Annotated in this window: 60 protein-coding genes (1 of these 60 running past the window's edge); 29 read left to right on the top strand and 31 right to left on the bottom strand. The window is 73.1% G+C overall.

Annotated features, from left to right (window positions below):
- Together Mco01_RS08100 and Mco01_RS08095 are read left to right on the top strand one after the other, a co-directional pair.
- On the top strand, window positions 1-505 hold the 3' end of the coding sequence (locus Mco01_RS08100; protein WP_204056267.1) for a sensor histidine kinase. 653 nt of this gene lie to the left of the window's left edge; only the last 505 of its 1,158 coding nucleotides appear in the window; the start codon falls outside the window, past its left edge; the stop codon is at window positions 503-505.
- Entirely contained in the window at window positions 502-1,146 is a 645-nt protein-coding gene (locus Mco01_RS08095) for a response regulator (protein WP_036325768.1), read from the top strand. Before Mco01_RS08100 ends, Mco01_RS08095 begins: the two co-directional genes overlap by 4 nt.
- Window positions 1,147-1,279: 133 nt before the next feature.
- Here the strand turns inward: Mco01_RS08095 and Mco01_RS08090 are convergent, their stop codons facing one another.
- The 3 genes from Mco01_RS08090 to Mco01_RS08080 are packed head-to-tail and all read right to left on the bottom strand — an operon-like array spanning window position 1,280 to window position 3,234.
- Entirely contained in the window at window positions 1,280-1,597 is a 318-nt protein-coding gene (locus Mco01_RS08090; protein ID WP_204056266.1) for a tetratricopeptide repeat protein, read from the bottom strand.
- A gap of 1 nt (window position 1,598) precedes the next feature.
- Window positions 1,599-2,588 (bottom strand): pirin family protein, encoded by a 990-nt coding sequence (locus Mco01_RS08085; RefSeq protein WP_204056265.1) that lies wholly within the window; start codon window positions 2,586-2,588, stop codon window positions 1,599-1,601.
- A gap of 55 nt (window positions 2,589-2,643) precedes the next feature.
- Window positions 2,644-3,234 (bottom strand): TetR/AcrR family transcriptional regulator, encoded by a 591-nt coding sequence (locus Mco01_RS08080; RefSeq protein ID WP_204056264.1) that lies wholly within the window; start codon window positions 3,232-3,234, stop codon window positions 2,644-2,646.
- A gap of 70 nt (window positions 3,235-3,304) precedes the next feature.
- Here Mco01_RS08080 and Mco01_RS08075 point away from each other — a divergent pair, with 70 nt between their 5' ends.
- Window positions 3,305-4,459 carry a serine hydrolase domain-containing protein gene (locus tag Mco01_RS08075; protein WP_204056263.1) on the top strand — a complete coding sequence of 385 codons (1,155 nt, stop codon included), beginning with the start codon at window positions 3,305-3,307 and terminating at the stop codon, window positions 4,457-4,459.
- Between the two features lie 28 nt (window positions 4,460-4,487).
- Here Mco01_RS08075 and Mco01_RS08070 read toward each other — a convergent pair whose 3' ends face one another.
- The gene (locus Mco01_RS08070) at window positions 4,488-4,772 is read right to left on the bottom strand and encodes a hypothetical protein (RefSeq protein ID WP_204056262.1); all 285 of its coding nucleotides are present in this window, start codon (window positions 4,770-4,772) and stop codon (window positions 4,488-4,490) included.
- 217 nt (window positions 4,773-4,989) lie between these two features.
- On the opposite strand from Mco01_RS08070, the gene Mco01_RS08065 reads away from it, so the two are divergent.
- The 5 genes from Mco01_RS08065 to Mco01_RS08045 all read left to right on the top strand — a co-directional run bounded on the left by Mco01_RS08065 (window position 4,990) and on the right by Mco01_RS08045 (window position 7,428).
- A complete protein-coding gene (locus tag Mco01_RS08065) occupies window positions 4,990-5,502 on the top strand; it encodes a fluoride efflux transporter FluC (protein WP_204056261.1) in 513 nt (170 codons plus the stop codon).
- Window positions 5,502-5,858, top strand: coding sequence for a DUF190 domain-containing protein (locus Mco01_RS08060; RefSeq protein WP_204056260.1), 357 nt, complete (start codon window positions 5,502-5,504; stop codon window positions 5,856-5,858). The genes Mco01_RS08065 and Mco01_RS08060 overlap by 1 nt, the downstream gene beginning before the upstream one ends.
- Window positions 5,855-6,217 (top strand): fluoride efflux transporter CrcB, encoded by a 363-nt coding sequence (gene crcB / locus Mco01_RS08055; RefSeq protein ID WP_204056259.1) that lies wholly within the window; start codon window positions 5,855-5,857, stop codon window positions 6,215-6,217. The genes Mco01_RS08060 and crcB overlap by 4 nt, the downstream gene beginning before the upstream one ends.
- 38 nt (window positions 6,218-6,255) lie before the next feature.
- Window positions 6,256-6,765 carry a vitamin K epoxide reductase family protein gene (locus Mco01_RS08050; RefSeq protein WP_204056258.1) on the top strand — a complete coding sequence of 170 codons (510 nt, stop codon included), beginning with the start codon at window positions 6,256-6,258 and terminating at the stop codon, window positions 6,763-6,765.
- A 270-nt stretch (window positions 6,766-7,035) separates the two neighbouring features.
- A complete protein-coding gene (locus Mco01_RS08045; RefSeq protein ID WP_239103433.1) occupies window positions 7,036-7,428 on the top strand; it encodes a PPOX class F420-dependent oxidoreductase in 393 nt (130 codons plus the stop codon).
- A 50-nt stretch (window positions 7,429-7,478) separates the two neighbouring features.
- Here the strand turns inward: Mco01_RS08045 and Mco01_RS08040 are convergent, their stop codons facing one another.
- Window positions 7,479-8,222 carry a hypothetical protein gene (locus tag Mco01_RS08040; protein ID WP_204056257.1) on the bottom strand — a complete coding sequence of 248 codons (744 nt, stop codon included), beginning with the start codon at window positions 8,220-8,222 and terminating at the stop codon, window positions 7,479-7,481.
- A gap of 207 nt (window positions 8,223-8,429) precedes the next feature.
- Between Mco01_RS08040 and Mco01_RS08035 the strand changes: the two genes are divergently transcribed.
- Both Mco01_RS08035 and Mco01_RS08030 read left to right on the top strand, forming a co-directional pair.
- Entirely contained in the window at window positions 8,430-8,852 is a 423-nt protein-coding gene (locus tag Mco01_RS08035) for a hypothetical protein (protein ID WP_204056256.1), read from the top strand.
- Window positions 8,853-8,892: 40 nt separating this feature from the next.
- Window positions 8,893-9,804 carry a LysR family transcriptional regulator gene (locus Mco01_RS08030; RefSeq protein WP_204056255.1) on the top strand — a complete coding sequence of 304 codons (912 nt, stop codon included), beginning with the start codon at window positions 8,893-8,895 and terminating at the stop codon, window positions 9,802-9,804.
- Window positions 9,805-9,887: 83 nt separating this feature from the next.
- On the opposite strand, the gene Mco01_RS08025 is transcribed toward Mco01_RS08030, so the two are convergent.
- Genes Mco01_RS08025 through Mco01_RS08005 form a run of 5 tightly spaced genes read right to left on the bottom strand, consistent with a single transcriptional unit; the run spans window position 9,888 to window position 14,977 of the window.
- On the bottom strand, window positions 9,888-10,811 hold the full coding sequence (locus Mco01_RS08025; protein ID WP_239103432.1) for a serine hydrolase: 924 nt from the start codon (window positions 10,809-10,811) through the stop codon (window positions 9,888-9,890).
- Window positions 10,808-12,409 carry an N-acyl-D-amino-acid deacylase family protein gene (locus Mco01_RS08020; RefSeq protein ID WP_204056254.1) on the bottom strand — a complete coding sequence of 534 codons (1,602 nt, stop codon included), beginning with the start codon at window positions 12,407-12,409 and terminating at the stop codon, window positions 10,808-10,810. Before Mco01_RS08020 ends, Mco01_RS08025 begins: the two co-directional genes overlap by 4 nt.
- Window positions 12,406-13,173 carry an amino acid ABC transporter ATP-binding protein gene (locus tag Mco01_RS08015; RefSeq protein WP_275410474.1) on the bottom strand — a complete coding sequence of 256 codons (768 nt, stop codon included), beginning with the start codon at window positions 13,171-13,173 and terminating at the stop codon, window positions 12,406-12,408. The genes Mco01_RS08020 and Mco01_RS08015 overlap by 4 nt, the downstream gene beginning before the upstream one ends.
- Window positions 13,170-14,102, bottom strand: a complete 933-nt coding sequence (locus Mco01_RS08010) for an amino acid ABC transporter permease (protein WP_239103431.1) — start codon at window positions 14,100-14,102, stop codon at window positions 13,170-13,172. The genes Mco01_RS08015 and Mco01_RS08010 overlap by 4 nt, the downstream gene beginning before the upstream one ends.
- On the bottom strand, window positions 14,093-14,977 hold the full coding sequence (locus Mco01_RS08005) for an ABC transporter substrate-binding protein (protein ID WP_204056253.1): 885 nt from the start codon (window positions 14,975-14,977) through the stop codon (window positions 14,093-14,095). Before Mco01_RS08005 ends, Mco01_RS08010 begins: the two co-directional genes overlap by 10 nt.
- A gap of 247 nt (window positions 14,978-15,224) precedes the next feature.
- Here Mco01_RS08005 and Mco01_RS08000 point away from each other — a divergent pair, with 247 nt between their 5' ends.
- Window positions 15,225-15,581, top strand: a complete 357-nt coding sequence (locus Mco01_RS08000; RefSeq protein WP_204056252.1) for a hypothetical protein — start codon at window positions 15,225-15,227, stop codon at window positions 15,579-15,581.
- Between the two features lie 82 nt (window positions 15,582-15,663).
- Window positions 15,664-16,629, top strand: a complete 966-nt coding sequence (locus tag Mco01_RS07995) for an LLM class flavin-dependent oxidoreductase (RefSeq protein ID WP_204056251.1) — start codon at window positions 15,664-15,666, stop codon at window positions 16,627-16,629.
- A gap of 12 nt (window positions 16,630-16,641) precedes the next feature.
- Here Mco01_RS07995 and Mco01_RS07990 read toward each other — a convergent pair whose 3' ends face one another.
- The 7 genes from Mco01_RS07990 to Mco01_RS07960 all read right to left on the bottom strand — a co-directional run bounded on the left by Mco01_RS07990 (window position 16,642) and on the right by Mco01_RS07960 (window position 23,258).
- A complete protein-coding gene (locus tag Mco01_RS07990; protein WP_204056250.1) occupies window positions 16,642-17,532 on the bottom strand; it encodes a D-alanyl-D-alanine carboxypeptidase family protein in 891 nt (296 codons plus the stop codon).
- Between the two features lie 151 nt (window positions 17,533-17,683).
- Window positions 17,684-18,907, bottom strand: coding sequence for a beta-ketoacyl-[acyl-carrier-protein] synthase family protein (locus Mco01_RS07985; protein ID WP_239103430.1), 1,224 nt, complete (start codon window positions 18,905-18,907; stop codon window positions 17,684-17,686).
- Window positions 18,908-19,079: 172 nt separating this feature from the next.
- Window positions 19,080-20,039 carry a quinone oxidoreductase family protein gene (locus tag Mco01_RS07980; protein ID WP_204056249.1) on the bottom strand — a complete coding sequence of 320 codons (960 nt, stop codon included), beginning with the start codon at window positions 20,037-20,039 and terminating at the stop codon, window positions 19,080-19,082.
- A 2-nt stretch (window positions 20,040-20,041) separates the two neighbouring features.
- A complete protein-coding gene (locus Mco01_RS07975) occupies window positions 20,042-20,401 on the bottom strand; it encodes a hypothetical protein (protein ID WP_204056248.1) in 360 nt (119 codons plus the stop codon).
- Window positions 20,398-21,261, bottom strand: coding sequence for a DODA-type extradiol aromatic ring-opening family dioxygenase (locus tag Mco01_RS07970; protein ID WP_204056247.1), 864 nt, complete (start codon window positions 21,259-21,261; stop codon window positions 20,398-20,400). Before Mco01_RS07970 ends, Mco01_RS07975 begins: the two co-directional genes overlap by 4 nt.
- The gene (locus Mco01_RS07965; RefSeq protein WP_204056246.1) at window positions 21,254-22,072 is read right to left on the bottom strand and encodes a citryl-CoA lyase; all 819 of its coding nucleotides are present in this window, start codon (window positions 22,070-22,072) and stop codon (window positions 21,254-21,256) included. The genes Mco01_RS07970 and Mco01_RS07965 overlap by 8 nt, the downstream gene beginning before the upstream one ends.
- On the bottom strand, window positions 22,065-23,258 hold the full coding sequence (locus Mco01_RS07960; RefSeq protein WP_204056245.1) for a CaiB/BaiF CoA transferase family protein: 1,194 nt from the start codon (window positions 23,256-23,258) through the stop codon (window positions 22,065-22,067). The genes Mco01_RS07965 and Mco01_RS07960 overlap by 8 nt, the downstream gene beginning before the upstream one ends.
- Before the next feature lie 238 nt (window positions 23,259-23,496).
- On the opposite strand from Mco01_RS07960, the gene Mco01_RS07955 reads away from it, so the two are divergent.
- Together Mco01_RS07955 and Mco01_RS07950 are read left to right on the top strand one after the other, a co-directional pair.
- Complete coding sequence (locus tag Mco01_RS07955) at window positions 23,497-24,945, top strand: amidohydrolase family protein (protein ID WP_204056244.1); 1,449 nt, start codon at window positions 23,497-23,499, stop codon at window positions 24,943-24,945.
- Between the two features lie 176 nt (window positions 24,946-25,121).
- A complete protein-coding gene (locus Mco01_RS07950; protein WP_204056243.1) occupies window positions 25,122-25,928 on the top strand; it encodes an IclR family transcriptional regulator domain-containing protein in 807 nt (268 codons plus the stop codon).
- A gap of 16 nt (window positions 25,929-25,944) precedes the next feature.
- On the opposite strand, the gene Mco01_RS07945 is transcribed toward Mco01_RS07950, so the two are convergent.
- Together Mco01_RS07945 and Mco01_RS07940 are read right to left on the bottom strand one after the other, a co-directional pair.
- Window positions 25,945-27,282: an FAD-dependent oxidoreductase gene (locus Mco01_RS07945; RefSeq protein ID WP_204056242.1), complete on the bottom strand. Its 1,338-nt coding sequence runs from the start codon at window positions 27,280-27,282 to the stop codon at window positions 25,945-25,947.
- A gap of 116 nt (window positions 27,283-27,398) precedes the next feature.
- The gene (locus tag Mco01_RS07940) at window positions 27,399-28,058 is read right to left on the bottom strand and encodes a helix-turn-helix domain-containing protein (protein WP_239103429.1); all 660 of its coding nucleotides are present in this window, start codon (window positions 28,056-28,058) and stop codon (window positions 27,399-27,401) included.
- Window positions 28,059-28,140: 82 nt separating this feature from the next.
- On the opposite strand from Mco01_RS07940, the gene Mco01_RS07935 reads away from it, so the two are divergent.
- The 5 genes from Mco01_RS07935 to Mco01_RS07915 all read left to right on the top strand — a co-directional run bounded on the left by Mco01_RS07935 (window position 28,141) and on the right by Mco01_RS07915 (window position 32,078).
- Entirely contained in the window at window positions 28,141-29,007 is an 867-nt protein-coding gene (locus Mco01_RS07935; RefSeq protein WP_204056241.1) for an oxidoreductase, read from the top strand.
- A gap of 185 nt (window positions 29,008-29,192) precedes the next feature.
- Window positions 29,193-29,594, top strand: coding sequence for a VOC family protein (locus tag Mco01_RS07930; RefSeq protein ID WP_204056240.1), 402 nt, complete (start codon window positions 29,193-29,195; stop codon window positions 29,592-29,594).
- Between the two features lie 308 nt (window positions 29,595-29,902).
- Window positions 29,903-30,355, top strand: coding sequence for a hypothetical protein (locus Mco01_RS07925; protein WP_204056239.1), 453 nt, complete (start codon window positions 29,903-29,905; stop codon window positions 30,353-30,355).
- A 96-nt stretch (window positions 30,356-30,451) separates the two neighbouring features.
- Window positions 30,452-30,880, top strand: a complete 429-nt coding sequence (locus Mco01_RS07920) for an ester cyclase (protein WP_204056238.1) — start codon at window positions 30,452-30,454, stop codon at window positions 30,878-30,880.
- Window positions 30,881-30,965: 85 nt separating this feature from the next.
- Window positions 30,966-32,078 carry an LLM class flavin-dependent oxidoreductase gene (locus Mco01_RS07915; RefSeq protein WP_204056237.1) on the top strand — a complete coding sequence of 371 codons (1,113 nt, stop codon included), beginning with the start codon at window positions 30,966-30,968 and terminating at the stop codon, window positions 32,076-32,078.
- A gap of 48 nt (window positions 32,079-32,126) precedes the next feature.
- On the opposite strand, the gene Mco01_RS07910 is transcribed toward Mco01_RS07915, so the two are convergent.
- A complete protein-coding gene (locus Mco01_RS07910; RefSeq protein WP_204056236.1) occupies window positions 32,127-32,879 on the bottom strand; it encodes a DUF4118 domain-containing protein in 753 nt (250 codons plus the stop codon).
- Between the two features lie 77 nt (window positions 32,880-32,956).
- Window positions 32,957-34,021, bottom strand: coding sequence for a cobalamin-independent methionine synthase II family protein (locus tag Mco01_RS07905; protein WP_204056235.1), 1,065 nt, complete (start codon window positions 34,019-34,021; stop codon window positions 32,957-32,959).
- Between the two features lie 182 nt (window positions 34,022-34,203).
- On the opposite strand from Mco01_RS07905, the gene Mco01_RS07900 reads away from it, so the two are divergent.
- From Mco01_RS07900 to Mco01_RS07890, 3 genes are all read left to right on the top strand, one after another.
- Window positions 34,204-35,298: an alpha/beta hydrolase gene (locus Mco01_RS07900; protein WP_204056234.1), complete on the top strand. Its 1,095-nt coding sequence runs from the start codon at window positions 34,204-34,206 to the stop codon at window positions 35,296-35,298.
- Window positions 35,299-35,489: 191 nt separating this feature from the next.
- The gene (locus tag Mco01_RS07895) at window positions 35,490-36,368 is read left to right on the top strand and encodes an SGNH/GDSL hydrolase family protein (RefSeq protein ID WP_204056233.1); all 879 of its coding nucleotides are present in this window, start codon (window positions 35,490-35,492) and stop codon (window positions 36,366-36,368) included.
- A 53-nt stretch (window positions 36,369-36,421) separates the two neighbouring features.
- Entirely contained in the window at window positions 36,422-37,495 is a 1,074-nt protein-coding gene (locus tag Mco01_RS07890; protein WP_204056232.1) for a hypothetical protein, read from the top strand.
- 27 nt (window positions 37,496-37,522) lie between these two features.
- On the opposite strand, the gene Mco01_RS07885 is transcribed toward Mco01_RS07890, so the two are convergent.
- The gene (locus Mco01_RS07885; RefSeq protein ID WP_204056231.1) at window positions 37,523-38,722 is read right to left on the bottom strand and encodes a WD40 repeat domain-containing protein; all 1,200 of its coding nucleotides are present in this window, start codon (window positions 38,720-38,722) and stop codon (window positions 37,523-37,525) included.
- 113 nt (window positions 38,723-38,835) lie between these two features.
- Window positions 38,836-39,294 carry an Lrp/AsnC family transcriptional regulator gene (locus tag Mco01_RS07880; protein ID WP_204056230.1) on the bottom strand — a complete coding sequence of 153 codons (459 nt, stop codon included), beginning with the start codon at window positions 39,292-39,294 and terminating at the stop codon, window positions 38,836-38,838.
- A gap of 113 nt (window positions 39,295-39,407) precedes the next feature.
- On the opposite strand from Mco01_RS07880, the gene Mco01_RS07875 reads away from it, so the two are divergent.
- Window positions 39,408-39,905: a DUF2000 domain-containing protein gene (locus Mco01_RS07875; RefSeq protein ID WP_239103428.1), complete on the top strand. Its 498-nt coding sequence runs from the start codon at window positions 39,408-39,410 to the stop codon at window positions 39,903-39,905.
- Between the two features lie 152 nt (window positions 39,906-40,057).
- On the opposite strand, the gene Mco01_RS07870 is transcribed toward Mco01_RS07875, so the two are convergent.
- From Mco01_RS07870 to Mco01_RS07860, 3 genes are read right to left on the bottom strand one after another with little or no spacing between them, the layout of a single operon-like run.
- Window positions 40,058-40,954 carry a carbohydrate ABC transporter permease gene (locus Mco01_RS07870; RefSeq protein ID WP_372444811.1) on the bottom strand — a complete coding sequence of 299 codons (897 nt, stop codon included), beginning with the start codon at window positions 40,952-40,954 and terminating at the stop codon, window positions 40,058-40,060.
- Window positions 40,955-40,962: 8 nt separating this feature from the next.
- On the bottom strand, window positions 40,963-41,883 hold the full coding sequence (locus Mco01_RS07865) for a carbohydrate ABC transporter permease (protein WP_204056229.1): 921 nt from the start codon (window positions 41,881-41,883) through the stop codon (window positions 40,963-40,965).
- Between the two features lie 2 nt (window positions 41,884-41,885).
- Window positions 41,886-43,193, bottom strand: coding sequence for an extracellular solute-binding protein (locus Mco01_RS07860; protein ID WP_204056228.1), 1,308 nt, complete (start codon window positions 43,191-43,193; stop codon window positions 41,886-41,888).
- A gap of 402 nt (window positions 43,194-43,595) precedes the next feature.
- Between Mco01_RS07860 and Mco01_RS07855 the strand changes: the two genes are divergently transcribed.
- Together Mco01_RS07855 and Mco01_RS07850 are read left to right on the top strand one after the other, a co-directional pair.
- The gene (locus Mco01_RS07855) at window positions 43,596-45,995 is read left to right on the top strand and encodes a beta-xylosidase/alpha-l-arabinosidase (protein ID WP_204056227.1); all 2,400 of its coding nucleotides are present in this window, start codon (window positions 43,596-43,598) and stop codon (window positions 45,993-45,995) included.
- 70 nt (window positions 45,996-46,065) lie between these two features.
- Window positions 46,066-47,088, top strand: coding sequence for a LacI family DNA-binding transcriptional regulator (locus Mco01_RS07850; protein ID WP_204056226.1), 1,023 nt, complete (start codon window positions 46,066-46,068; stop codon window positions 47,086-47,088).
- A 16-nt stretch (window positions 47,089-47,104) separates the two neighbouring features.
- On the opposite strand, the gene Mco01_RS07845 is transcribed toward Mco01_RS07850, so the two are convergent.
- Window positions 47,105-47,509 (bottom strand): mycothiol transferase, encoded by a 405-nt coding sequence (locus Mco01_RS07845; protein ID WP_204056225.1) that lies wholly within the window; start codon window positions 47,507-47,509, stop codon window positions 47,105-47,107.
- A 162-nt stretch (window positions 47,510-47,671) separates the two neighbouring features.
- On the opposite strand from Mco01_RS07845, the gene Mco01_RS07840 reads away from it, so the two are divergent.
- Window positions 47,672-48,268: a dihydrofolate reductase family protein gene (locus Mco01_RS07840; protein ID WP_204056224.1), complete on the top strand. Its 597-nt coding sequence runs from the start codon at window positions 47,672-47,674 to the stop codon at window positions 48,266-48,268.
- 193 nt (window positions 48,269-48,461) lie between these two features.
- Window positions 48,462-49,352, top strand: coding sequence for a helix-turn-helix transcriptional regulator (locus Mco01_RS07835; RefSeq protein WP_204056223.1), 891 nt, complete (start codon window positions 48,462-48,464; stop codon window positions 49,350-49,352).
- Window positions 49,353-49,389: 37 nt separating this feature from the next.
- On the opposite strand, the gene Mco01_RS07830 is transcribed toward Mco01_RS07835, so the two are convergent.
- The gene (locus Mco01_RS07830) at window positions 49,390-49,746 is read right to left on the bottom strand and encodes a DUF1801 domain-containing protein (protein WP_204056222.1); all 357 of its coding nucleotides are present in this window, start codon (window positions 49,744-49,746) and stop codon (window positions 49,390-49,392) included.
- Between the two features lie 201 nt (window positions 49,747-49,947).
- Here Mco01_RS07830 and Mco01_RS07825 point away from each other — a divergent pair, with 201 nt between their 5' ends.
- On the top strand, window positions 49,948-50,502 hold the full coding sequence (locus tag Mco01_RS07825; RefSeq protein ID WP_239103427.1) for a dihydrofolate reductase family protein: 555 nt from the start codon (window positions 49,948-49,950) through the stop codon (window positions 50,500-50,502).
- Here the strand turns inward: Mco01_RS07825 and Mco01_RS07820 are convergent.
- A complete protein-coding gene (locus Mco01_RS07820) occupies window positions 50,499-51,209 on the bottom strand; it encodes a sulfotransferase family protein (protein WP_204056221.1) in 711 nt (236 codons plus the stop codon). The genes Mco01_RS07825 and Mco01_RS07820 overlap by 4 nt on opposite strands.
- On the opposite strand from Mco01_RS07820, the gene Mco01_RS07815 reads away from it, so the two are divergent.
- Entirely contained in the window at window positions 51,208-51,354 is a 147-nt protein-coding gene (locus Mco01_RS07815) for a hypothetical protein (protein ID WP_204056220.1), read from the top strand. The genes Mco01_RS07820 and Mco01_RS07815 overlap by 2 nt on opposite strands.
- Before the next feature lie 25 nt (window positions 51,355-51,379).
- Here the strand turns inward: Mco01_RS07815 and Mco01_RS07810 are convergent, their stop codons facing one another.
- Both Mco01_RS07810 and Mco01_RS07805 read right to left on the bottom strand, forming a co-directional pair.
- Window positions 51,380-52,468, bottom strand: a complete 1,089-nt coding sequence (locus tag Mco01_RS07810) for a Gfo/Idh/MocA family protein (RefSeq protein ID WP_204056219.1) — start codon at window positions 52,466-52,468, stop codon at window positions 51,380-51,382.
- A gap of 244 nt (window positions 52,469-52,712) precedes the next feature.
- Window positions 52,713-53,168, bottom strand: a complete 456-nt coding sequence (locus Mco01_RS07805; protein WP_204056218.1) for a VOC family protein — start codon at window positions 53,166-53,168, stop codon at window positions 52,713-52,715.
- Between the last annotated feature and the right edge of the window lie 171 nt (window positions 53,169-53,339).

Genomic DNA, 53,339 nt, shown 5'->3' with positions numbered 1-53,339 from the left:
GCTCGACGAGGTCGAGCAGACGGGCCGGGGCGCCATCGGCGAGCTGCGGCGGCTGCTGGGGATCCTCCGCGCCGACGACGAGGAGCTCTCGCTCGCCCCGCAGCCCGGCCTCGACCGGCTGCCGTCCCTGCTCGACCAGATGCGCGAGACAGGGCTGGCGGTCGGGATGACGGTGGAGGGGGAGCCGTCCGCGCTGCCGCCGGGCGTCGACCTGGCCGCCTACCGGATTGTGCAGGAGGCGCTCACCAACACGCTCCGGCACGCGGGGCGGGGCGCGCGCGCCGAGATCGCGCTGCGGTGGACCGGCGAGGCCGTCGAGCTGGAGGTTCGCGACGACGGTCCGGCCGCGGGCGCCGGCGGGAACGGCGCCACCCCGGGCACCGGTCACGGGCTGATCGGCATGCGCGAGCGGGCGGCGCTGTATGACGGGACGCTGGAGGCCGGGCCGTACCGGCGCGGCTTCCGGGTGCGCGCGGCGCTCCCGTTCGGCGGAGGCGGGCGATGAGCATTCGTGTGGTGGTGGCCGACGATCAGGCGATGGTGCGGCGCGGCTTCCGGCTGATGCTGGACGACGAGCCCGACATCGAGGTGGTCGCCGAGGCCGGCGACGGAGAGCAGGCCGTGCGGGCGATCCGTTCGCTCGCCCCGGACGTCGCGCTCATGGACATCCGCATGCCGGGGGTCAACGGCCTGGAGGCGACCCGCCGCCTCGCCGGGGTGGCCACCCGGATCATCGTGCTGACCACGTTCGACCTCGACGAGTACGTCTACGAGGCGCTGCGGGCGGGCGCCGCCGGCTTCCTGACCAAGGAGGCGCCCGCCGAGCGGCTGATCGAGGCGGTCCGGGTCGTGGCGGCGGGGGACGGAATCCTGACGCCGGGGGTGACGCGGCGGGTCATCGAGGCGTTCGCCGCGGCCCCCCTGCCGCGCCGCTCACCCGCCCTCGACGTCCTCACGGCCCGCGAGATCGAGGTGCTGAGGCTGATGGCCCGGGGCCTGTCAAACCCGGAGATCGCGGCCGAGCTGTTCATCTCCGACACGACGGCCAAGACCCACGTCAGCCGCATCCTCACCAAGCTCGGCCTGCGCGACCGCATCCAGGCGGTGATCTTCGCCTACGAGTCCGGCCTCGTCGTTCCCGGCTGAACGGCCGCGGGCCGTCCCCGTGCGCCTTTGCCAGGCGCCGTTCCCGGGCTCGTCGCCGGCGTCTCCGGCGCGCTCCGCCGACACACAGAGGGGGCCGGCGACGCGTGGTCGCCGGCCCCTCAGTGGTGGACGGTCAGGCCGCCCCGGTCATGGCCGCGTGCAGCCGCAGGTAGCGGGCGGCCTCCTCGGGCCTGCTCCGCCGCTCCAGGGTCCGGCCGAGCAGCAGGCAGGCGTAGTCCTCGGCCGGATGGCGCTCCAGGATCAGGCGGAGCTCGGACTCGGCCCGGCCGAGCTGGGCCGAGTGGTAGTAGGCGCGGGCCAGTAGCAGCCGGGCCGCCAGGTCGTCCGGGGCCTCGGCCACCACGTCCGCCAGGATGCGCGCGGCGCCGATGTAGTCCTTCAGCTCGAAGAACAGCCGGCCCCGCTCGTACTCCTCGGCAAGCCTGTCCATCTCACTCCTTTCCGGGCATCGGCCCGTCCGCGTGCGGGACCCGCTCGGCGGGGATGACGCCGAGACGGCCCGCCTGGTAGTCCTCCATCGCCTGGATGATCTCGGCGCGCGTGTTCATCACGAACGGGCCGTAGTGGACGACCGGCTCGCGGATCGGCCGCCCGCCGAGCAGCAGCACCTCCAGGTTGGGCTCCGCCAGGGGCTGGGCGGTGTCCGCCGCTAGCGTCAGCGACCCGCCGGGGCCGAATACGGCCAGCTGTCCCTTGCGGACCGGCCGGCGCTCGGCGCCCACGGACCCCTGGCCCGCGAGCACGTAGGCGAGGGCGTTGAAGTCCGGGTTCCACGGCAGGTCGAGCCGGGCGCCGGGGGCGACGGTGGCGTGGACCATCGTGATCGGGGTGAACGTCACGCCGGGGCCGGCGTGGCCGTCCAGCTCGCCGGCGATCACGCGCAGCAGCGCGCCGCCGTCGGGCGAGGTGAGCAGCGCCGACTCGCCCCCGCGGATGTCCTGGTAACGGGGCAGGTGGAACTTGTGCGCACGCGGCAGGTTGACCCACAGCTGGATGCCGTGGAACAGGCCTCCCGAGACGACCAGGTGCTCCGGCGGCTTCTCGATGTGCAGCAGGCCCGAGCCGGCGGTCATCCACTGCGTGTCGCCGTCGGTGATCGTGCCGCCGCCCCCGTTGGAGTCCTGGTGCTCGAAGATCCCGTCGATGATGTACGTGACGGTCTCGAAGCCGCGGTGCGGGTGCCACGGCGTGCCCTTGGGCTCGCCCGGGGCGTACTCGACCTCGCCCATCTGGTCCATGTGGATGAACGGGTCGAGCGCGGACTGGGGGACCCCGGCGAACGCGCGCCGGACGGGGAAGCCCTCGCCCTCGAAGCCGCTGGGCGCGGTCGTCACCGACCGCACGGGGCGCGGTCCGGCGACGGCCGGATCCGGTACGGCGACGCGCGGCAGCGTCAGTGTGTCGGCGGTGACGGCGGGCATGGCCACCCCTTCTGGTTGAAACTTCAAGTACGTGCGATAGAACCCATGATGGCCCTCAGACATTCCCCGCGCGAACCGAGGCGGCGGACCAGTTCTCCAGCAGGAAGTGGAGCGCCGCGACCCCCCGCTCCCACGACGCCCGGATCTCCCGGGTGTGGGTGAAGACGCCGTTGGTCTCCAGTGTCACGTAGCCGTGGAAGGAGCTGCGCAGCAGCCGTCCCGCGTCGGTCAGGTCCGGTTCCTCCAGCCGGTACGCCCGCAGCATCGCGTGGGTGAGCTCGACGTGGCGGGCGAAGGCCGGGGAGGCGGCCACCACGGCCGGGTCGTGCCGGACCTGCGTCGCCGCGTAGCGGCCGGGATGGGTCAGCGCGTAGTCCCGGTACGCGTTCGCGAACGCGGCCAGCGCGTCCACCCCCGACCGGCCGGCGACCGCGGCGGCGATGCGGTCGGCCATCTCGCCCGCGGCCAGCAGGGCGACCCGTTCCCGCAGGTCCTTCAGGTTCTTGACGTGCGAGTACAGGCTCGGCTCCTTGACTCCGAAGCTGCGCGCCAGCGCCGCCACCGTCACGTTCTCGAACCCGACCGCGTCCGCCAGCTCCGCGGCGGCCTCCGTCACGCGCTCGGTCGTCAGGCCCGCACGAGCCATCCGCCGCCTCCTCTTCCTAAGACCAATAAGTAGTTGCCTAATACCAATAGGCGAAGTAGCGTTCCCCGCCATGAAAGCACTCGACAACGGATGGGCCGACGAGGCGTTCGGCCGCGTGGCCGACGTCTTCCGCCGCGACTTCGACGAGTACGGCGAGCTGGGCGCGGCCGTGGCCGTGTTCGCCGGCGGGCGGCAGGTGGTGGACCTGTGGGGCGGGGTCGCGGACGCGCGCGACGGCCGGGCGTGGTCCGCGGAGACCGTCGTGCCGATCTTCTCCTGTGCCAAGGGTGTCGTGAGCGTCTGCGCCCACCTCCTCGCCCAGCAGGGACGGCTGGACCTCGACGCCCCGGTGAGCCGGTACTGGCCCGAGTTCGCACGGGCCGGCAAGGAGGCGATCACGTCGCGCATGGTCCTCGGGCACCGCGCCGGGCTCCCCGTCCTCGACCGCACGCCCGGCTTCGAGGAGATCGTCGCGTGGACGCCGGTGGTCCGGGCGATCGAGGAGCAGGAGCCGTTGTGGGAGCCTGGCACCGCCCACGAGTACCACGGCCACGTCTTCGGCTTCCTCATCGGCGAGGTGATCCGGCGGATCACCGGCCTCACCCCGGGCGCGTACTTCCGCAAGGCCGTCGCGGACGACCTCGGGCTGCGGACCTGGATCGGCCTGCCGGAGGACGAGCTCGGCCACCTGGCCCGCCTGTCGGAGGCCGAGGGCCGGCCCTCGATGCCCGGTCCCGATTCGCTGCCCGTGCGCATCGTGACCATGAACGGCGTGCTCGTCTTCCCCGGCATCGACGAGCCGCACGGCTGGAACGACCCGGCGATGCTCACCGCGGAGTTCCCCGGAGCGGGCGCCGTCTCGTCGGCGAGCGGGCTCGCCGGGCTCTACGCCGCGGCCGCCACCGGGATCGACGGCGCGCCGCCGCTGCTCGGCCGGGACACGCTGGACGACGCCCTGCGCGAGCAGTCGTCCGGGCCCTCGTGGTCGGGGTTCCCCGACCTGGGGGCCCGGTGGGGGACCGGCTTCCTGCTCGACTCGCCGGGCTTCCGGCCCATGCTCGGCCCGCGCGGCTTCGGCAACGACGGCGCGGGCGGCCAGTTCGCCTTCGGCGACGACGAGTACGGCGTGGGCTTCGCCTACGTGAGCAACCGCATGGTCGGCCACGGCGACGGCCGTGCCACCCGGCTCGCCGCCGCCGTACGGGAGTGCCTGCGCCCGGAGTGACGGCCCACGTGCACGCTCCGGCGCGGGGTCAGGACGAGGGCCGGTGCCAAACGGGGAACTCCGGAGGCCGGGGGTCGGTCCCGGCCTCCAGGACCCGCTTGGCCCGTTCGACGCAGGCCGGGCAGACCGGCAGTTTCACCGACCGCGCCAGCGCCTCAGGGGTGGGTTCGCGCCGGGATCCCAGCGGACTCATGCCGGGCGGGAGGTTCGTCTCCGGGTCGACCAGGAACATCGTGACCGTGTCCGGGTCGAAGCGGAATCTGCGCTTGCAGCCGTAGCAGCGGCCGATCGCGGTGATGTTCTCGTCCGTCATGGGCCGTTCCTCCTCACCGGCACCGTACCTCCCGATGCCGTGGGCGGCGCCCCCGAGGAAGGGAGGGGTCGCCCGGCGGCCCGTATAGTGGTGGCACGCCCTGGCCGGTCCTGGGCGGCGGCGGTGGGGCCCGCCGTTCCCGAGGGGGAGAACCGCGACGCCGCGTCGCCGACGGTCCCTACCGCATGCGATGCGTTCATGCCGGTAGGAGGATCGAGTGCAGGAGCCGGTCACGCCCGTCGACCCCGATGTCGACCTCCACGTCCCGGCCGATCGCGCCGAGGTGCGGCCCAGCCCGCTGCCGGTTCTGGCCGCCGTCTCCGCGGGTGGCGTGCTCGGGGCTCTCGCCCGCTTCGGGATCTCCACCGCCCTGCCGCATCCGCCCGGCGGGTTCCCCTGGTCGACGTTCCTGGTCAACGTGTCCGGGTGTTTCCTGATCGGTGTGCTGATGGTGCTGATCGGCGAGGTGTGGAGCGGGCGCCGGCTGCTGCGGCCGTTCCTGGGCGTGGGGGTGCTCGGCGGCTACACCACCTTCTCGACGTACGTCGTCGACATCCACCAGGCCCTGGCGGCGGGCGCGGCGGTGACGGCGCTCGCGTACCTCGTGGCGACGCTCGCCGCGGCCCTCACGGCGGTGTGGGCCGGCGCCGCCGTCACGTCGTTCGCCGTCCGCGCCGGCCGGGCCCGCGCGCAGAGCCGCCGGGAGAGCCACCGGGAGAGGAGGCCGTGATGAGGCTGACGGGCCCCGCCGTACGGCTGACCGTCTTCATCGGGGAGACCGACCGGTGGCGTCACCGGCCGCTGTATCACGAGATCGTGGCGCGCGCCCACGCGGCCGGGCTGGCGGGCGCGTCCGTGCTGCGCGGCATCGAGGGGTACGGCGCGTCGAGCCGCGTCCACACCGACCGGATCCTGTCGCTGTCGGACGACCTGCCGGTGGCGGTCGTCATCGTCGACGCGGAGGACCGGATCCGGGCGTTCCTCCCGCAGCTCGACGAGCTGATCACCGAGGGCCTGGTCGTGCTCGACCCGGTCGAGGTGATCCGCTACGCCGGGCGGCCCGCGTCCGAGGGCGGCGCCGGATGACGGTCCTGCTCGTCGTGCTGGGGGCCGCGATCGGCGCGCCCCTGCGCTACCTCACCGACCGGTTCGTCCAGGCGCGCCACGACTCGGTGTTCCCGTGGGGGACCCTCGCGGTCAACGTCGCGGGGTCGCTGGTGCTCGGCCTGCTCGCCGGGCTGCCCGCCGGCCCCGCGGTCACCGCGTTCGTGGGGACGGGCTTCTGCGGGGCGCTGACCACCTACTCCACCTTCAGCTACGAGACCCTGCGCCTGGTCCAGGACGGCGCCCGCTTCTACGCGCTCGCCAACGTCGTGGCCGGTCTGGTCGCCGGTCTGGGTGCCGCTTTCGTCGGCCTGGTGATCGCGCAGGCGCTCACCGCCTGATCCGGTTGCGCCGGGCCCTGAGGGGTAGTCGAGGCGTCATGTCGGATGGTCCCAGTTCGTTCCGCAGCAGGGTGCCCATCGCCGTCCTGGCCCTTTTCGGGTGCGCGGTCTCGACCTACCTGGCGCTGTTCCAGTACGGCGTGCTGTCGTCGGTGTGGGATCCGTTCTTCGGGGACGGCTCCCGGGCGGTGCTGACGTCGGCCGTGTCCCGCATGCTCCCGGTGTCCGACGCGACGCTGGGCGCGGTCGCCTACCTCGCCGAGGCGGTCCTGGAGCTGTCCGGAGGCAGCCGGCGGTGGCACGACCGGCCGTGGCTCGTGCTGCTCGTCGGGCTGACGGCGGCCGCGTTCGCGGTCACCGGCGTCGGCCTGGTGATCACGCAGCCCGTCCTGACCGGCACGTTCTGCACGCTGTGCATCACCTCCGCCGTGATCTCCTGGGTCGTCGCGCTGCTGGTCTCCCGGGAGGTACGGGCGGCGCTGGGCCGGGTCAGGGAGCTGAGGAGGAACGGGCTGCCGCTCTCGGCGTCCCTCGTGGGACGGGCCTGACGAGGCCCCGCGAGATACCCTGAACCCCGCACCGCCGCGAGGTCGCCCGGCGCAAACGCATCGCCCGCCGCCGCGACCGCTGAGGCCGTGGTGCGCTCACCGGGACGGAGTCCCGCGGGACCGCCGTACGGGGACGGGAGACGGCGGCGCGGCCCGGACGGGCGGTGTGGGCGTGGCTTGCGTATGGGCTCGCAGGTGGGGCACGTATCCTGCCGCACGACCATGCCGTGCGGGCGCGTCCGCCGCGCCCCGCCCTGCCGAGAGACCGTCGTGAAACTCACCGAAGAACTGATCGCGCTGCTGCGGCGGCCGAGCACCTGCTATCTCGCGACCACGATGCCCGACGGGTCGCCGCAGCTCACCCAGACGTGGGTGGACACCGACGGCGAGCACATCCTCGTCAACACCGTGCAGACCCACGTGAAGACCCGCAACGTCGACCGGGACCCGCGGGTGGCTCTCGCCGTCTCCGACCCCGACCAGCCGTCGCGGTACGTCCAGGTACGCGGCCGGGTGGTCAAGGTCACGACCGACGGCGCGGCCGACCACATCGAGGCGCTGGCGCAGAAGTACCTGGGCGGGCCGTACCCCTGGTTCGGCGGACGCGACCAGGTACGCGTGATCTTCGTGATCGAGCCCGAGAGGATCGTCAGCCCGCGCTGAGGCCGCCGGCGCCGCTCACGGGACGGTGAGCGGCGCGGCGGGGTCACGTCCTACAGGCCGAGCCTCTTCAGGGCCGTCCGCCAGTCCTTCGCGATCGCCTTCTGCGCGGCCGAGAGCCGTACGTCACCGGCGCAGACGGCCCTGGCGAGCCGGCGCTCCACGGCGTCCTTGTCGAGTGCCGTGCGGCCGCCGGCCTTGTAGAGGGGCTCGGGCCACAGGTTCTTGACGCTCTTCGGCGCCCCGCCCAGAGACAGCGGGATGAGGGCGTCCTCCTGGTAGTGGGACGGCCGGGTGTCCTTGTGGCCGTACTGGGCGATCTGCTTGACCCGCAGCGCGTTCGTGTAGCTCGCGGGCGCCTGGATCTTCTTGACCCAGCCGGCCCTGCAGACGGTGGTGGCGATCGTGGCCTGGGTGACGGCGGGGTTGCGGGCGCCGGGCTGGCACTTCGGGTCGGGCAGCGGCAGATAGGCGCGGGAGCAGGCGGGCTTCACGGGCTTCGCGGTGGGGCTCGGCGTGGGCGTCGGCGCCGGGCCGGACGTCGAGGTGGGCTTCCACCGCCAGTACGACCCGTCCTGCACGCACCTGTAGGCGTCGCCGTCCTCCGAGTAGCCGTACTTGCCGTGCGCGGCGGCCGGGCAGAACGCGCCGGGCGTGACGCACTCCCAGTGGTCGCCGACCTGCCGGTAGCAGCTCGCCGAGGCGGAGTGGGCGACGGCGCCGGCCTGGGCCGCGAACGGGGCGACGAGCAGCCCGAGGGCGACGATGACGACGGATAACAGAGAACGGACGCGCACGGCGACTCCTCTGGTGATGTCTGTGAAGAACGGGACGCAGGAGAAGACGGCCGATCCCACTTCGCGGTTGCCGACGCGAAGCGGGGATGGTCATTCCTTTTCGGGAATTGCCGGTCGGCGGGGCCCTCGGGAGCATTCGGAGTGCTCCGCGACCGTTCGCGGGTTCGCGGAGGGGAACGCGCACGGACATGCCTGCGAGGAGAAACAGTGATCGACATCGACGCGGGGAACCTGGTCGGCCGCTACGTCGCCCTCTGGGGCGAGCCGGACGCCGGGGTACGTCGTACGACCATCGAGGAGTTGTGGGCGGAGGGCGGGGGCCACGTGCTCCAGCCGCCCCAGGAGATCCGGGAGACGGCCGCCGGCCTGGGCTTCGACCACACCACCCTGGAGGTCCACGGGTACGACGCCATCGAGGCGCGGGTGGCCCACGCCTACCGGACGTTCGTCGCCCCGGGGGAGTACACGTTCCGGTCCGCCGGGGACGTCGTCCGCCTCCGCGAGATGGTGAAGTTCACCTGGGAGATGGTGCCGGTCGGCGGCGGCGACCCGGTGGGCGGCGGGCTGGAGGTCCTGGTGCTCGGCGAGGACGGCCGCATCGTGACCGACTACCAGTTCCCCGGCCCCTGACCTGGGACGCGACGGTCCGGGCGGCGCCGATACTGGGGGAATGCTCAGCAGCCACCGCCTGAAGGTGCTCCAGGAGGTCTTCAGGACCGGGAGCATCGCCGGAGCCGCCCGGACGTTGCGGCTGTCGCCCTCCGCCGTCTCCCACCAGCTCGCCCGGCTGGAGGAGGAGGCCGGGGTGGGCCTGGTGGAGCGGTCCGCCCACAGCCTCCAGCTGACCGCGGCCGGGCGGCGGCTGGCGACCCGGGCCCAGGAGGTGCTCGACCTCATCGAGTCGGCGGAGAAGGACCTGTTCGCGCAGGCCAGGGCCGACGCGGGCCAGCTGCGCATCGGGTTCTTCGCCTCGGCCGGGTACCGGCTGTTGCCGCTCGCCCTGTCGTCGTTCACGGCCCGCCACCCCGGCGTCGAGCTCGACCTGGTGCTCGGCCAGCCCCACGAGCTGCTCCCCGACGTCGAACGCGGCGCGCTCGACGTGCTGGTCGTCTTCGAGCACGCCCTCGACACCTGGAAGCCGCCGAAGGGCGTGGAGGTCGTCCACCTCTTCGACGAGCCGCACCTGCTGGTCGTGCCGCTCGGTCATCCGGCGGCGCGCCGGCCCCGGGTGCGGCTCGCCGACCTGGCCGACGATCCGTGGATCACCACGTTCGGCACCGAGACGCCGGTGTCGGTGCTGGAACGCGCGAGCGCGCTGGAGGGCTTCACCCCCGCCATCCGCTGCCGCAGCGACCACTACGAGGTCACGCTCGGCCTGGTGCGGGCCGGGCTGGGGGTGGCCCTGGTCCCGAGCCTCGGCGTCCAGGGGGCCACCGGGGTGCAGGTCTGTCACGTGGAGGGGCCGAAGCTCTACCGGCGGGTGGGCGCCGCCACCCGGCCCACCAATCCCAACCCGGCGCTCCGGGCGTTCCTCGACTACCTCCGCGACGCCTCGGCCCGGCTCAGCGTCACCCTGCGCTGATCTCCGGCCGGGGCTGCAATGCGTCGGCTCGGCCCGGCTGTCACCCCCTGCTGCCAGCCCGGGCGCGCCGTCCCGGCCCCGGCTCAGCGTTGCTCCGCGCCGACCGCCGGCCCTGGCCCAGGCTGCACGAGGGAGCCGATGGCCAGTCCCGCCCGCCGTACGGCCTGGACCAGTGCGTGCTCCGACCCGGCCGGGCCGTGCGCGAGGACGGCGTAGCCCGCGCGGCGCGCGCCCACGATCACGCCGGCGTCGGCCCGCGTCCCGGTGTCCGTGCCGGTCTTGTTCGCCACCCAGACCCCCGGGTACGGCACCGCCCGCGGCGGGAGCCGGTCCTCCGGATCGTGGGGGAGCAGGGCGGGGACCAAGCCTCTGTCGGTGTTGTGCGCCATCCACCCGAGCAGGAGCCCGTGCCACGGCTCGTGCCCGTGGGCGAGGGCCGTGGTGAGGGAGGCCAGCTCCCGGGCCGTGCCGGTGGCGAACGCCGGCGGATGGACGGGCAGCCGGGGCTCGCGGATCCGGTCGTGGATCCGCGTGCGGGCCATCCCGAGCCCGCGGGCCGCCGCGTCGGCCCGGTCGAGCCCGAGCCGCCGCAGCAGCGCGTTCGTCGCCGTGTTGTCGCTGACCGCGGCCGTGAGCAGGGCGAGGTCGGCGACCGTCCACGTGGCCGCCGACAGCCCGGGCGTCTCCCCGGAGCCGGTCAGCAGGCCCGACCCGCCCGCGCGGTCCTCCTCCAGCAGTGTGACCGGCTCGGCCGGGTCGACGGCGCCCGACGCGATGTCCTGGGCGAGCGCGGCGAGCAGCAGCAGCTTGCCCGTGCTGGCCAGGGGGAGCTCGACGTCCTCGTTGAGGGCGAGCAGGCCGGGAACGCAGACGGCCAGCGTCCCCGGGCACCCCTCGCCGAAGGCGTCCGGCATGTCCGCGAGCCCGGCGGCCCCCGTGCCCGCGAGCCCGGTATCCAACGTGCCCGCGAGCCCGGCGTCCGGGCGGGCGGGGGTTTCGCGGCTCACGTGGTCAGGACCCGTCCCGGGCGGGCGCCCGTCTCCTCGCCGTCCCGCACCACGACCGCGCCGGAGACGACCACGGCCTCGATCCCCTCGGGCGGGAGCAGCGGATCGGTGAACGTCGCCCGGTCGGCCACCCGCTCCGCGTCGAACACCACCAGGTCGGCGTGCGCGCCGTCGCGGACCACGCCGCGCCCGGCCAGCCCGAACCGGGCCGCCGCCATGCCGGTCATCTTGTGCACCGCCTCCTCCAGCGTGAGCAGTCCAAGCTCGCGCGTGTACCGGCCGAGCACCCGGGGGAACGTCCCGGCCCAGCGCGGGTGGGGCCGCCCGCCGGGCTTCGGCACGCCGTCCGAGCCGATCATCGCGTACGGCGCGGCCAGCACCCGCCGCACGTCCTCCTCCACCATCGAGTGGCTGATGATCGTCACCTCGCCGCGCTCGGCCACCAGGAGGCCGGCGGCCGTGTCGAGGGGGTCGGCCGACGCGGCGGCGGCGAGCTCGGCGATCGTCCTGCCCTCGGTCTGCGGATGGCGCGGGGCGCACGCGACAGAGATGCGGTCCCAGCCGCCGTTGCCCACCGTGTTCTCCCAGCCCGGCACGCCCTCGGCGATGGCCCGCCGCATGCGGTCGCGCTGCGCCGGGTCGCCGAGCCGCGCCGCGAGGGCCGCGAGGCCGCCGTCGTTCGCCCAGGGCGGCAGCATGGCGGACAGCGCGGTGCTGGCGGCCGTGTACGGGTAGACGTCGCAGGTCACGTCCATCCCGGCGGCGCGTAGCGCGGAGATGCGCGGGAGGGTGCGCTCGGTGCGCCCCCAGGCGTACCGGCCGGCGGTCTTGTGGTGCGAGACGTGCAGCGCCGCGCCGCTGCGCACCGAGATCTCGACCGCCTCCTCCAGCGCCTCCTCCACCCGGGACATCTCGTCGCGCAGGTGGGTGACGTACGGCTTGCCGTGCCGGGCGGCGACGGCGGCGAGCGCGACCACCTCGTCCGTGCCGGCGTACGAGCCGGGGGTGTAGATGAGACCGGTCGACAGGCCCGCGGCGCCCTGGGAGAGGGCGAGGTCGAGCAGCGCGCACATCTCGCGCAGCTCCTCGGGCCGGGCGGGGCGGTCGACGGGCCCGAGCACGCCGGACCGCAGCGTGCCGTGGCCGACGAGGGACGCGACGTTGTTGGCCCGGCCGGCGGCGGTGTGCGCGGCGGCGAACCCCGCGAAGTCGCGGAACATTCCGGTGTCGCCGCCGAAGGTGACCCTGGCGTCGGCGCGCATCGCGGGCAGCCGCGCGGGCAGGGCGGGGAACAGGCCCGAGCCGCAGTTGCCGCAGATCTCGGTCGTCACGCCCTGAAGCACGGCCGCCCGGACCAGGGCCCGTCCGGCGTCCGCCTCGCCGAGCAGGGCCGTGCCGTCGGAATGGGTGTGGACGTCGACGAAGCCGGGGGCGACGATCCGCCCGCGGGCGTCGAGCACCTCGGTAGCCTCGACGGCGGCGCCCGGAGGCAGGACGGCCAGCCGGCCCCCGGTCACGGCCACGTCGGCGGCCCGGCCCGGCGCGCCCGTGCCGTCCACGAGGACGCCGCCCCGGACCAGGAGGTCGGCGCGGCTCATCCGACCTGCCCGAGGAAGGCGCGCAGCCGCTCGTGGCGGGGCGCTGTGAGCACCTCACGGGGGTGGCCCCGCTCCAGGACGACGCCGTGGTCCATGAAGACGAGCTGGTCGCCGACCTCCCGGGCGAACGCCATCTCGTGGGTCACGACCATCATCGTCATGCCGCTCGCCGCGAGGTCGCGCATGACGGCGAGCACCTCCTGCACCAGTTCGGGGTCGAGGGCGCTGGTGGGCTCGTCGAACAGCATCAGGTGCGGCCGCATGGCGAGGCTGCGGGCGATGGCGACGCGCTGCTGCTGGCCGCCCGACAGCTGGGCCGGGTAGTGGTGGGCGCGGTCGGCCAGCCCAACGCGGTCGAGCAGTTCCCCGGCCTCCCGCCGCGCCCGCGCCGCCGGGGTCCGCAGCACGGTGACCGGGCCCTCCATGACGTTCTCCAGCGCCGTGCGGTGCGGGAACAGGTGGAACCGCTGGAACACCATGCCGATGCCGCGGCGCTGCCGGCACAGCTCGGCCGGGCGGAGCGCGTGCAGCCGCCCGCCGCGCTCCTCGTAGCCCATCAGCTCGCCGTTCACCCAGACCCGGCCCGAGTCGATCGTCTCCAGCCGGTTGACGCAGCGCAGCAGCGTGGACTTGCCCGACCCGGACGGCCCGACGACGCAGACCACCTCGCCCGCGGGGACGTCGAGGCTGACGCCCTTCAGCACCTCCAGCGGGCCGAACCGCTTGCGCACCGACTGGATCCGCACCATCGGCCGCTCGTTCATGAGGGCTCCTTGGGGAAGGGACGGAGGTTGCGGCGCACCCGGGACGGCAGCCGGACGTGGCCCCGCTCGAACCGCTTCTCGACGAAGTGCTGGCCGACGCTCGCGATCGTGGTGAGCACGACGTACCAGATCGAGGCGACCACGAGCATCGCGATCACCTCGAAGTTGCCGAGGTAGATGCGCTGCGCCACGGTGAGCAGCTCGGCCCCCGCGATGACCGACACCATCGAGGTGGTCTTCAGCATCGAGATGAACTGGTTGCCGGTGGGCGGGATGATCACCCGCATCGCCTGGGGCAGCACGACCCGGCGCAGCACCTGCCGGTGCGACATCCCGAGCGACTCGGCGGCCTCGCGCTGGCCCGGGTCGACCGAGCGGATGCCGGCGCGGACGATCTCGGCCATGTACGCGCCCTCGTTGATGGCCAGGCCGAGCAGCGCCGCGGTGAACGGCGTGATCACCTGGTTGGCCTGCCACTCCACCAGCTTCGGGCCGCCGAACGGCACGCCGATGCCGAAGGTGGGGAAGACCAGTCCGATGTTGAACCAGAAGATGAGCTGCACGAGCAGCGGAGTGCCGCGGAAGAACCAGGTGTAGAGGGCGGAGGTGCCGCGCAGCACCGGGCTGTCGGACAGCTGCATCACCGCGGCGAGCACGCCCAGCGCCAGGCCGATGGCCATGGACAGCACAGTGAGCTGGATCGTCACCCACAGGCCGCCGAGGATCCTGCCGTCGCCGAGGTAGGCGACGATCACGTCCCAGTGCAGGTTCTGGTTGACGACGACCGTGTACGCCAGCCAGGCCAGGAAGAGGAGCGCGGCGGCCGCGGCGACCCAGCGGCCGGGTCGCACCGGGCGGACGGCGTCGATCGGCAGGTCGGCGTCGACGGGCAGGTCGGCGTCCGCCCGCTCCTCCCCGGTCACTTCCACGGCTGCGTGTTCACCAGGACACCGTCGACGGCGTTGGCCTTCACGCCGTAGGAGTCGAGGACCTTCGCGTAGCCGCCGTCGGCCTGCAGCTCCTGCATGGCCTTGGCGACCGCGTCGCGCAGCGCGCCGTTGCGCTTGTCGACCGCGATGCCCCACGGCCCGGCCTCGTACTGCTCGGGCAGCACGTCGTACCGGCCGGTGTCCTTCGCGTACATGACCGCGACGGGGTAGTCGACGATGGTGGCGACGGCGCGGCCGGAGTCGATGGACAGCAGGCCGGTCGGCGCGTCCTCGCTCTGCATGATCGTCATCTTGGTCGCGCACTTCTCGTTCTGCTTCTCGCCGATCGCGAGGTTCGAGCTGCCCTTGGCCAGCACGACCGTCTTCCCGCACAGGTCGTCGAGCTTCGCGACGCCGTCGGGGTTGCCCTTCTTCACCATGATCGCGCCGCCCGCGTTGAAGTAGTCGACGAAGTCGACCGCCGCCCGCCGTTCCTGCGTGTCGCTCATGGACGACATCACGACGTCCCACCGGCCGCCCTGCAGCCCGGGGATGAGGCCGTCGAACGCCGCGTTGGTGATGGAGAACTTCAGTCCCAGCTTGGCCGCGATGGCCGCGCCCAGGTCGGGGTCCACGCCGGTGAGCTCCTGGGTGCCCTTCTTGTACATCTCCATCGGCGGGTAGCCCTCCGACGTGGCCACGCGCAGCACGCCCGCCGCGCGCACGGCCTCGGGCACCATGTCCTTCGCGGTCTTCCCGGCCGCCGCGGCCGTGCTCTCGCCCGCGTCGGTGCCCGATGACGAACGCCCGCAGCCGCCGGCGAGGGCCGACACGACGATCGCGCCGACTATGGCCACGTATAGGCGCTTTGTCATGGTTCCTCCTGTTTGCGAGCGATTGAGCTCATGCTGGCCACGGCAGGTAACGGTCCCAAGAGTCGTGAAGGCTTGCGGCCCTGAGCATCGACGTCTTCGATGCTCGGGCCGGCGCGAACGGGGTCTGTGCCGCTCTGTCCCCGACTGCGGTAAAGAGATCACCGTGTGGGGGAGTCGCGTCCACGCTCCGGGTACGAGATCGCGCAGGCATCGTGTGCTCGGCGTGAAGAGGGAGGTGGGCGCTGACATGAGAGACCAGATCGGCATGCGGCGTGCGGGTATCGCCCCGCTCGCGCGGCGGCTGGCGTCGGCGGCCCTGGTAGTCGCGGCGGCGTCGGGGGCGGTCACGTCCACCGCGCAGGCGGCGAGCGCGCCCCCGGCCGGGATCCTCGTGGCGGGACACGGCGGAGGCGGGGGATCCACCAACATCAACACCGGGCACGCCTCGAGGAACAAGAACTACGCGGCGGTCAACAGCCCCACGATGTTCCGGGGCGACCAGAACGTGGCCATCAGCATCAGCGGCCAGACCAACACCCAGCTGGGCTTCTGCAAGAAGTGGGTGAAGCACTGCCACATCAACCTGAGCAGCTGGCTCGACTGACGTCCCTCGAGGGTTGACGCGCGAGTCGCGATTCCCTGCCGGGAATTGCCGCCGTCCACGGCTCACCGCGACGATCGGCCGCATGGACGACGACATCCGCATCGGCGTGCTCCTGCCGGTGTCCCGGGCCCAGTGGGGCGAGGGCGGCGACCCGCGCGAGCTGGTCGGGCTGGCCACGCGTGCCGAGGAGCTCGGCTACGACTCCCTCTGGGTGAACGACTCGCTGCTCACGCCGCGCGTCGAGGCCCTCACCATGCTGGCCGCGGCGGCCGCGGTGACCGGCCGCGTCACGCTCGGCACCGCCGCGCTCATGCCCGTGCTGCGGCGGCCGGTGCAGGCGGCCCACGCCCTCGCCTCGATCGACCTGCTGTCGGGCGGCCGGCTGGCCGTCGCGGTCGGCGCCGGGTTCCCCGGGCGGTTCGGACGGCCACTGCATGAGGTGTCCGGGGTCCCGTGGGAGGGGCGCTTCACCCGGCTCGACGAGACCGTGGCCCTGTGGCGGCGCCTGTGGTCGGAGGACGGGCCGGTGTCCTTCCACGGGACGGCGCTGCGGTTCGACGGAGTCCCCCCGCAGACGAGGCCGTTCCGCCCGGGCGGGCCGCCGATCTGGCTCGGCGGCGCGACCCCCGCCGCGCTCGCCAGGACCGCCCGTCTGTACGACGGCTGGCTTCCCTATCCGCCGGCGCCGGAGCAGTACGAGACCGGGCTCGCCGAGCTGCGCCGGGTGGCGGCGGAGGCCGGTCGCTCCCCGGACGCCCTCACGCCCGCCCTGTTCGTCTCCGTGCTCGTCGACGACGACCCCGACGAGGGACGGCGGATCATGGAGCGATACAGCAGGGCCAACTACGGCCTCCCGCTCGAGGAACTGGAGAAGATCCAGGCCGTGGTCGCCGGCCCGGCCGGGGACGTCGTCGCGCGGCTGCGGTCGTACGTGGACGCCGGGGCCCGCCACCTCGTGTGCCGGATCGGGACGGTCGATTTCGGGTCGCAGCGGGCCCAGATGGAGCGGATCGCCGGCCTGCTCCCCGTCCTGCGCGAGCCGGCGTAACACCCGGCGGCCTCAGGCGGCGGCGTCAGGATCCGTGCCCGCCCAGTCCAGGAGCGACTCGGCCGTGTCGAAACGGCGGCTGGAGACGTCCTCGCCGAGGATCACGCCCACCAGCCGGCGCCCGTGGCGGTCGGCGGCGAACGCGAGGCAGAACCCGGCGGCGTCGGTGAATCCGGTCTTCACGCCGATCACGCCCGGCTCGCCCAGCAGGTGGTTGGTGTTGGTCCAGTCGTACTCGCCGTGCCCGTCCGTCTCCGGCGCCGTGTACTCCGGCGTCGAGGTGACCTTGGCGAACGCGGGGTCGCGCAGGGCGATCTCGGCGAGCCGCGCCTGGTCCCGTGCGGTCGAGTAGCCGTCGCCCTTCGAGGTGGGCAGGCCGTCGGGGTTGACGTAGTGGGTGTCGTTCAGCCCGAGCTGCTTGGCCGTCGCGTTCATCTTGGCCACGAAGCCGTCCACGCCGGGGCCGTACGTGCGCGCCAGCGCGTGGGCGGCGTCCGCGCCCGACGGCAGCAGGAGGCCGTACAGCAGGTCCTTGACCGGGACGCGGTCACCGGGGCTCAGGTCGGCCGTCGTGCCGCCGCCGTCGTTGGCGTAGTCCACGTCGGCGGACGTGACCTTGACCTCGTCCGTGGGCTTCGCCTGCCGCAGCACCAGGTACGCGGTCATCATCTTGGTGAGGCTGGCGATCGGCATGCGCTTGCCGCCGTTCTTGTCGAGCCGCGCCTTCTCGGAGGACGCGTCGAGAAGGTAGACGGCGCGCCCGTACACCTCCGGCGCGGGGTCCGCGGCCGCGACGCGCGCGGGGGAGGCCGACGCCGGGGGCGCTTCGGCCAGCACAGCGGTGGTCAGGGGGGTGACCAGGGCAAAGGCCGCTGTGGTGATGCCGAGTTTGAGCTTATGCATGCCGTTTAGGGTGCCATGGCGATACCTCCGGTTATGTCCGGTAACGGGTAAAAGGTGTGGAAAAGGCGCTAGGTGCGGTGTAACGGGTGATGCACGTGGCGCGCGATCCACATCGCTCGGACCCCACGCCGTCGGGCGAAGGGCCGCGGGCTCAGACGGCGGTGAAGGCGAGACAGGCGTTGTGGCCGCCGAAGCCGAAGGAGTTCGCGACCGCGGCCGTCCACCGTCCCCGGCGCGGCCGGCCCGTGACGATGTCGAGGTCGATCCGGGGATCGGGGTCGTCCAGGTTCCGGGTTGCGGGGATCACCCCGTCCCGGAGGGCGAGGACGGTCGCGAGGGCGGCCAGCGCCCCCGACGCCCCGCACGTGTGCCCGGTCATCGACTTGATCGCGGTGACGGCCGCGTGCGCGCCGAGCGTCCCGGTGATCGACCGCGTCTCCGTCAGGTCGCCGCTCGGCGTCGAGGTGGCGTGGGCGTTCACGTGCCCGATGTCGCGGGGGTCGAGCCCCGCCGAGGCCAGCGCCCCCCGGATCGCCCGCATCTGGCCGCCCGCGTCCGCGCCCGTGATGTGGTACGCGTCGGAGGAGACGGCCGCGCCGGCCAGGGTGGCGTGGACCCTCGCTCCCCGGGCCGCCGCGAAGCCCTCCCGTTCGAGGACCAGCAGGGCGGCCCCCTCGCCGAGGACGAAGCCGTCCCGTCCCGCGTCGAACGGCCGCGACGCCTCCGCAGGCGCGTCGTTGCGCGTGGACAGGGCCTTCGCCTGGCCGAACCCGGCGAGGGTCAGCGGGTGGACGCACGCCTCCGCGCCGCCGGCGATCACCACGTCGGCCCGGCCGAGGCGGATGAGGTCCAGGCCCGCCGCGATCGCCTCGGCGCCCGAGGCGCACGCGCTGACCGGCGTGAAGGCGCCGGCCCGTGCGCCGAACTCGATGCTCACCACCGCCGCCGGCCCGTTCGGCATCAGCATGGGGACGGTGTACGGCGAGACCCTCCGCGGTCCCGACGCCTCCAGGACGTCCCGCTGGGCCAGCGTGGTCAGCATGCCGCCGACGCCCGTGCCGACGACGACGGCCAGGCGCTCGGGCTCGACGTCCGGTGCGCCGGCGTCCGCCCACGCCTCCCGCGCGGCGACGAGGGCGGCCTGCTGGCAGCGGTCCAGCCGCCGGGCCGTCACCCGCCCGAGCGCCTCCGCCGGGTCCACGGCCATCCGCCCGGCGATCCGCGTCGCCAGGCCCTCTGCCCAGTCGTCCCGGATGCGCTCGATTCCGGACCGCCCCTCCAGCAGGGCGGTCCAGGTGGAGACGGCGTCCCCACCGAGTGGCGTGGTGGCGCCGAGTCCTGTGACCGACACGCCCGCCGTCATTCCGTCGCCCATCGACGACCCCCTCAGCCGTTCCGAAGCCGGATCACCACGCTGGCAGGGCGAGGGGCGGGCGGGCAGGTAACGCGATCAACGAAAATGTCGCCCGATATTTGTGCTTGTCCGGAACGGACGCCGGCGAGCCGAGCCGGCCGCTGCGGCGGGAGAGCCGGGGCCGCGCGGCGGCTCAGCCGGTCATGCTGAGGACGATCCGGCCTCCGGCCGCGCCGTCGGCCTGGCGCCGCCACGCCGCTCCGGCCTCGTCGAGCGGGACGACCTCGTGCGCGACGGCCAGCCGTCCGCGCGCGGCCTGCTCCGCGATCAGGCGGACGGCCTCCGCGCGCTGCTCGGGGGTGAGCTCGTTGTTCGTGTACCCCAGCAGGCGCAGCGACCTGCTGCGCAGGGTCGAGGAGTCGATGGGGCAGGTCTCCGCGGCCGACCCGCCGAGGTTCACCAGCCGGCCGCCCGGCCGCAGGGCGCGCGCGGCGGCGGCCGCCGGAGCGCCGAACAGCGGGTCGAGCACCAGGTCGACCGGGCCGTCGGCGGCGGCGGAGAACCGGGCCGCCAGTTCGGCGACGTCGTCGGTGTCCAGGGCGACGACGGCGTCCGCGCCGGCCTGTTCCGCCCGCGTGCGCCCCGCCGCCGACCGGGCCGCGGCGACCACCCTGCGCGCGCCTGCGAGCCGGGCCAGCTGGACGGCGGCCTGGCCGACCACGCCGCCCGCCCCCAGGACCACCACCTGCTCGCCCGCGGCGAGCTCGCCGCGCCAGGTCAGCGCCATGTGCGCCGCGACCGCGGACAGCCCGAGCGCGGCGACCGCGACGGGGTCCACCCCGCCGGGCAGCTCGACGAGGTCCGTCACGGGGACGGCGGCGGCCTCGGCCATGCTCCCGTCGCCCGGCCTCATCCCGGCGGAGGTGGCGAACCACACGGCCCGCCCCCCGGCCGTCCCCACCCCCTGGACGCCGGGCACGTACGGCGTGGCCGGCCGGCCGAAGTAGGACGTCCCGCTCGCGCAGAGCAGGTCGAGCGGGGTGACGGGGGCGGCGAGGACCTCGACGAGCTCCTCGCCGGGGCCGGGCACGGGGACCGCCCGGGCGTCCACGCGCGGCGGCCGCCCGGGCTCCTCGATCAACGCGGCCCGCATGGTCAGGTGGCGATGTCGGGGTAGGGCAGGCTCATGTGGGCCAGCCGGCTCGCGTACTCGAGCTGGAAGCCCAGCGGCTCGTGGTCGCGCTCGAACATCGCGATGAACAGCGTGAGCGTGAGGAACGGGTGGGCGCCGAGCTCGAACAGCTTCGGGTAGTCGTGCGTCGCCAGGGCCTCGCGCTCGACGTCGTCGAACGTCAGCCAGGTGGACGACTCGCCCAGGTGGCAGCTGAGGATGCGGTTGGCGTACTCCGCCTCCCACACCTCCACGGTGGCCCGCGGGTCCTCTCGGTAGCGCTCGACCAGTTCGGGGTCGCGGTCCACGGTGAACAGGAACTTGTTCAGCAGATACTTGCTCACGCCGGGCCTCCGTTGGGGTACCAGGTGAAGTAGGCCTCCATCGTGTGGAACAGGTCGTAGGTGTCCACGTAGTCGGCCTTGCGGCCCTCGCCGGCCACGCCCATCATCAGCATGAAGTCCATGAAGCCGTGGGTGGCGTTGCCGGGCAGGTGCAGGCTGTCGAGGGTGACCTCGGACAGGCAGCCCTCGATGTCCCCCGAGGAGATCCACTCGACGGCCTTCCGGTCGAACTCGGGGTCGGGCCCGTGCGGCCCGAACTGGCGCGGCCCGCCCAGTTCGAGGGACAGGTGCCCGGTGCCGATCACCGCCACCCGCTTGTCGGCCGGCCACGACTCCACCAGCTCCCGGATCGTCCGGCCGAGCTGCACGAACCGCTTCGGCTGCGGCAGCGGCGGGGCGAAGATGTTGGTGTAGACGGGCACGATCGGCAGGTCGTTCTGCGGCCGCAGCGTGATGATCGGGCACGTGATCGAGTGGTCGATCCGCAGCTCGTTGGAGAAGGCCAGGTCGAAGCCCGCGTCGAGGCCCTCCCGCAGGATGTACGCCGACAGGTCCTCCTGCCCGGTGAAGAACATCCGCGGCAGCCCGAACTCGCGCTCCTCGTTGTACCAGTTGGCGTCGTAGAACGGCGCCTTGCCCACGAGGAACTGCGGCATGTTGTCCAGCCAGAGCTGGTGGAAGTGGTCGGAGCCGACCATGACCAGCACGTCAGGCCGGGCCCGCGTCAGCGTCTCCCGGAACGCCTCCACCTTGCGCACCCACTCGTCCGCGAACGGCGGGCGGTCCTCCCCGGTCGAGGTGCTGGCGCGGTAGTAGAACGGGTGGTGGGTGGACGCGATGACCGCGACCAGTTCAGCCATGCGAACCTCCAGAGGCCTCGGGAGCGTACGGATCGGGCGGGACGGACCGGTTGTTCAGGTCGACGGACAGGAAGATCTCGTTCGCCACCGGGTGGCGCAGCTCCTCGGCGAGCTGGCCGATCAGCCCCGCCGTACGGGCGAGGAGGGCGAAGCCGCGCAGCAGCTCCAGCGGCAGGCCGAGGTCGGCGAGGGCGGCGCCGCAGACGCCCGCGCCGTTGAGCGGGAGCGTCCGGCCGAGCACCTCGGGATGGACGCGGCCGATGGCGGCGAACAGCGACAGGTGCGGCCCGAACAGGCCCTCCTCGGTCGCGATCGCCATCAGCCGCGGGGCGCGCGGGTCGCCGTCCTTGTGCACGTGGTGCCCGAGCCCGGGGATGAACCGCCCCGTCTTGCGCCGCTCCCGTACGGTCTCCAGCGCGAGGGCGTCCCAGCCGGCGTCGTCGGACGGCGGCGGCCCGCCGAGCCCGGCGAGCACGTCGTGCAGGAACCGGCCGGAGTCCTCGGTCACGCCGAGGAACCGCGAGCCGCCGCCGAGCAGCCCGGCCGCGAGCGCGCCCTGGATCGAGTCGGGCGCCGAGAGGTACGTCAGCCGGGTCACGATCGCGGTCGGGGTGAAGCCGTGGTCGGCCAGCGCGGCCAGCACGGCCTCGAACACCCGGGTCTCCCCGGCCGTCGGGCGCCGCTGGGCCGCCAGCCAGAAGGCCAGCTCGCCGAAGCCGACCTCGCCCATGACGTCCCGCGCGAGGTCGTGGCCGAGCAGCGTGATCGAGGTCCGCGTGGACGCGCCGAGCGCGGTGGGGTACTCAGGCACCGTCGTCCTCCTTTTCCGGGCCGGTCAGCCATTCGCGCAGCTCGGCGCCGTGCTCGTCGAGTTCGGGAGGGGGCAGCCGGTAGCCGGCGGGCGTCCGCGAGAACCGGATGGGGTGGCGCGTGGTCGGGACCGCCCGGTCGCCCTCGCCCACCTCGACGACCGGGTCCAGCCCGAACCGCTCGGCCATGGCGAACCCCCCGTCGATGGTGTTGATCGGCCCGCTCGGCACCCCGGCCTCCACCAGCAGCTCGAACCACTCGACCGCGCCCTTGGCGGCGAGCCGTTCGACCAGGATGGGCCGCAGCTCCTCGCGCCGCTCGGTCCGGCCGGCGTTGCGGGCGAACCGCGGGTCGTCGGCGACCTCCGGGATGCCGAGGACCTCGCAGAGCCTGCGGAACTGGGCGTCGTTGCCCGCGGCCACGATGAGGTCGTTGTCCGCGGTCGGCAGCGGCTCGTAGGGGAACACGCTCGGGTGCGCGTTGCCCATCCGGTACGGCACGACGCCCCCGGCCACGTACGCCGAGCTGTGGTTGACCAGTCCGGTGAGGGCCGAGGACAGCAGGTTGACCTCGACGTGCTGGCCCTGCCCGGTGGCGTCGCGGTGGCGCAGCGCGGCGAGGATGCCGATGACCGCGTGGTTGCCCGCCATCACGTCGAACACCGAGATCCCGGCGCGGTACGGCGGACCGTCCGGGTCGCCGGTGAGGCTCATCAGGCCCGACATCGCCTGCACCATCAGGTCGTATCCCGGCACGTCGCTCCCGAGGCCGGAGCCGAAGCCGCTGATCGAGGCGTAGACGACCCCGGGGTTGCCGGCGCTCACCGCGTCGTAGCCGAGCCCGTACTTCGCCAGGCCGCCCGGCTTGAAGTTCTCCACCAGCACGTCGGCGCGGCGGGCCAGCTCGCGGGCCGCCGCCGCGTCGGCCTCGTCGCGCAGGTCCAGCGCGATCGACCGCTTCCCCCGGTTGACCCCCAGGTAGTAGGTCGACACCTCGCCCCGCGTCGGCGGCGTCCAGCTGCGGGTGTCGTCCCCCTTCGGGCCCTCCACCTTGACGACCTCGGCGCCCATGTCCGCCAGCAGCATCGTGGCGTACGGGCCCGCCAGGACCCGGGAGAAGTCGGCCACCAGCACGCCGGACAGCGGCCCGCCCCCGGTAGGTCCGTCCGCTCGCGTGCTCTCCGCCATCCGGCTTCGCCTTTCGTCCGTTCCCCGTTACGTCCGCTACACGGACAATCGTCCGCACCGGTGATACTGCGGGAATCGCCTTCATGAGGTCAAGTGACACCGGTGATACTGGCCAGAACATTGCTCTTGACAGGTCGATCGGGCGTCATCAAAGTGACTGGCGAAGAAGGGTGACCGTCTGACGGACAGTCGTTCGGAAACGTCGCCGTCGGAGGTCGAGGCACGTGAGGAGCCCGGGATGAGCGAGTGGACCGAGCTGGAGGCCGGACGGCCCGTGGTGCTGCGGGGCGGGACGGTCCTGCCGATGGACGACACCCGAGGCGTCCTGTCCGGGACCGACGTCCTCGTCGTCGGCGAGCGGATCGCCGCGGTCGGCCCCGCCCTCGACGTGCCGGAGGGCACGGCCGAGATCGACGCGACCGGCGGCGTCGTGATGCCCGGCATGATCGACACCCACCGCCACATGTGGCAGACCGCGATGCGCGGCTACGGCGCCGACTGGACGCTGACGCAGTACTTCGTCTGGTACTACCTGGAGTACGGCAGGCTCTTCCGGCCCGAGGACGTGCACGCCGGCAACCTGCTGGCCGCGATCGAGGCCCTCGACGCCGGCGTCACCACCGTCGTCGACTGGTCGCACGGCCTGCAGACGGTCGACCACGCCGAGGCGGCGGTCGACGCCCTGCGGGCGGTGCCCGGCCGGTTCGTCCTCGCCTACGGCAACATCCAGCAGCCGCCCGCCGAGTGGACGGCCGCTCCCGAGTTCCGCGACTTCGTCCGCCGCCGGATCACGGGCGACGACATGCTGGGCTTCCAGCTCGCGTTCGACGTGACCGGCGACCCTGCCTTCCCGGAGAAGCCCGCCTTCGAGGTCGCCCGCGAGCTCGGCGTCCCGGTCACGACCCACGCCGGCGTCTGGGGCGCGACCAGCGACGACGGCATCCGGCTCATGTACGACCACGGCTTCATGACCCCGGAGACGGTCTACGTGCACGCCGCCTCGCTGTCGGCCGACTCCTACCACCGCATCGCCGCCACCGGCGGCTCCATCTCGGTCTCCACCGAGAGCGAGCAGAGCGCCGGGCAGGGCTACCCGCCCACCTGGGCCATCCGCGCCCACGGCATCCCGGTGTCGCTGTCGATGGACACCAGCGTGTGGTGGAGCGGCGACCTGTTCTCGGCCATGCGCACCACCCTCGGCGCCGACAGGTCCCGGGAGCACATGGAGGCCCACGCCACGGGCGGCACCGTCACCCACTGCGGCCTCCGGTCCGACCAGGTCGTCGAGTGGGCCACGCGCGGCGGCGCCCGCGCGATCGGCCGGGCGGGCGACCTCGGCAGGATCGAGCCGGGGTTCAAGGCCGACCTGGTTCTCATCAAGAACGACGCGTCGCCCGTCTCGTTCCCGCTGCTCAACCCGTACGGGCACGTCGCCTTCCAGGCCCAGCGCGGCGACGTGCACACCGTGCTCGTGAACGGCCGGGTGGTGAAGCACGATCACCGGCTCGTCGGCGCCGACCTCGCCGCGGCCCGCCGGGAGGTCGAGCGGACCGTCGACCACCTGCGGTCGACCATGGGCGAGGAGGCCTGGCTCAAGGGCATGAACCCCGACATCCCCGAGACGAAGATCCTCGACAACCCCTACACGTACACGGACTACCACAGCTCCGCGACCCGCGGCGTGTGACCGCGGACGGCCGTCCGTACAGCGGCCGGTCGGGCGGCCCCTCCGGCCGTACGGCAGGGGAGGGGCTGGCCGGCCGCGGGGGGCTCACTCCCGAGGCCGGCCGCTGTGCGGACAGGGCGGCCGCGCGCGGGAGCTAGAGTCGGACCGGCGGATCCGAGCGAGTGAGGCGGTCGTACATGGCGCGTGCGGACACCGGTCCCGACTTCATCGAGGCGCTGGCCCGGGGCCTGGAGGTCATCCGGGTGTTCCGTCCCGGCCGGCCCGTGATGTCGCTGAGCGAGGTGGCGGCCGCCGCCGGGCTGGCCCGCCCCACGGCGCGCCGCATCCTGCTGACCCTGCAGGAACTGGGGTACGCCCGGGTCGAGCAGGGCGGCTTCGCGCTCACCCCCCGCGTGCTCGAACTCGGCCTGACGTACGTGCGCTCGATGGGGCTGTGGGACCTGGCCCGGCCGCACCTGGAGCGGCTGGTCGCGCGGACGGGGGAGTCGTCGTCCATCGCCCAGCTCGACGGGTCCGACATCGTCTACGTGGCCCGGGTGGCCGTGCCGAAGATCGTCGCCCTGTCGGTGCAGATCGGCACCCGGTTCCCCGCGCTCCAGACCTCGCTCGGCAAGGTCCTGCTGGCCGCGCTGCCGCCCGGCGAGGTGGAGCGGGTCCTGGCCGAGCCGAGCCGCTCCGGCATCGAGCCGCGGTGGCGGCCCACGCCGGAGGAGCGCGGGGCGGCGCTGCGCGAGGTGCGGGCCACGGGCTGGGCGCTCACCGACGAGCAGCTCGCCCTGGGCATCAGGTCGGTGGCCGCCCCGCTCCGCGACGGCCTCGGCAACGTGATCGCGGCCGTCAACGTCAACGCGCACGCCGCCGAGACGTCCGTGGAGAAGCTGACGGAGGAGTACCTGCCGCTGCTGCTCCAGACCGCCGGGGCGATCAGCGCCGACTGGGCCCTCTACGAGGCCGTGCCCCACGTCACCGCGTCCTCCGCCTGACCGGTCCTCCCGCCGGCTACCGGGAGGGGACGCGGCTCCGGTCGTCGCGGACGGCCGGGTCCGGGGCGCCGCGCGGCCGTCCGGCGGCGCGGACGACCCGGAGCAGGCAGGCCGGGCGCACGAGGGCCGACGGCGGGTCGATGAGGTTGGCCACCCGCAGGAAGCGGCGGCCCAGCTCGGCGTCGTGCTCGGCCGCCCGGTGGAAGCGCTCCAGGTAGGCGTTCACCAGCCGGACGCGCGGCGTGCTCCGCCCGCGCACCCCGGGCAGCCGCAGGTCGCCGTTCACCACGATCTCCCACGGCCGGTCGACGACGCGGGCGATCGACCGGAACAGCTCCCGGGCGGGCCGGCCGCGCCCCGCCCACTCCCGCAGGGCGAGCGCCTCGACCGCGGCCACGCTCATGCCCTGGCCGTAGATCGGGTTGAAGGCGCACACGGCGTCGCCGACGACGGCGAGGCCGTGGGGGAACCGGGCGAGGCGCTCGTACCGCCGCCGCACGCTGGCGGGCGTGCGGTGGTGCCGTCCCTCGTCGAGCGGCTCGGCCGAGGCGACCAGCTCGTGGATGTCCGGCGCGGGCAGGGACCGGGCGTAGGCCACGAAGCCGTCATGGCCGGACGGCGGAGCGTCGCCGTACCCGCCGATCGTGACGATCCACCGGTCGCCCTCCATGGCCAGGGCGACCCCGGCGCGGGGCGCCGCCCGGGTCGCGGCCATGATGACGGCCGAGTCCCCGTCCAGGTGGTCGGGCCGCCTGCGGAACAGGCGCGTGCAGTACGTCAGGTCGATCTCGACCCGTTCCTCCTCGGGGGCGGGGAAGCCGAGCCCGCGCAGCCAGGCGGGGGCGCGCGAGCCCCGGCCCGAGGCGTCGACCACGAGGTCGGCGCCGATCGTCTCGCCGGTGACCAGCCGCACGCCGGTGACCCGGTCGCCGTCGGCGACCAGGTCGCCCACCTGGCGGCCGCCGCACAGCTCGACGCCGGGCAGCAGCGCCACGCGGCGCCGGATCTGACCCTCCAGCAGCGGGCGGCTGACCAGGAGCCCCGGCATGTCGCCCCGGGCGGGGGCCAGGCGGCGGCCCTCGTTGATCCACCGGACGTCGCCCTGCAGGTCGCCGCCGAACGCCCCGCGCTCGGTGAGCTCCTCCGTCAGGCCCGGGAGCAGCACCTCCATGACCTGCAGGCCGCGGGCGAGGAGGCCGTGGGCGTGCCTGCTCTGCGCGGTGCCGCGCCGGTGGACGTCGCCCTCGGGCAGCTCGTCCCGGTCGAGGACGGTGACCCGCTCGGCGACCGTGCCGAGCGCGGCGGCGGCCAGCAGGCCGGACATGCTGGCTCCGATGACGACGGCGTGCCTCATGGCCTCTCCCGAGGGGGAGTCGGAGGGGAGTTCGGTCGACTTCCACAGTGACCGGGGCCCCAGGGGCCGCCCAACCCCTAACCATGTCCGCGCCCACCCCTAGGGCGCGGGGTGACTCAGCCGCCGAGCCCGAGCTCGCCCGCGCGCAGGCCGGCCTGGAACCGCGACTCCGCCTCCAGCGTCGCCATCAGCTCGGCGACGCGCCTGCGGTACGTGCGCAGCGACAGCCCGAGCTCCCGGGCGGCCGTCTCGTCGGTGTGCCCCGACCCGAGGGCGCGCAGGATCGCCCGGCCACCGGCGTCGAGGTGGGGCGCGTCGCGGCCGAGGTAGGCGTCCAGGTCGGACGCGCTGTCCCACGCGGCCTCGAACAGGGCGTACACGCCGTTCACGAGGGCGGGGGAGGCGGTCAGCGTGTACTCGCGCGGGCCGGGGCCGTCGGCGCCGGCGAGGATCATCACCCGCCGGTCGATCACGATCGTCTCGTGCGGGAGCGGCGCGGAGCTGATCCGCACGTGCCCGCCGTACTCCGCGACCTCGCGGAGGTGGCGGCGCGCCTCCTCGCCGGCCAGGGCGGACGGGGTGAGCAGCTTGCGCACCCGGAAGCCGCCCTCGACGGGCATCCGTCGCAGGGTCGCACGCCGCGCCTCCGGCTGCGACCACGTGTCGAGGTCGCGGGCCGCGCACACGAACTCGCTCCGGACGCCGGCGAACAGGTGGCCGGCGCGGGCGACGAGCTCCGCGTCGCCGCGTACGGTGATGACCCGGTCGTCCGCCACCCCTTCATTATCGTCCCCGGCGGTCTGGCAGCTTGCTGCCATGGCGTTGGGCCGCGGGCGCCCCCGGGTGAAGGCTGGGCGCATGACGACCGACACACCTGTGACCACGTTCCTTCTCGGCGGGGACCTCCCCGTCCACCGGCTGGGCTTCGGGGCCATGCGGCTTCCGACGGGCACGTTCCGCGGGGCCGTCCGCGACCCGGAGACCGGTGTCGCGGTGCTGCGCCGCGCCATCGAGCTGGGGGTCGACCACATCGACACGGCCTGGTTCTACCGGTGGGGCGGCGTGGCGGCCAACGACCTCATCAGGACGGCGCTGTCGCCGTACCCGGACGACCTGGTGATCGCGACGAAGGTGGGGCCGCTGCTCGGCGACGAGGGCGTCCCCAGCCACCAGGCGGGCCCGGAGCAGCTGCGCGGCCTGGTGGAGGACAACCTGCGCAGCCTCGGCCTCGACCGGCTCGACCTCGTGTACCTGAGGGTGGGCGGCATGGGCGACCCCGGCGGCGAGTCGATCGCCGACCGGTTCGCCGTGCTCGCCGCCCTGAGGGAGGAGGGCCTGATCCGGCACCTGGGCGTCAGCCACGTCGACGCCGCCCAGCTCGCCGAGGCCCGGGCGATCGCGCCGGTGGCCGCGGTGCAGAACAACTTCCACGTGCAGGACCGGGGCGGCGAGGACGTCCTCAAGCAGTGCGAGGAGGACGGCATCGCGTTCGTGCCGTTCTTCCCGCTCGGGGGCGGCCTGCGCCCGCTCGACCCGGCCCGGATGGCCGAGGTCACGGCCCGCCACGAGGCCACTCCCGCGCAGGTGGCGCTCGCGTGGCTGCTGGCGGCCTCCCCGGTCGCGCTCGCCATCCCCGGGACCGGCTCCCTCGGCCACCTGGAGGAGAACATGGCCGCCGCCCGGATCCGGCTGACCCCTGCCGACCTCGCCCTGCTGGCCGCCTGACCCCAGCCGCCGGCGTCGCCGCCCCCGGACAGGGGATCGGGGTCCCCAGCCGGTCTTGATCCCCGGCGCCGCCCGGAGCATCGTGAGGAGCGCGAAGACCACTCATACGACGACAGGGATCCGATGAGCGCGACGACGATCAGCGACCACGCGAGGGGAACCGGCGAGACAGACGGGGAGACGCGGTGACGGCCGCCGGCCTTCGGGTGAAGGCCTTCGACCACCTCGTGCTCACCGTCGGCGACGTCGAGAAGTCGCTCGAGTTCTACTGCGGCCTGCTCGGCCTGGAGCCGGTGCGGGTGACCGAATGGCGGGCGGGCTCGGCGCCGTTCCCCTCGGCGCGGGTCACCCCGGAGACGATCATCGACTTCATGCGGGGCACGCGCGGCGAGTCGAACGTGGACCACATCTGCCTGGTGGTCGAGCCGCTCGACTGGGACGAGGTCATCCGCTCGGGGGTCTTCGACGTGCTGGAGGGGCCCGTGCCGCGCTTCGGCGCCCGGGGCCGCGCGACCTCGGTCTACGTCCGCGACCCGGACGGCAACACGGTGGAGCTGCGCTGGTATCCGCAGGACGCCGAAGGCTGAGCCGTCCTCCGGGCGATCCACGAGCCCGTGGACGCCCGCGACGACCCGGCGGGGCAGGCCCACGCCACAGGAAACACGGCCGCCACAGGATAGGGGCCCGGCGCGACGGCCGGGCCCCTTTCCAGCTCCCCAGGGATCGCGGGCCTCCGGCGCGGGCCGATCACGGCTCGTCGCGCCGGGGGACGGCCTGCGCTCAGTAGGGTGGAAACCCCGCTGATCGCTTCTGGCCGCCGGGGAACGTCCGCTGCCGGGCACCTCCGCGAGCGGCCGGGCAGGGTCCTCGTCCGCCCCTAGGACAGGGAGCTCACGTGACGTCGACGATCGAACGGACCATCCGGGTCGTCCTGGTCCTCCTAGGGGTGATCACCGCGCTTCCCGCCCTCGCGCTGGTGTCCCCGCGATGGGCGCTCGGCTTCTCCTACGGGATCCCCGTCCCCTCGGATCCCATGGCCGCGGCGCTGCTCCAGCATCGGGGAGTCCTCCAGGCGGCGCTGGGCGCCGCCCTCGTGTGGGCGGCGTTCGCCGCCGTCGCGCGGGTCCCGGCGGCGGTGACGGCGATCGTCACCAAGTCCGTCTTCCTGGCCCTCATGGCGATGCTGCCGGCCGACGTGAGAGCCGGCGCCGTCTCCGGCATCGTGTTCGACGGCGTCGCGATCGTCCTGCTCGCGCTCATCGTGGTCCACCGGAGGTTCGCGGCACACGCCGTACCGGACGGGCTGTCGCGGGCCTCCGCCGGCGATCGGTCCCCCTCACAACGGTAGGGGCGGCGCCGAGAGGTTCCATTTGGACCCATGTGCTCTGCTTGGCCTGGTGTTGCCCCCCTCTCAGTACGCTGTCGGAAAGGGGGTGCTTCCGCGATGCCCGACGTCGTGGACCGGCTGGTGGACGCGATGAACGCACACGACCTGGACGCCGTGCTGCGGTGCTACCGGCCGGACGCGGTCCTGGTGGGCCCGGAGATGGAGTCGGCCGACCCCGAGGAGATCGCCTCGTACTACGTCCAGATGTGGCAGGGGTTCCCCGACCTCCACTTCACGCTCTGGGAGAAGCTCGCCGACGGCGACTCCGTCGCGATGGAGCTGCTGGCGACCGGCACGAACACCGGGCCGTACCTGGTCGTCGGGGGCGACGTCCTGGAGGCCACGGGCCATATCGTGCACACCCGCTGCTCCTGGTTCTGCACCGTGGCGGACGGCCTCGTGGCCAGCCACCGGGCCTACTACGACCAGCTGCAGATATACGCCCAGCTCGGGCTGCGCCTCCCCCTCTCCTTCGACGCGTCCTGAGCGCGGACGCCCCCGGCCGCCGGAATTCCCGTCGCGGCGCCGTGGTTGGCCTCTACTGCTCGCGCAGGAGAGAAAGAGGCGAAGGATGTCCGTACCACTCGAGTTCGGTGTCGACACGTTCGGCGACGTCACCGTGGGCGCCGACGGCACCCGGCTGCCGTACGCGCAGGTGATCCGCGACGTGGTCGAGGAGGCCGTGCTCGCCGACGAGGTGGGGATCGACGCGATCGGCGTCGGGGAGCACCACCGGGACGACTTCGCCGTCTCCGCGCCCGAGATCGTGCTGGCGGCGATCGCGGGCCGCACCGAGCGCATCCGGCTCGGCACGGCCGTGACGGTGCTCAGCTCGGACGACCCGGTGCGGGTGTTCGAGAAGTTCGCGACGCTCGACGCGGTGTCCCGGGGCCGCGCCGAGATCATCCTCGGCCGCGGCTCGTTCACCGAGTCGTTCCCCCTGTTCGGCTACGACCTCGGGCAGTACGAGGAGCTGTTCGAGGAGAAGCTCGACCTGCTCCACCACCTGCTCGACGAGGGCCCGGTGACCTGGCACGGCCGGCTGCGTCCCGGGCTGGAGGACCAGCACGTGTACCCGAAGACGGAGTCGGGGCGGCTGCGCGCCTGGGTCGGCGTCGGCGGCAGCCCGGAGTCGGTGGTCCGCGCGGCGCGTTACGGGATGCCGCTCATGCTCGCGATCATCGGCGGGCAGCCGGAGCGTTTCGCGCCGTACGTGGAGCTGTACCACCACGCCCTGGAGCAGTTCGGCGCCGAGCGGCTGCCGGTCGGGGTGCATTCGCCCGGCCATGTCGCCGAGACCGACGAGCGGGCGCGCGAGGAGCTCTGGCCGCACTACCGGGCCATGCACGACCGCATCGGCCGCGAGCGGGGCTGGGGTCCCACGACGCGGGCCCGCTTCGAGGCCGAGGCCGACAGGGGCGCGCTCTACGTCGGCTCGGCAGAGACGGTGGCCGCGAAGATCGCCGGGACCGTGCGCGCCCTCGGCGTCGACCGGTTCACGCTCAAGTACAGCTCCGGCACGCTGCCGCACGAGAAGCTCATGACCACGATCCGCCTGTACGGCGAGACGGTGATCCCGCGGGTGCGGGAGCTCCTGGCGGAAGGCACTCCCGGGAGCGGGGACGCCGCCGGGACCGCAGCCGGCCCCGCGACCGGGACGCCGGCGGAGACCACCGCTCACTGATCCGCGCGTCACTCGCGGCCGCGGGCGGGGACGCGCGAGGGCCCTCCGTCACTCGCGGCCGCGGGCGGTGGCCGCGGTGTCGAGGGCGCGCCCGGCCTGGTCGGCGAGGATGACCGCGACGAGGCGCGCCTGCGGCGGCGGGATCGTGCCGGGCACGGGCCGGAGCATGAACCTGCCGTAGAAGTGCCCGTTGCCGAAGGTGCGCAGCTCGATCTCCTCGTCCGGGAGGCCCCGCCGGTCGACGTCCCACCGCCGGTGGCCCACGACCAGCGAGCCGTCCTGTTCGAGCCGGGCCGGACGGCCGAGCAGCGCGCCGTACTCGAACCGGCAGCCGCGCAGGCCCAGCAGGTCGCCGAGCTGCTCGCACACGTGGTCGACCACCGTGTCGGCCGACCGGGCCGACTGCGTCAGCGCGGCCGTGTCGTGGATGAGGGACAGGTACTTCGCGTCGGTGATCGCCACCACCTCCAGGCGGCGGGCGCGGGCGGCCAGCTGGGAGACGGCCAGCGCGACCACGAGCAGCAGGGCCGTGGTCTCCAGGTCGGCCGCCTTGCCGATGGCGAAGCGCTCATACGGCCGGGTGAAGAAGAAGTCGAACCACAGGGCGGCCGACAGCGCCGCGACCACCCCGGCGAGCCGGGACCCGAGCACGGCCACCGCGACCACGACCACGACCAGCACGAGCGCGACCTCCACGACCGGCAGGCGTGCCCGGAACGGGACGAGGACGGCCGCCAGGACGAACGGGGCGACCAGCGCGGCCGCGAGCGCCGGCGCGTCCACCTCCAGGTGACGGGGCATGCGCGCCACCTCCCCCCTTCCGGTGTACCACGGGCCGATCAGGGCCCGTGGCACGCCCGGGGGTGAACGGCCGCCCGTCAGACGCCCAGGGCCTCGGCGGCCGCGGCCGTCCCCTCGATCCTGGCGGCGATCTTGTCGAAGGCGAGGTCGCGCGAGGTCGAGGTGTCGTCGGCGAACGGCGCGAACCCGCAGTCGTCGCAGGTGCCGAGCCGATCGGCGGGGATGTGGCGGGCGGCCAGCAGCACCCGGTCGCGCACCTGCTCAGCCGTCTCGGCCACGCCGCTGATCGGGTCGGTCACGCCCACGAAGACCCGAGCCCCGGGCGGCAGGTGGTCCCGGATGACGGCCAGCACCCGCTCCGGGTCCGGCTCACTCGCGAGCTGGACGTAGAAGTTCCCGACGTTCAGCCGGAAGAGCTTCGGCAGCAGGCCGGCGTAGTCGACGTCGAGGCTGTGGGTGGAGTCCTGGTCGCCGCCGGGGCAGGTGTGCACGCCGAGCCGGGCGCGCTCGGCCGGGGAGAAGCGCTCCAGCACCCGGTTGTTGAGGGCGACGAAGTCGTCCAGCAGCCCTCCGCCGGGATCGAGCTTGAGCGACAACCGTCCTTCTGTGAAGTCCAGCTGGACCACGTGCGCGCCGGCCTCCAGACAGCCGCGGATGTCGGCCTCGGCCTCGTCGGCCAGGTCGTCGACGAACGCCTCGCGGGGGTATCCGTCGACGCCCTCCGCGGGGTACAGCAGGCTCAGCGCCGACGGCGCGATCACGGCCTGCTTGACGGGCAGGTCCGTGTGCCGCCGCGCGGCGCGAAGGTAGGTCGCGGCGTGCGCGCCGTACCGGAACGGCCCGGCCGTCAGGCGCGGCAGCCGCCGGGTGTGGCCGTCGGCGAACGGGATGACGGCTCCGTCGGGACGGTGGCCGTCGTGCCCGGAGAGGGGATAGGTCACGAAACTCGGCTTGGACTGCTCTCCGTCGGTGAGGACGGGGGAGCCGATCCGCTCCAGGCGGGCGATCGTGTCGGCGACCGCCTCCTCCTGCCGGGCGGCCAGGTCGGCGTCGCCGATCCGTCCGGCGGCGTGGTCGGCGAGCGCGGCGATCAGGGCCGCGGGCCGGGGGATGCTACCTATCGGTTCCGTAGGGATTCCCATACGCGCGAGCCTAGGTGGCGATCATGATTTATCAATCGATCAGAGGTTCGATGTGGTCTGTCCGGTAGGACCGGGGATCTTCCCGATGCTTAGGGAGGCTTGACGGGGCCTGTAGTAACGTGCGACGGGTCGCGGCCAACGCCGGCGGGGGGTGGGGGCCAGAAACTGTGTGAGGCCGTCTCATGAGCCTTCTCGGGGTGCCGCTTCTCGTCGGGACGATCGTCCTGACGATCGCGGTGACGGCCGCGTCCGTGTGGCTGGGGGGCCGGCTGCGCGGGTCGGCGTCGTCGCAGGCCGTGCGGAGGGCCGCGCTGGCCCTCGCCTGCCAGGTGTGCGCCGTGCTCACCGTGGCCGTCGTCGTGAACGACCAGTTCGAGTTCTACGCGACCTGGGACGACCTCGTCGGGTCCGACTCCGCCGCCGGCTCGTTCGCATCGCTCACTCCGCAGGACCAGCACGGGTTCCGGACCGCGGCCGGCCTGACGTTCGCGCCGTACGGGGAGGACGGGGTGCGGGTGGTGCACTTCACCGGGCCGAGGACGCACATCGGGGCCGACGTGTACGTGTGGCTGCCCCCGCAGTACGGCCTGCCCGCCTACCGGCACACGCGCTTCCCGGCGATCGAGCTGCTGCCCGGTTATCCCGGGCCCGTCCACAACTGGTTCACCATGCTCGACGTCACCGGCCTGCTCCGGCACGAGATGGCCAGGGGCGAGGCGGAGCCCGCCATCCTCGTGGCGCCCACCATGGAGGTGGTCCCGGGCCTGGACACCGACTGCACCGACATCCCGGGTGGCCCGGCGGTGGAGACCTGGGCGGCCGAGGACGTGCGCGACATGGTGACCGCCAACTTCCGGGCCCGCATGGACGGCGCGGGCTGGGCGGCGATGGGGTACTCCGAGGGCGGTTTCTGCGCCGTCAAGCTCGCCGTCCAGCATCCCCGGCAGTACACGGCGGCCGTCAGCCTGTCCGGCTACTTCACGCCGACCGCGCCGGCCGTCACGCGGTCGCCCGGCCTCCTGCGGGCCAACGATCTGCTGCAGGTGCTGACCCGGAGCCGCCCGCCGGTGTCGCTGCTGGTGATGGGCACCCGGCAGGACGCGGACACGGCCGCCGACGTGACGCGGCTGCGCGCCGTCGTCCACGCGCCGACCACGGTGGCCTCGTCCGTCCTGCCCAGCGGCGGCCACAACTACGGCGTCTGGGGGACGATGCTCCCACCGGCGCTGCGGTGGGTCTCGCACGAGCTGTCCGACCCCCGCCGGGCGCGTTCGTGACCTCCGGCCGGGGACGGGGCGCCCGCCCTCGTCGTCGGGGGTCCGGGTACGGCTCGCCCGGGCCCGTGGTGCACCATGGCCGGATGTCCCCTCCCCTCACGAGCGACATGACCGCAGGTGATCGACATTCCCGGCGCGCCGCCCGGGGAGCGCGCCGGACGCGCCTCCGCCTGCGGGCGATCCTCCTGTCCGTGATCGCGCTCGCCGGCGTCGCGCTGCACGCGTCGCTTCCCGCGGGGGAGCGGACCGGCATCGCCCCCCACATGACGGTGGCGCACGCCCGCCGCCTCCCCGCGTCGCGGCGGCCCGCCTCGCCGTCCCCCGCCTCGCCGTCCCCCGCCTCGCCGTCCCCCGCGTCGCCGTCACGCGCGTCGTCGTCTTCCGCGGCGGTGCGGACGGTGGTCGCGCTGGGCGACTCGGTGCCCGCCGGGTCCGCCTGCGACTGCACGCCGTTCGTCTCGCTGGTCGGCCAGGCCCTGGCGGCCCGGCAGGGCACGGACGTCGCGACCGACAACCTCGCCTCCGGCGGGCTCACCACCCAGGGGCTGCTCGACCAGCTCGACGACGACTCCGCCCGCAGGACGCTCGTCTCCGCCGACCTCACGATCATCACGATCGGCGCCAACGACTTCGACAGCGGCTCCGTCACCGACGACGACTGCGGCCCCGGCGCCGGCCTGGCCTGCTACCGCGACGACCTGACCCGGCTGCGCACCGACATGGACGCCATCCTGGCCAGGGTGCGCGCGCTGCAGACGCGCCGGGGCAGCCGCATCCTCGTCACCGGCTACTGGAACGTGTTCGTTGACGGGGCCGTGGGCCGCGCGGAGGGCGACGCGTACATGGCCAACAGCGACAGCCTCACCCGCGCCGTGAACGACACGATCGCCGCGTCGGCCCGGGCCGCGGGCGTCCGCTACGTGGACCTCTACACGCCCTTCAAGGGCCCCGGCGGCACGGGGGACGACACGGCCCTGCTCGCCGGCGACGGCGACCACCCCGCGGCCGCCGGCCACCGCCTCATCGCCCGCCAGATCCTCTCCGCTCTCGCCGTGCCGCAGGCCCGCTGAGCCGTACCGGAATCCCGGTGGATAAGCGGGAGCGGCGCTGAAAGCATGCGGGAGTGGACCGGATCGTGCGCGCCGCGGCGGAGCTGCTGAAGACCGACCTGTACGACCCGGTCGACCTGGGCGGGAGCAGGCGCAGCACGGTGCTGCGATGCCGCACCGGCGACGGCGGCAGCGTGATCGTCAAGTCGTACGCCGCCGAACGGGAGGGCCTGCGCTCCTTCACGTCCGAGGCGGCCGGGCTGTCGCTGGGCCTGGCCGGCCCCCGGCTGCTGGGCGCGGACCCCGCGGCGCGGCTGGTGGTCATGGCCGATCTCGGCACCGCGCCGACGCTGGCGGACGTGCTGCTGGGTGACGACCCCGCCGCGGCGGCCGACGGCCTGCTGGCCTGGGCCCGGGGGCTCGGACGGCTGGCCGCCCGGTCGGCGGGCCGGCGCGCCGACCTGGCCCGGCTGCGCGCCCGCTACGACCTGGGCGTGCCGTCCTGGGAGGACGAGCCGTGGATCGGGCAACGGATGTCCGGTCTGCTCGCGTGGCTGGAGGCGGCCCGCATCTCCGTGCCGTACGGCCTGGCGGACGAGCTGTCCGCGATCCGCGAGACGGTCGAGCGGGAGTACCCGGCGTTCACGCCGGGCGACACCTGCCCCGACAACAACCTGCTCACACCGGACGGTCTGCGGCTGCTGGACTTCGAGGCGGCCGGCTTCCAATCGGTCTTCCTGACGGCGGCGTACTGCCGGATGCCGTTCTCCACCTGCTGGTGCGTCTACCGGCTGCCGGCCGGCATGGCGGCGGAGGTGGAGCGGGCGTTCCGCGCGGAGGTCGTCCCAGCGTTCCCGGACCTCGCGGACGACGCCGTCTGGCAGGCGGGCACGGCACGGGCGGTCGCCGTGTGGACGGTGGACGTGACGGCGGCGCTGCTGGCGCGCGTCCTGGACGAGGACGGGCCCATGCACCCGACGCGCCGGCCGGTCCCGACCATCCGGCAGGTGCTGCGGCACCGGTGGGAGACGGCGAGCGGGCTGGAGGAGTTCCCCGCCCTCGTGAGGACGACGCGGCTGCTGCTGGACGCCTTCGCCGCGACGTGGGCGGCGCCGCCGCTGCCGGTCTACCCGGCCTTCGACCGCTGACCCGGGCGTCTCCGTGACCTCGGGTCGTCATGGGGCTCCGCCCAGGTCCCACATGCGGACCTGTTCGGACCTCCCGGCGGCCAGGACGACCGCGTGCCCGTTCACCTGACCCAGCGCGACGGCGTTGAGGCGGTTGGGGGCGTGCAGCGGCGTGCCGATCCGCCGTCCGTCGAGGAGGTTCCACACCCGGATGTCGCCGCCGAGGGCGACGGTCACTCCGATGGGGATGTCGCCGAGACGGCCGTAAAGGATCTGCACGACGCGCTCGGTGTGCCCGCGGAGGGGCGGCGCCACTCGCCTGCCGAGCCGCACGGGGACCCCGATGTCCGCCCTCGTGACCGGATCCCTGATCCACACCCGGTCGCCGTCGCGTCCGAACAGCACGGTGCGGTCGCCGGCCCGGGTCACCCACCCCCTCCTCTCGTCGCCGGGCGACACGTCGGCACTCAGGGCGACGACGTCCCGGAACCGCACCCCGGGCACGCCGTCCACCACGAGGACGCGGCGGTCGTCCAGGCGGTCGGCGGGGATCTCCGCGAGGGACCGGTAGGTGCCGGGCCATGGCTCGTCGACCCTGCGGCGCGTGGCCAGGTCCCAGACCAGGGTCCGGCCGTCCCAGCCCCTGGTGACCGCCACCGTGCGACCCCCGGCCCGGGTGACCTGGATCATGTCGATCTCGTCGGTGTGGCCGGGCGGGACGGTGGCGGCGATCTGACGGCCGGTGTCCAGGTCCCAAAGGCGTACGACGTCGTCGAAGCCGCCGGTGAGCGCGATCGGCCGGCCCTGCAGCTCGCCGACGTCGAGGGAGACTCCGGCGGCGGCCGGCGGGGAGGTGTCGGGGTGGGCGGCGCCCGCTGGAGGGTTGCCCGGCAGGAGCGCGAGCCGCCGCCGGGAGACCGGGTCCCAGACGGAGAGGCTTCCCGCGGGTACCGCGACCTCCCCCGGCGCCGGGTGCGCGCCGTTGACCGTGACGAGGACCGTCCTCCCCCTCACCTGCGCCTTCCGCAGGACGGCGAAGTCCCCCTCGATCCCGTCGAGCCGCCGCCGGGTCGCCAGGTCGTAGAAGCGGAGGGGGTCCGGCCCGGGTTCGTTCTCGGAGCCCCCGTTGTCGTCGACCACGGCGGTGAGCCTGCCGTCCAGCGTGACGAGCTCGAGGCCGTGCACCCAGTTGCTCTCGCCCAGGGGCGTCGGGGAACCGGCCGGCCGGCCGCTCGCCGCGTCGACCACGAGGAGATTCTCGCCGGCGGTCACCCGGACGGAGCGGCCGTTCAGCCGGCCGGCGGCGGAGCCGTCCCGGCGGCATCCTCGCCCGTTCTAGGCGATCTGTCCGGGAAACGCGTCTACGGGACGGCCGGCGCGATCCGCGTGTTGCGGATGTGCTCGTAGACGATCGAGGTCCGGACGTCGGCGACCTCGGGGCGTTCGGTGAGCCTGTCGATCACGAACGCGTACAGGCCGGCGTTGTCCGGGACGGCGACGTGCACGATGAAGTCCTCCGTGCCGGTCGTCACGTAGACGCCGAGGGTGTCCGGCAGGGCCGAGACCCAGTTGCGGAAGCCCTCGATGTTCCGCCGCGACGGAGGACGCACCCGGACGGCGATGAGGGCCTGCACCGGGCGGCCGATCGACGGCAGGTCCACGTCGAGGATTGCGCCGCGGATCACCCCTCGCTCCCTTAGGGCCCGCGTCCGGTCGAGGGCCGTCGTGGGCGAGACCCCCACGGCCGCCGCGACGTCGCGGTTGGTCTTCCGTGCATCCGACTGCAGTTCCGCCAGGATCGCCTTATCAAGTTCGTCCATGACCGCCCAAACGCGTCGATCGCCGATACAAGTACGGATCGATTGCAGCATAGCCGTACGGATTCATAGCATGCGACGGGAAACCCCGAACGTTCGAGCAGGAAGGTGGCGGCATGGCCGACGAGAACACGATGGAGAACGCGACCGGCCCGGCCGTCGGCTTCGCGCCTGACGAGATCGATCCCACCGCGCCGACCCGGGCCGCACGCCTGAAGTGGGTGATCGTGGTCGACGGCGGGCTGCCCGCGGGCCGCGCGGTCAACGCCGCGGCGTGCGTGGCGGCGGCGACCTCGGCGGCGGTCGGCGGTCTGCTCGGCGACGACGCCGTGGACGGCGGCGGGCTCGTCCATCCGGGCCTGCCCTGGGCCGGGTGCTCCGTCCTGGTCGCCGACGCGGCCGCCCTCCGGGCCGTCAGGGCGAAGGCGGCCTCCTCGGCCGGCTGTTTCGTGGCGGACATGCCGGCCGCCGCCCAGCACACCCGGGTCTACGCCGACTACCTCGGGGCGATGAAGGAGACTCCCGCCGAGGACGTCGCCTACTACGCCGTCAGCGTGGTCGGCCCGCGTAACCGGGTCGACAAGATCGTGGGCCGCCTTCCGCTGATGCCCTGACCCGCCGCCTGCCCTGAGCCGCGTGCTGCTGACCAAGTCGTGGGCGGTGCGACCCGATCAGGTCGGCGCACGAGCATCGCGGGCGCCGGCTCCTGGACGCGCCGCGGCCCGGGCCGCCTGTCCGGCGGGCCCGGGCCGTCGTGTGCGTGCGGCTATCTGCCGAAGCCGGCGGTCAGTCCGCTGAGGAGCTGCCGGCGGCCGATCGTGTAGAGGGCCAGGATCGGCACGATGGTCAGCACCACGGAGGCGAGCACGGCCGGCACGTTCACGCCGTACGGGCCTCCCTGGAACGCCGCCAGCGCCAGCGGCAGCGTGCGCTTGTCGGGGCTCTGGGTCAGGATCAGCGGCAGCAGGAAGCCGTTCCACACCGTCAGCGCGTTGTAGATCGACACCGTCACCACGGCCGGCCGGGTGAGCGGGAAGGCCAGCCGCCAGAGCGTCATCCACTCGGTGGCGCCGTCGAGCCGCATCGACTCGAACAGCTCCTTGGGCACGTCGCGGATGAAGTTGGCCAGCACCAGCACCGACAACGGGATCGCGAAGGCGATCGACGGCAGGACCAGTCCCGTCAGCGAGTCGTAGAGGCGCAGCTTGATGATGATCAGGTAGACCGGGATGATCGTCGCCTGCAGCGGGATGGCCAGGCCCATGAGGAAGAGCGAGTTCACCGAGCGGAGGAAGCGGCTGGCGCCGGCGCTCCGGACGATCGCGTACGCCGCCATGAACGCGAACAGCACCGACGGGATCACCGTGCCGACAGCGACGATGAGGCTGTTCAGGAAGTACAGCGGGAAGTCCAGCTGGAGCACGAGCCGGTAGTTGTCCAGGGTCGGATCGGTCGGCGGCGCCAGCGGGTTGGTCATGTAGTAGTTGGTCTGCGTCTTCAGACTGGTGACGACGATCCAGTAGATCGGGATGATCACCACGGCCAGCCACAGCCAGCTCACCGTGCCGCCCAGCCAGTTGGGCCGCTGGCGGGTCCTGCCGGGCCTGCGGTGGCTCGTCTTGGACGCGGCCGTCTGCTCGATCCCGGTCGTCGTCTGGCTCACGCTCACCGTCAGGCACCTTCCAACTGGCTGGCGTTGGGGTTGCGGCCGCCCAGCCGGCGCAGCAGCAGTGCCAGGGCGAGGCCCACGATAACGAGGATGACACCGATCACGCAGGCCTGTCCCATGAGGTTGGCCTGGAAGCCGCGCTTGTACATGTCCAGGGCGAGCGCGCGGGTGGCGTCGGAGGGACCGCCCTCGGTCAGCACGAAGATCAGGTCGAAGAAGGTCAGGGAGCCGACGATCATCAGCGTGGAGGACGTGATGATCGTGTACTTGAGCTGCGGCAGGGTGATGTTGAAGAACACGCGGACGCGCCCCGCGCCGTCCAGTTCCGCGGCCTCGTACAGCGAGCGCGGGATCTGCCGCACGCCGCCCTGGTAGAGCAGCGAGTGGAACGGGATGAACTGCCAGGACACCACGAAGATCACGACGCCCATGGCGAGGCTGGGCTCGCCGAGCCAGTCCTGGGTGAGCAGGTCGATGTGCAGCCCGGCGCCGAGCCCGAAGTTCGGGTCGAGCAGCGCCTTGAAGGTGATCGCGATGGCCGCCGAGCTGAGCAGCAGCGGGATGAAGTACAGCACCGCGAGCAGTTCCCGGTACCGCTGGCGGCCCGCCAGGAACACCCCGATCAGGATGCTGGAGGGTGTCTGGACCGCCCAGGAGAGCACCGTGATCAGGAACGTCACCCACAGCGCGTGCGGCAGGCCGGGGTCGGTGAGCACCGCCCGCCAGCTCTCGAACCCGGTCAGCTTGATCTCGCCGAGGGTGTCCCACGAGGTGAAGCTGAGCAGCAGGACCCCGACCAGCGGAATCACCGCGAAGGCCACGAAGGCCAGCAGGGCCGGTAGGGCCAGCCACGGCAGGACGCCGCCGCCGCGCGCCTCACGCGCGACGGCGGACGGCGTCCGTCCAGCGGTTGTCGCGGACATGCTCACTTGCCGATGACCGCGTTCATGTTGGTCGCGAACTGCTGCGGGCTGATCGACAGCTGGAACAGCTTGGCGATGTTGTCGAGCAGCACCTCGGCGGCGGTCGGGCTGAGCGCCTGGTCCCAGGACTGGGCGAACACCTTGGCGTTGCTGGCGACGCCGTAGATGAAGTTCAGGAACTCGGCGTCCTTGGAGCCGGCGAACAGCTTGTCGGAGCCCTTGACGATCGGCACGCCGCCGGTCCCGACCCAGTCCTTCTGCTCCTGGTCGTCGAGCAGGCCGTTGGCGAAGAACTTCTTGGCGATCTCCTTCTGCTCCGGGGACGCCTTGGAGGAGATCGACAGGTACTGGCCGGGGTTGCCGACGGTGTCGCTCGGGTCGCCCTTGCCGCCGTCGACCGGCGGGAAGTTCATCCAGCCGAGGCCGCCGCTGGGGACGAAGTCGCCGCCCTGCGCCTGCTGGATGCCGTACGACCAGCTGCCGTGCAGCATCATCGCGGCCTTGCCGGTGTACAGCAGCGCCTGGTCGGCGTTGGAGTCGGCGGTGATGGAGGAGAAGCCCTTGACGAAGGCGTTGGCCTTGATGAGCTCCTGCATCTTGGTGAGGCCCTCGATGGACGCCGGGTTGTTCCAGGCGTCCTTCTCACCGTCGAAGACGGCCTGGAACACCTCGGAGCCGCCGATGCGGTCGAAGAGGAACTCCAGCCACATCATGTTCGTCCAGCGGGACTGGCCGCCGAGGGAGAACGGCGCGATGCCCTTGGCGTTGAACTTCTTCACCAGGTCCAGGATGTCGCCGTACGACTGCGGCGGCTGCACCCCGACCTGCTCGAAGACCTTCTTGTTGTAGAAGAGGACGATCGGCTGCACGGTCTCGCAGGGCATCGCGTAGATCTTGCCGTCGATCGTCGCGGCGCCGAACGAGGAGGGGAACAGCCGGTCCTTCACCGCGGCGTTCTGGTCGAACCACGAGGTCAGGTCCTCGACCTGACCGGCCTGCACGTAGCTGCGCAGACCGCCGCCGCCCCAGCCCCAGATGATGGTGGGCGCCTGGCCGGCCCCGATCGCCGTCTTGATCTTCGTCTTGTAGGCGTCGTTCTGGATCGTGGTGATCGCTATCTGGCCGTTGGGGTTGGCCTGGTTGAACCGCTTGACGGCGGCGGTGCGGGGCGCCTCACCGGGCGGGCCCTGGAGGAACCAGTAGGTGGCCTTGGTCCCGCTGCCGCTGGCGCCGGCGCCGGCGCCCCCGCCGCTCGGGGCCGGGCCGGAGGTGCCGCAGGCCGCCAACGCGGCGCCCAAGGGGAGGCCCATGGAGAGAGAAAGAAAAGTACGGCGGGATGTTGTCCTGGACTCCACGCTGATCTCCGTACGTCGATGCCGAGGCTGACCGCGGCTCAAAGTGAACCATCAAAGTGCGGGTGGCCGGCGGTCGGCGATCGACGCCTCCGATGCCACGCGCCCGCTCCTCCTTGAACTCGCCGTGTCGAAACATTTTCGAAACAGGCCGCGTGGCACGTCAATTTAGATATCCACTTCGGGACTGTCAAGGGTGATCCCGCACCCTCGCCAAATTGGGATGAAGCGTGTGTAAGGTACTCTCGCACGGGCGTTCACCTGGTGATCTCGCACAGACCAGGATGTCGGGCGGAGCCGCCCCGACGCGTCGAAAAGTTTCGGTCGGTTGCGGGAACACTTTCAACCTGGGGAGAGCAGATGACGGCGCTAGACGGCACTTCCGCGGACCAGATCCTCCGGCCGTGGCAGGACCCGGCGCTTCCGGTGGCGGATCGCGTTGAGGCCCTCCTCGGGGAGATGACGCTGGAGGAGAAGATAGGCCAGCTCGGCAGCCGGTGGATCGGCAACGACATGCAGTTCGAGCAGGAAAGTGAATCCGACGAGGACAGCCCGGGCCCGATGAACGTGGCCCCCATGCAGGACGTCTTCAGGGCTTCGGGAACGGTGCCGTTCGAGGAGGCGATCCGCCACGGGCTTGGCCATTTGACGAGAGTTTTCGGCAGCGCCCCGGTGACCCCGGCCGAGGGTGCGGCCGAGGTGGTGCGGTTGCAGCGCGAGGTGGTGAAGCAGTCGCGGCTGGGCATTCCCGCGCTGGTGCATGAGGAGTGCCTGACCGGTTTCACCACGTACGGCGCGACCGTCTACCCGTCGGCCATCGCGTGGGGCGCGACGTTCGACCCGGGCCTGGTGGAGCGGATGGCCGCCGCCATCGGGCGCGACATGCGCGCCGTGGGCGTCCACCAGGGTCTGTCGCCGGTGCTGGACGTGGTGCGCGACTACCGGTGGGGCCGGGTCGAGGAGACCCTGGGCGAGGACCCGTACCTCGTGGCGATGCTCGGCGCGGCCTACGTCCGCGGCCTGGAGAGCGCCGGGGTCATCGCCACGCTCAAGCACTTCGCGGGATACTCCGCCTCCCGCGGGGCCCGCAACCACGGGCCGGTGCCGATGGGCCGGCGCGAGCTGATGGACATGATCCTCCCGACGTTCGAGACCGCCGTCGTCGAGGGCGGCGCGCGGTCGGTCATGAACTCCTACTCCGACGTGGACGGCGTGCCCGCCGGGGCCGACTCGTGGCTGCTTACCGACCTGCTGCGCGGCGAGTGGGGGTTCACCGGGACCGTCGTGTCGGACTACTGGGCGGTCCCGTTCCTCGCGACGACCCATCAGGTCGCCGCGGACTACGACGAGGCGGGCGTGCAGGCGCTCACCGCGGGCATCGACGTCGAGCTGCCCGACACGCTCGGCTTCGGCCAGCACCTGGCCGAGCGGGTACGGCGGGGCGAGCTGCCGGAGTCCCTGATCGACCGCGCGGCCCGCCGCCTGCTCACGCAGAAGGTCGAGCTCGGACTGCTCGACCCCGGATGGACGCCGGAGAAGTCGGTCGCCGGGGCGGAGGCCCTGGACCTGGACTCGCCGGCCAACCGGGAGCTGGCCCGGGAGCTGGCCGAGCGGTCGATCGTGCTGCTCGATGCGGGCACCGCCCTGCCGCTGCGCGGAGAGGGGCGCACGGAGCCGCGCCGGGTGGCCGTGGTCGGGCCGTGCGCCGACGACCCCCGGACGTTCATGGGCTGCTACGCCTTCCCCAACCACGTGCTGCCGCGCTACCCCGGGCTCGGGCTCGGCGTCGACGCGCCCAGCCTGCTCGACGCGCTGCGGGCCGAGCTGCCGGACGCCGAGCTGGTGCACGAGCGCGGCTGCGACGTGCGCGGCGACGACACGGCCGGGTTCGCCGCCGCGGTCGAGGCGGCCCGGGACTCCGACCTCTGCGTGGCCGTCGTCGGCGACCTCGCCGGGCTGTTCGGGCAGGGGACGTCGGGCGAGGGCTGCGACGCCGAGGACCTGCGGCTGCCCGGGGTGCAGGAGGACCTGCTGCTCGAACTGGCCGCCACCGGCACGCCGGTCGTGGTGGTCGTGGTCTCCGGCCGCCCGTACGCCCTGGGCGAGGTGGCCGGCGGGGCGGCCGCGCTGGTCCAGGCGTTCATGCCGGGGGAGGAGGGCGGCGCGGCCATCGCGGGCGTCCTGTCCGGCCGCGTGCAGCCCGGAGGGAAGCTGCCGGTGCAGATCCCGCGTGTCCCCGGCGGCCAGCCGGGCACCTACCTGCAGCCGCCGCTCGGCTCCAACAGCCACGGCATCAGCAACCTCGACCCGACCCCGCTGTTCCCGTTCGGATACGGCGCCTCGTACACCACGTTCGAGGTCGACGACCTGCGGATCAGCGACGACGAGGTGTCCACGGACGGCGAGTTCACCGTGTCGGTGCGCGTGCGCAACACCGGTGAGCGGGCGGGCGACGAGGTCGTCCAGCTCTACCTGCACGACGTGCTCGCGCAGGTCACCCGGCCGGTGCTGCAGCTCGCCGGGTTCGCCCGGGTCCGGCTGGAGCCCGGCGCGAGCGCGCGCGCGACGTTCACCGTGCACGCCGACCGCACCGCCTTCACCGGACGTGACCTGCGGCGCATCGTCGAGCCCGGGGACGTCGAGGTGTTCGTGGGCACGTCGGCCACCGACCTGCCGTGCCGGGGCCGCGTGCGGCTGACCGGCTCGGTGCGTCACGTCGGCCGGGGCCGGCGGCTGGTCACGCCCGTGGACGTGGACTGACGGCGACCCCCGCCGCGCGGCGGGGGTGGCCTGACACCGGACTCTCGCGCCACACAGCAGGGAGGAACAGATGCCGGCCAGTCGTAGGCGGGCCACGCTGGCCACGGTCGCGGCCTCGGCGGGTGTGTCGGTCGCGACCGTCTCGAAAGTCCTCAACGGCCGCAGCGACGTCGCCCCGGCGACCCGCTCCCTGGTGCTGTCCCTGCTCGAGCAGCACGAGTACGTCGCCCCGCCCCAGCGCCGGGGCGAGGCGGCCGTGCTCGACACGATCGAGGTGGAGTTCGACACCGATCTCAACGCGTACTCCACCGAGATCGTGCAGGGCGCGGTGGAGGCCGGGACCGAGCTCGACGTCGCGGTCGTCGTGAGCATCCGGACGAGCGCCGACCGGGTGGGGGCGTGGGCGCGGGGCCTGGTCGCGGCGGGACGGCGGGCGCTGATCGCGGTCACCAGCGAGCTGACCGCGGGCCAGCTCGCCGCCCTGTCCCGCGCGCAGCTGCCGCTGGTGGTGATCGACCCGCTGAACCTGCCGCAGACCCCGGTCACGAGCGTCGGGTCGACGAACTTCGCCGGTGGCCTGGCCGCGACGCAGCACCTGCTCTCGCTCGGTCACCGGCGCATCGCCTACCTCGGCGGGCTGGCCACCGCCGGCTGCAACCAGGCCAGGCTGCACGGCTACCGGGCCGCCATGGAGTCCGTCGGCGCCGCCGTTCCGCCCTGCTACGTCCGGTCGGGGCACTTCCACTACCAGGACGGGGTGGCCGGCGGCGCGGCCCTGTTCGACCTGCCGGACACGCCGACCGCCATCTTCGCGGGCTGCGACGAGATCGCGCTGGGCGTCCTGGAGGCCGCCAGGGCGCGGGGGCTGCGGGTGCCGGAGGACCTCAGCATCGTGGGGTTCGACGACACCCAGATCGCCCCGATGGCCTCGCCGCCCCTGACCACCGTCCGGCAGCCGCTGCGCGAGATGGGCGCGGTCGCGGTGCGCACGGCGCTGCGCCTGGCGGCCGGGGAGAAGGTGGACTCCCACCGCGTCGAGCTCGCCACCGAACTCGTGGTGCGCGCCTCGACCGCGCCCGTCTCGTCCGCCTGAGCGTGGGCCTGCCCGGTCAGCTTGGCGTCACCGCGGCGGGTCCTCCCCGACGGAGGTTGGCGCGGGAGCGCGCGACCGCCTCCTCCCCCAGCGCCATCAGCTGACCGGGGGTGTCCTCGGCGGCGGTGCGCCACTCCCATTCGGGATCGGCGTCGAAGTCGACCGCGTCCCAGGGAGGCGACGGCGGCCGGCCGAACAGCTTGTGGGAGAGCATGTCGTCCTCGACCAGGGCCAGGTGCTTGAGCAGCCCGCCCAGGGTCATCGAGGACGCGGCGGTCGTGGCCCGCATGCCGGGCGCGTCCAGTCCCGAGCACTTCCACGCCAGGGTCCTGCGCTGGCGTTCCAGCGACCCCACCAGGGTGTCGGCCTCGTTACCCGCGACCGGCGGCTCCACCAGCAGGGGCTCGTCGTTCTCACTCATGCGGAGCAGGTCATGGGCTCCGCCCCCTCCCGCACCATCGGGCCCTGGCGGGCTGCCCGCATCGTTCAGCGCGCAGACCGACAAGAAGAACCCTCTTGACAATTTTATTTGTCGGCAATAACTTTGGATCACTGAGAGCGACCCCAAAGAGGAGTGAGTCAGATGCGGATCGTGGTCATCGAGTTCATCAGCCTGGACGGCGTCGTGCAGGCGCCGGGCGGTCCCGAGGAGGACACCGACGGCGGCTTCGCCCACGGCGGCTGGATGGGCGCGTTCTTCGACCCGGAGACGGTGGGCGGTGCGTTCGCCGCCACGGTGACCGGGGCCGACGCGCTCCTGTACGGGCGCCGCACGTGGCAGGGGATGGCCGCGGCGTGGCCCGAGCGGGCCGGTGACCCGTTCGCCGACCGGATGAACGAGATCCCGAAGTACGTCGTGTCGGAGACGCTCGGCGACGACGAGCTGACCTGGAACAACACCACACGCATCCCCGGCGGGGAGGCCGTCGCCCACCTCCGGAAGCTGCGCGACGGCGACGGCGGCGACATCGTGGTCATGGGGAGCCCGACGCTCGTGCGCACCCTCCTGCACGAGGAACTGGTCGACGAGCTCCGGCTCGTGATCACGCCGGTGATCCTCGGCGGAGGCAAGACGATCTTCCCCGGCGACGGCGTGATGCGCGCGTACGAGCTGGCCGGCACGTCGGCGGGCGGCACCGGCGTGCAGGTGTGCACGTACCGTCGGGTCCGCGAGGAGTAGTCCGGCCGGGCGCCCTCGTGAGCCGGGGGCGACGGCCTCGGCGGAGAACGGCCGCGCGCGGGTGGGCGGTGGCCCGCGACCGCCGCCGCGGCCGGGCGCGTTCTCTGAAGTGCGGCGCAGGAGCGTGCGCCTGGGCGAGGGTAGGAGGATTGCTGCCACCCATGACCCGGGAATCCCGACTTACAGTCGGAAAATGGACAGCGACAAGCTCCTCGGAGAGTTCCTCCACGCACGCCGGATGGCGACCTCTCCGCGGCAGGCGGGGCTTGCCCACTCCGGGCCGCGTCGCACACCCGGTCTGCGCCGCGAGGAGGTGGCGGTGCTGGCGGGCGTGAGCCTTGACTACTACGCCCGGCTGGAGCAGGGACGCGAACGCCGCCCCTCGGACCAGGTGCTGAACGCCCTGGCCCGGGTCTTTCAGATGGACGGCGACACCACTGACTACCTGTACAAGCTCGCCTACCCGGGCCTGCGGTCGCCGGCCCCGGTCGACATGCCCGAGCGGGTCAGCCCGACGTTGTACGGGATACTCGCGGGCTGGAACGACGTCCCCGCGTTCGTCCTCGGCCGCCGGCTGGACGTCCTGGCCTCCAACTCGATGGCGGACGCCCTCTACGGCGGGCTGACATACCGGGACAACTGCCTGCGCATGATCTTTCTCAGTCCCGAGGCCGAGGACTTCTACGCCGACTGGGAACGGGCGGCCTTCGTCAAGACGGCACAGCTGCGCCGCGCCGCGGCGACGGACCCCGACGACCCCGCGCTGGCCCGGCTCGTGGCGGAGCTCCGCGCGCACAGCGAGGTGTTCCGCACGATGTGGGAACGGCACGACGTGGGGACCCGGGTGGCCGAGGACAAGTCCTTCCGCCATCCCGAGGTGGGCGAGATCAGCCTCGCCCTGCACCGGCTCACCGTCACCAGCGGGTCGGGCCAGCAGCTCTGCATCATGGCGGCGCCGCCCGGGAGCCTGTCCGAACAGGGACTGGCCAGGCTGGCCGCCACCCTCCCCGACGGCGGTTCCGGCGCCGCCCGCTCCCCGTGGAGCCGGCCCGGCCAGGCGCGGGCCACCGAACCGGGATTCTGACCCGGGCGTACGCGAACGCCGACCCGCGGTGCGTCCGTCAGGCGGTCCCGCTGTCGAAGGCGACGGCCTGGCGGATGTAGTCGCGCAGGGCGTCCCGGTCGAGGGCGCCCAGGTTCTTGATCTTGACGTGCCTCGTCGTCTTGCCCACGCCCTCCAGCAGGCCGTGCCCGTCGTCGAACTCCGCCCCTCGGGCGAAGGCGAAGGTGACGTGCGTCCTGCTGTGGCTGATGATGGCGAGGATCTTGTCGCCCTTCCAGGCGGGCGATCCCCGGCTGATCACCTCCGCGGCCTCCGGCGCGCTCTCCCGCATCAGGTCCCGCAGCGCCGCCACCACACTCCGATGGTGCTCGGGAAGAGTGCTCCGCACGAACTCGTCCACCTCGTCGCTGGGCATGGCCGGCCTCCTCGAAGCCTTCGTCGTCCGTGAGCCGCCGGCGTCGCGCCGGCACACCCTCACGATGCGGGACGGCTCTTGCGGTCCGTTGACGCCCGCCCCCCTGCGGCCGTCAACGGACCGTAAACCGCTCACGGCACAGTCGTGGGCGTGACGATTCCGGATCATCGGACTTCCGGACGGCGAGCTGAGGAGCACGATGTGCGCAAGGTGATCGTGTCGGTCTTCGTGACCCTGGACGGCGTGCAGGACGACCCCCACGAGTGGTCGCTCGGCCACTGGACCGACGAGTACAGCGGGTACGCCCGCGACCAGTTGTTCGCCGCGGACGCGCTGCTGATGGGCCGGGTGACCTATGAGGGGTTCGCCGGCAGCTGGCCAACCATGACCGACGAGGACGGCGCCCCGGAGGGCTTCGCCGACCGGATCAACACCATGCCGAAGTACGTCGCCTCCACCACCCTGCGGGAGCTCGACTGGACCAACTCGCACCTGATCGAGGGCGACGTCGTGGACGCGGTGCGCGACCTGAGGCACCAGCCGGGCGGGGACATCCTCATGTACGGCTGCGGCGGCCTGGCCCGCCTTCTGACGCGGCGCGGCCTGGTCGACGAGATCCGGCTCTGGGTCCACCCCGTCGTCCTCGGCCGGGGTGAGCACGTGTTCGCGGGCTGGGACGAGACGCCCATGCGGCTGCTCCGGACCAGGACGTTCGCGTCGGGAGTCGTCGTGCTGGCCCACGAGCCGCAGAGCTAGTCGCCGGCGTGGAAGGGCGTGTGGATCCGGCCTTCGGTGCGCATGCACTCGAACATCCTCTGGATCGACTCGGCGTCGTTGAGGTGTGGGAACGGGTCGTCCGGGGGAGCCGCGACGCCGAGGAACCGGCACAGCGGCCCCCAGCCCTGGCGGACGTCGAACACGAGGAGCCGCTCGGCGGGGATGGCGGACCGCACGGCCGCGACGTGCCGCCGGTACGCCTCGACGGCCTTCTCCTCGTCCGGCACGGGAGCCCCGAAGTGCCAGTCGTCGTCGAAGAGGAACCCGGTGATCCGCTCGAGGAGCGGGCGCAGCCGTTCGATCGCGGCGAGAACGGGGCGGATGCCCTCGGGCGCCTCGTCCTGCGACATCGGGCCGCGCGGGTTGATCGATCCCAGCATGCGGAAGCTGACGTACCAGCTGTGCGGGTCGCGGACCGTGAGCACGACCTTGGCGTCCGGGTAGGCCTGCGCCAGCTCCCGCCAGAAGAAACTGGCCGGCCAGTCCTGACTCGACCGGAACCCGTCGAAGACCCGATCCCAGTCCACCGGCCCGCCCGCGCAGAGCGGCAGCCACCGTTCGGCAAGCTCGGGCCGGCGCATGACCTCGAAGAAGTGGTAGCAGGGCCCGAAACCGAGCCGTTCCAGGGCCGCCTTCATCGACGTCGTCCCCGTGCGCGGAAGTCCCGCGCCGATGACCTTCAGCATGGTCCAGGCTCCCGTCGCCGTCCGCTACCTGCTGGGCTTCCCGGAGGCGCGCGGAATCGGCGCCCGCGGCCGCGAGCCGGGGGAGAACGCGCCGGAAACGTTGCCGTCCGCTCACCCGGGAGCCGCGGGCGATGCCGCCCGTTGACGGACGGGATGCGCCGGCCGGAAGGTCAGCCCGCCCAGGCTTCGCGGGCGGTGGTGACGGGACCGCCCGTCTCGATCGACTCGCCGATCGCCAGGCTGATCAGGTGGTCCTGGCAGCCCTCCGCCAGGGGGTACGGCTCCGGGCCCCGTCCCCGGCACCAGGCGGTCATCCTGTCGAGCAGCGCGACCACGGCCAGGTCGTCTTCTGAGAAGCGCCCGCCCTTGAAGTCGTTGCGGTAGACCACGCGGCCGTCGACGCTGATGTGGTCGAGCTCGAAGCCCTCGAGGTTCAGGTCGATGCCGGTCTGCCGGCGGATCAGGTGCGACTCCACAGGGGTGGCCGGGTCGGCCAGCCGGACGAGACGGTCGTCGACCAGCTCGCCGAGCGATCCCCGGATGACGATGCGGCGGGAGCGCAGCGGGTTCCACCACTGGTTGTCGGTGAAGTCGTACAGGCCCATCCCCCCGCCGGAGAACTCCAGGGTGGCGATGGTGGTGGCGGCGTCCCTGGGCGTGGCGTCGCCCGTCCAGCCGGCGGGCGTCAGCGGGTCGGCCAGCGGGGCGGTGAACGACCGGGCGTTCACCGTCACGTCCTCGAACCCGGCCCCGAGCATGTGCCGGATCACCGACACCGCGTGGTACAGGTGCGTCGAGGACATCTGCACGGAGGTCACCCGGCCGATGACGCCCTCCCGCAGCAGTGCCAGCCTCGCCGCGTGGCCCGGCATGAGCAGGTACTGCTCGGCCACCTGCACCAGCCCGCTCGATCCCACGGCGGACCACAGGTCGCGCAGCCCGTCGAGGTCGGGCGCGGGCGGGGTCTCCGCGAGCACCGGCATGTCGTGCTTCACCAGTTCCCTGGTGACCTCCGGGGTGACCGGCCACGGCACGGAGGGGATCACGAACTCGGGCCGTTCGGCCGCCAGCATCTCCGCGACCGTGCGGAACGTCGGGACGCCCCAGCGGGCCTCCACCTCGGCCCCCCGCTCGGCCGTACGGGTGACGACGCCCGACACCGACATCCGCTCGGGCAGCTGCCTGGCCAGACGCAGGAAGAACTCCGACCGCCACCCGCTCCCGACGATGCCGAAGCGACCTGCCGACTGTGCACTCACGATGTGTCCTCGCTCTGCGATCGTCCCTGGGTGGCCGAACCAGAGTAGTACCGGGCGAATCGGGCCCCTGGGCACGTCCGGCCGCCCGGCTTCCAGACGAGGCCGGGCCGTCGGTGAGGGCCTCGTCGGCGGTCTCCCGCGATGGAATGATGGGGCGGGTCTCGGACACCGTTCGTCCTCGCCGTACGGCCGTGACCGTGCCGGCCGGCCTGGCGGACGGAACGGCGGGCGGTGCCTTCGCCGGTCAGGTGAACCAGACGTCGTAGGCGGCGCGCAGGCTCTCCTGCGGCGGCTCGGGAAGCAGCTGGAAGAACTTCCAGGCATAGCCGTACGGATCGACGATCTCGGCGTAGCGCTCGCCCCACGGCGCGTCGACCGGAGCGGTCGTGACGTCGCACCCCGCGGAGTGGCAGTAGTCGGCGGTCGCGTCGACGTCGTTCACCCGGATCCCGATGACGACGCCGAGGCCGCGCGGGCCGGCCGTGGTCATCCGTTCGCGGTCGCTGTCGGGGAACGGCATGCCGGTCAGGGCGTCGACCAGCAGTTGCAGGTCCCCGCGCCGCAGGATCGCCATGATCGTCCGGCCCTCCGGGCTGAACATGGACCCCGCCTGCTCGAACCCGAGCCTTCGGTAGAACGCGGCCGCCTCGGTCACGTCCTCGACTCGGAGTCCCAGGCGGAAGGAAGCCTCGTCGGTCATTACCTCTCCAGGAATCGGCGAGCGGTGTCGCCGCGGCGGACGCCCCCGCCCTGTGGAAATGGATCCACCGGGGACCGGCGGTGTACGGCCGGTCCCCGGTGGCGCTCGTGTCACCGCGACGGTAGCGCGGTGCGGGGTGTCAGGCGATGGTGCAGGTGGCTCCGTTGAGGG

It is taken from the genome of Microbispora corallina (assembly GCF_016863035.1).
Classification (GTDB): Bacteria; Actinomycetota; Actinomycetes; order Streptosporangiales; family Streptosporangiaceae; genus Microbispora; species Microbispora corallina.
The sequence above is the reverse complement of the archived record's forward strand: the minus strand, read 5'-3'. Positions and strand labels throughout refer to the sequence as shown.

What these genes read in the sequence shown, in the direction of transcription:
- Mco01_RS07980 (WP_204056249.1), bottom strand. Translation starts at nt 20,039, where the DNA reads ATGCGGGCCGCGTTGATCGAGGAGCCCGGGCGGCCGCCGCGCGTGGAC.
- Mco01_RS08085 (WP_204056265.1), bottom strand. Translation starts at nt 2,588, where the DNA reads ATGCCCGCCGTCACCGCCGACACACTGACGCTGCCGCGCGTCGCCGTA.
- Mco01_RS07950 (WP_204056243.1), top strand. Translation starts at nt 25,122, where the DNA reads ATGGCGCGTGCGGACACCGGTCCCGACTTCATCGAGGCGCTGGCCCGG.
- Mco01_RS07880 (WP_204056230.1), bottom strand. Translation starts at nt 39,294, where the DNA reads ATGGACGAACTTGATAAGGCGATCCTGGCGGAACTGCAGTCGGATGCA.
- Mco01_RS07900 (WP_204056234.1), top strand. Translation starts at nt 34,204, where the DNA reads ATGAGCCTTCTCGGGGTGCCGCTTCTCGTCGGGACGATCGTCCTGACG.
- Mco01_RS08080 (WP_204056264.1), bottom strand. Translation starts at nt 3,234, where the DNA reads ATGGCTCGTGCGGGCCTGACGACCGAGCGCGTGACGGAGGCCGCCGCG.
- Mco01_RS07845 (WP_204056225.1), bottom strand. Translation starts at nt 47,509, where the DNA reads ATGAGTGAGAACGACGAGCCCCTGCTGGTGGAGCCGCCGGTCGCGGGT.
- crcB (WP_204056259.1), top strand. Translation starts at nt 5,855, where the DNA reads ATGACGGTCCTGCTCGTCGTGCTGGGGGCCGCGATCGGCGCGCCCCTG.
- Mco01_RS07970 (WP_204056247.1), bottom strand. Translation starts at nt 21,261, where the DNA reads ATGGCTGAACTGGTCGCGGTCATCGCGTCCACCCACCACCCGTTCTAC.
- Mco01_RS08030 (WP_204056255.1), top strand. Translation starts at nt 8,893, where the DNA reads ATGCTCAGCAGCCACCGCCTGAAGGTGCTCCAGGAGGTCTTCAGGACC.
- Mco01_RS07935 (WP_204056241.1), top strand. Translation starts at nt 28,141, where the DNA reads ATGACGACCGACACACCTGTGACCACGTTCCTTCTCGGCGGGGACCTC.
- Mco01_RS07910 (WP_204056236.1), bottom strand. Translation starts at nt 32,879, where the DNA reads ATGCCCCGTCACCTGGAGGTGGACGCGCCGGCGCTCGCGGCCGCGCTG.
- Mco01_RS08015 (WP_275410474.1), bottom strand. Translation starts at nt 13,173, where the DNA reads ATGAACGAGCGGCCGATGGTGCGGATCCAGTCGGTGCGCAAGCGGTTC.
- Mco01_RS08075 (WP_204056263.1), top strand. Translation starts at nt 3,305, where the DNA reads ATGAAAGCACTCGACAACGGATGGGCCGACGAGGCGTTCGGCCGCGTG.
- Mco01_RS08020 (WP_204056254.1), bottom strand. Translation starts at nt 12,409, where the DNA reads ATGAGCCGCGCCGACCTCCTGGTCCGGGGCGGCGTCCTCGTGGACGGC.
- Mco01_RS07815 (WP_204056220.1), top strand. Translation starts at nt 51,208, where the DNA reads ATGGTCCAGGCTCCCGTCGCCGTCCGCTACCTGCTGGGCTTCCCGGAG.
- Mco01_RS07865 (WP_204056229.1), bottom strand. Translation starts at nt 41,883, where the DNA reads ATGTCCGCGACAACCGCTGGACGGACGCCGTCCGCCGTCGCGCGTGAG.
- Mco01_RS07840 (WP_204056224.1), top strand. Translation starts at nt 47,672, where the DNA reads ATGCGGATCGTGGTCATCGAGTTCATCAGCCTGGACGGCGTCGTGCAG.
- Mco01_RS07985 (WP_239103430.1), bottom strand. Translation starts at nt 18,907, where the DNA reads ATGGGCGACGGAATGACGGCGGGCGTGTCGGTCACAGGACTCGGCGCC.
- Mco01_RS07830 (WP_204056222.1), bottom strand. Translation starts at nt 49,746, where the DNA reads ATGCCCAGCGACGAGGTGGACGAGTTCGTGCGGAGCACTCTTCCCGAG.
- Mco01_RS07855 (WP_204056227.1), top strand. Translation starts at nt 43,596, where the DNA reads ATGACGGCGCTAGACGGCACTTCCGCGGACCAGATCCTCCGGCCGTGG.
- Mco01_RS08060 (WP_204056260.1), top strand. Translation starts at nt 5,502, where the DNA reads ATGAGGCTGACGGGCCCCGCCGTACGGCTGACCGTCTTCATCGGGGAG.
- Mco01_RS07905 (WP_204056235.1), bottom strand. Translation starts at nt 34,021, where the DNA reads ATGGGAATCCCTACGGAACCGATAGGTAGCATCCCCCGGCCCGCGGCC.
- Mco01_RS08000 (WP_204056252.1), top strand. Translation starts at nt 15,225, where the DNA reads ATGAGAGACCAGATCGGCATGCGGCGTGCGGGTATCGCCCCGCTCGCG.
- Mco01_RS07805 (WP_204056218.1), bottom strand. Translation starts at nt 53,168, where the DNA reads ATGACCGACGAGGCTTCCTTCCGCCTGGGACTCCGAGTCGAGGACGTG.
- Mco01_RS08070 (WP_204056262.1), bottom strand. Translation starts at nt 4,772, where the DNA reads ATGACGGACGAGAACATCACCGCGATCGGCCGCTGCTACGGCTGCAAG.
- Mco01_RS07850 (WP_204056226.1), top strand. Translation starts at nt 46,066, where the DNA reads ATGCCGGCCAGTCGTAGGCGGGCCACGCTGGCCACGGTCGCGGCCTCG.
- Mco01_RS07915 (WP_204056237.1), top strand. Translation starts at nt 30,966, where the DNA reads ATGTCCGTACCACTCGAGTTCGGTGTCGACACGTTCGGCGACGTCACC.
- Mco01_RS08090 (WP_204056266.1), bottom strand. Translation starts at nt 1,597, where the DNA reads ATGGACAGGCTTGCCGAGGAGTACGAGCGGGGCCGGCTGTTCTTCGAG.
- Mco01_RS07875 (WP_239103428.1), top strand. Translation starts at nt 39,408, where the DNA reads ATGGCCGACGAGAACACGATGGAGAACGCGACCGGCCCGGCCGTCGGC.
- Mco01_RS07820 (WP_204056221.1), bottom strand. Translation starts at nt 51,209, where the DNA reads ATGCTGAAGGTCATCGGCGCGGGACTTCCGCGCACGGGGACGACGTCG.
- Mco01_RS07920 (WP_204056238.1), top strand. Translation starts at nt 30,452, where the DNA reads ATGCCCGACGTCGTGGACCGGCTGGTGGACGCGATGAACGCACACGAC.
- Mco01_RS08005 (WP_204056253.1), bottom strand. Translation starts at nt 14,977, where the DNA reads ATGACAAAGCGCCTATACGTGGCCATAGTCGGCGCGATCGTCGTGTCG.
- Mco01_RS08095 (WP_036325768.1), top strand. Translation starts at nt 502, where the DNA reads ATGAGCATTCGTGTGGTGGTGGCCGACGATCAGGCGATGGTGCGGCGC.
- Mco01_RS07990 (WP_204056250.1), bottom strand. Translation starts at nt 17,532, where the DNA reads ATGCATAAGCTCAAACTCGGCATCACCACAGCGGCCTTTGCCCTGGTC.
- Mco01_RS07995 (WP_204056251.1), top strand. Translation starts at nt 15,664, where the DNA reads ATGGACGACGACATCCGCATCGGCGTGCTCCTGCCGGTGTCCCGGGCC.
- Mco01_RS07860 (WP_204056228.1), bottom strand. Translation starts at nt 43,193, where the DNA reads ATGGGCCTCCCCTTGGGCGCCGCGTTGGCGGCCTGCGGCACCTCCGGC.
- Mco01_RS07955 (WP_204056244.1), top strand. Translation starts at nt 23,497, where the DNA reads ATGAGCGAGTGGACCGAGCTGGAGGCCGGACGGCCCGTGGTGCTGCGG.
- Mco01_RS07945 (WP_204056242.1), bottom strand. Translation starts at nt 27,282, where the DNA reads ATGAGGCACGCCGTCGTCATCGGAGCCAGCATGTCCGGCCTGCTGGCC.
- Mco01_RS08050 (WP_204056258.1), top strand. Translation starts at nt 6,256, where the DNA reads ATGTCGGATGGTCCCAGTTCGTTCCGCAGCAGGGTGCCCATCGCCGTC.
- Mco01_RS07960 (WP_204056245.1), bottom strand. Translation starts at nt 23,258, where the DNA reads ATGGCGGAGAGCACGCGAGCGGACGGACCTACCGGGGGCGGGCCGCTG.
- Mco01_RS07835 (WP_204056223.1), top strand. Translation starts at nt 48,462, where the DNA reads ATGGACAGCGACAAGCTCCTCGGAGAGTTCCTCCACGCACGCCGGATG.